We start from the raw sequence: 56,821 nt of genomic DNA, 5'->3' as shown, positions 1-56,821 counted from the left end.
GGTGGCCGCGCAGTGATCAACACCGACAGCGTCGCCGACTGGAGCGGCGCGCAGAACATCATCACCTGCGCCATGGACAGCTTCGGCCGCATCGATGGCGTGGTGAACAACGCCGGGATCATTCGTGACGTGATCTTCCACAAGATGAGCGTGGAGGACTGGCAGTCGGTGATCAACGTGCACCTGAACGGCAGCTTCTACGTCAGCCGTGCTGCCGCCGAACGCTTCCGTGCACAGAACAGCGGCGCCTTCGTGCACATGGTCAGCACCTCGGCGCTGATCGGCAACGTCGGCCAGGCCAACTACTCGGCGGCCAAGCTGGGGATGGTGGCGCTGAGCAAGTCCATCGCCCTGGACATGCAGCGTTTCAACGTGCGCTCCAATTGCCTGGCGCCATTCGCCTGGAGCCGGATGACCAGCGCGATCCCCGACAGCACCCCGGAAGAAAAGGCCCGGGTCGAGCGCCTGAAGCAGATGACCCCGGAAAAGAACGCCCCGCTGGCGGTGTACCTGCTGTCGGACCAGGCCAAGGACGTGAACGGCCAGGTGTTCACCGTACGTCGCAACGAAATCTTCCTGATGAGCCAGAACCGCCCGGTGCGCTCGGTGCAGCAGGGGGAAGGCTGGACCGCCCAGGCCATCGCCGAGCACGGTATGCCGGCATTGTCAGGCTCTTTCACTCCGCTGCAGGTCAGCGCTGACGTGTTCTGCTGGGATCCGGTTTAACGAATTTCATGAGGTCGAGTTTTATGAATGCCACACACGCCCAAGAGCGCTACCAGGACATTCGAGAGGGTGTTCGTGCCCTGTGCGCGGAATACCCAACTGAATACTGGCGCAAGATCGACGAGGAAAAAGGCTTCCCGGAGGCGTTCGTCAAGGCCATGACCGAGGCGGGCTGGTTGTCCGCGATGATCCCGGAGGAATACGGCGGCTCGGGCCTTGGCCTGGCCGAAGCCTCGGTGATTCTGGAGGAGGTCAACCACTGCGGTGGCAACTCCGGCACCATCCATGGACAGATGTACAACATGTTCACCCTGCTGCGTAACGGCAGCGAGGAGCAGAAGCGCTATTACCTGCCCAAGCTGGCCAGCGGCGAACTGCGTTTGCAATCGATGGGCGTGACCGAGCCAACCACCGGTACCGACACCACCAAGATCAAGACCACCGCTGTGCGGCAGGGCGACAAGTACGTCATCAATGGGCAGAAGGTGTGGATCTCCCGGGTGCAGCATTCGGACCTGATGATCTTGCTGGCCCGTACCACGCCGTTGGCGGAGGTCAAGAAGAAGGTCGATGGCATGTCGATCTTCTTGGTCGACCTGCGTGAGGCCATTGGCAATGGCTTGACCGTGCAGCCCATCGCCAACCTGGTCAATCATGAAACCAACGAGCTGTTCTTCGACAATCTGGAGATACCTGCCAGCAGCCTGATCGGCGAAGAGGACAAGGGCTTCCGCTACATCCTCGACGGCTTGAATGCCGAGCGCACGCTGATCGCCGCCGAATGCATCGGTGACGGTCGCTGGTTCGTCGAGAAGGCCAGCCAGTATGCTCGCGACCGTGTGGTGTTCGGTCGTCCCATCGGCCAGAACCAGGGCGTGCAGTTCCCGATTGCCGAGGCCCATATCGAAATCGAGGCGGCCGACCTGATGCGTTGGCGTGCCTGCGAAGAGTATGACAGCGGCCGCAATGCCGGCGCCGCCGCCAACATGGCCAAGTACCTGGCGGCCAAGGCCAGCTGGGAAGCCGCCAACGCCTGCCTGCAAACCCATGGTGGTTTTGGTTTCGCCAACGAATACGACGTGGAGCGCAAGTTCCGCGAAACCCGCCTCTATCAGGTGGCGCCGATCTCTACCAACCTGATTCTCAGCTACGTCGCCGAGCACTTGCTGGGCATGCCGCGTTCCTATTGAGGCCATGATCATGAGCGATAACGATCTGGGCCAACTCCAGGACTGGCTGGGGCGTCAGGAGCGCTGCGAGGCGATCATCACGCCGCAGATGCTCGACGCCTATCGGGCTACGTTGGCACCGCACTTGTGGGAGTCCGAGGGTGCTGCACCGCCAGGCTTGCACTGGTGCCTGGCGCCGAGCCCGGCAACAGCGAGCATGGCGGAGCTGGGTGAAGATGGTCATCCACGCCGTGGTGGCTTCCTGCCCCCTATATTGCTGCCACGGCGTATGTGGGCCGGTGGTGAGGTGGAAACCTTGGCGCCATTGCCCATCGGCAAGCCGATCCAGCGGCTGTCGACCATTCGCGACATCCGTTTCAAGGAGGGCCGCAGCGGCAAACTGTGCTTCGTCACCGTCGAGCATGAATTGTCCTGCGAAGGCGTGCTGGCCATCCGCGAGCGGCAGGACATCGTCTACCGTGCGCCGGCCGAGCCGGGCGCCGCGCCTGCGGGCGGACCAGAGCGCGTGGGCGAACTGGAGCACTGGGTCGAGACCCCGCCGACTTTGCTGATGCGCTACTCGGCACTGACTTTCAATGCCCACCGCATCCATTACGACTTGCCCTACGCCACCGAAGTGGAGGGCTATCAGGGCTTGGTGGTGCACGGGCCATTGCAGGCCAGCCTGTTGTTCAACCTGGCAGCCCGGCACGCAGGCCGAGTGCCTGCCCGCTTTGCCTATCGCGGGCAGGTACCGCTGATCGCCGGGAAGGTATTCCGCGCGGCGGTGTCCTGGAAAGAGCAGGGCGATAGCCTGCAGGCCTGGACCCAAGATGCTGATGGCAACCTGAATATGGAGGCAAGCGCATCATGTTGAGTGAATACAGAGCCCCGATAGCCCCATTGTTCGTCCCGGGCGACCGTCCTGAACGTTTTGCAAAGGCGGCTAACAGCGGCGCTGATGCAGTGATCCTGGACCTGGAAGATGCCGTCGCGCCACAGTCCCGAGAACTGGCTCGAGAGGCTGTAGCCAACCATGGCATTGACAATGTACCGGTCATCATCCGGATCAACGCAACAGCCAGCGCACATTTCAAGGCCGACGTGGCCGCGCTTCGCGACACACATTTCGATGCACTGATGTTGGCCAAGGCTGAAACCCCAGCAGATGTCCGTCTGGTGCATGCGTTGTTTGGTCGTCAGGTGCCGGTAATTGCGCTTGTAGAAACTGCCGCAGCCTATGAACACCTGACTTGGCTGATGCTTGAGCCTGGCGTTGTGCAAGCGGCCTTCGGTTCACTAGACCTGGCCCTCGATCTGGGTTGCCAGCCAAGCCGTGAAGCATTGGCGTATTTCCGTGGTGCATTGCTGCTGAAATCTTGCCTTGCTGGTTTGCCTTCGCCGATTGATGGAGTCACTACTGGTTTTGACGATCCAGCGTTGGTTCACCAAGAAGCTCAGATCGCTGCCGACTTGGGTTTTGGCGGCAAGTTGGCAATCCACCCCCGGCAAGTAGCACCGATTCTGGAAGCCTTTCAACCGAATGCCCAGGCAATCAACTGGGCATGTCGAGTGCTTGAGGCCGCCGAAAATGGCGGCGCCGTTCAAGTCGACGGTGCGATGGTTGATCGCCCTCTGCTCGAACGCGCCCGTCGAATCCTTTCCCGTTCCAGCCCTGTTGGAGAATCCCAAGCATGAAAGTCCTCGTTGCAGTCAAGCGCGTGGTCGATTTCAACGTCAAGGTCCGCGTCAAGGCAGACCAGTCCGGCGTTGAACTGGCCAGCGTGAAAATGGCCCTGAACCCCTTCTGCGAAATTGCTGTGGAAGAGGCGGTAAGGCTGAAGGAACAGGGCATCGCAACAGAAGTGGTGGTGGTGACAGTAGGGTCGAACGCGGCGCAGGAACAACTGCGCACCGCCCTGGCTCTTGGCGCCGATCGCGCCATTCTGGTCGAGGCGACTGATGATTTGAGCTCGCTGACGATCGCCAAGGCCCTCAAGGCTGTGGTCGACAAAGAACAGCCGCGGTTGGTGATCCTTGGCAAGCAGGCCATCGATAGCGACAACAACCAGACTGGCCAGATGCTGGCCGCGCTGAGCGGTTATGCCCAAGGCACTTTCGCCTCCAAGGTCGAAGTAGTGGGTGACAAGCTGAATGTCACGCGTGAGATCGACGGCGGTTTGCAATCCCTTGAGCTCAGCCTGCCAGCGATCGTCACCACCGACCTGCGCCTTAACGAGCCGCGTTATGCATCGCTGCCGAACATCATGAAAGCCAAGAAGAAACCCTTGGAGACGCTGACTCCGGCGGCACTCGGCGTCGCTACGACGTCGACGATCAAAACGCTGAAAGTCGAGGCCCCCGCAGTGCGCAGCGCCGGTATCAAGGTGAAAACCGTGGCCGAATTGATCGAAAAACTGAAGAACGAAGCGAAGGTGATCTGATGGCCGTCCTGGTAATCGCTGAACACAGCAATGGCGTCTTGGGCGCCGCTACATTGAACACCGTGGCCGCAGCCCGGAAAATCGACGACAGCATTGCCGTTCTGGTGGCGGGTCAACACGTCGACCAGGTCGCTCAGGCGGCGGCGCGTATCGATGGGGTCGCCAAAGTGTTGGTCGCCGATGACACGGCCTATGCAAATCTGCTGGCAGAGAATGTGGCGCCGTTGGTGGCGTCGCTGGGTAAAGGCTTCAGCCATGTGCTGGCGCCGGCCACCACCAATGGCAAGAACTACCTGCCACGGGTTGCTGCCTTGCTCGATGTGGATCAGATCTCCGAGATCATCGAGGTGGTCAGTCCGGATACTTTCAAGCGGCCGATTTATGCTGGCAACGCCATCGCGACCGTGCAGTCCTCTGCTGCAGTCAAGGTGATCAGCGTACGCGCCACCGGCTTCGACCCAGTGTCGGCCGAAGGCGGCAACGCAATCATCGAAGTGATTGACGCCACATTCCAGCAAGGCCAGTCCCGATTCGTGGGGGAGCAACTGGCCAAGTCGGATCGCCCAGAGTTGACAGGCGCCAAGATCGTGGTGTCCGGTGGCCGCGGTATGCAAAGCGGCGACAACTTCAGCCTGCTGTACAACCTGGCGGACAAACTTGGGGCAGCAGTGGGCGCCTCGCGCGCCGCAGTCGATGCCGGTTATGCCCCCAACGACATGCAGGTCGGTCAGACCGGCAAGATCGTCGCTCCGCAGTTGTACATCGCGGTCGGTATCTCCGGCGCCATTCAGCACCTGGCGGGCATGAAAGACTCCAAGGTGATCGTGGCGATCAACAAGGACGAAGAAGCACCAATCTTCCAGGTGGCCGACTATGGCCTGGTGGGTGACCTGTTCGAGTTGGTCCCGCAACTGCAAGCCGCACTCTGAGGAGGATCCATCATGAGAAGAGCAGCGATTGTGGCACCCCGGCGTACGCCGGTGGGTGCCTTCGGTGGTAGCTTGCGTGGTGTACCGGTAGAGCGCCTGGGGGCTGAGGTGGTCAAGGCTATCCTGGCGCAGACGCGGTTGAACCCAGAGCGTATCGACGATGTGGTATTCGCCCAGTCCTACGCCAGCTCCGAAACGCCTTGCGTGGGCCGCTGGATCGCTTTGGAGGCGGGCTTGCCGGTGAGCGTGCCGGGCATGCAACTGGACCGCCGTTGCGGCGGCGGCCTGCAGGCTCTGGTCAGTGCGGCGATGATGGTGCAGACCGGCGCCGCTGACGTGGTACTGGCCGGTGGCGTGGAAAGCATGAGCAACATTGAGTACTACAGCACCGACATGCGCTGGGGCTCCAAGGCCGGGTCCGTGACTCTGCACGACCGCCTGGACCGGGGCCGTGAGCGCTCGCAGCCGGAGCATCGCTTCGGCCGTATCTCGGGGATGATCGAGACCGCCGAGAACCTGGCCCGCGAATACGGCATCAGCCGTGAAGCCTCTGACGCCTTCGCCGCGCGCAGCCAACAGCGCGCCGCTGCAGCCTGGGAGGCCGGGCGTTTCGATGCCGAGATCGTACCGATCAGTGTGCCGCAGAAGCGTGGCGAGCCGCTGTTGGTGACCCGCGATGAGGGCGTACGTGGCGACACCACGCTGGAAAAACTGGCCAGCCTGCGCACCCTGAGCAAGGGCGGCACGGTCACCGCGGGCAACGCCTCACAGCAGAATGATGCCGCGGCAGCCTGCCTGGTGGTGGCCGAGGATAAGCTGGACGAGCTGGGCCTGGAGCCGATCGGCTACCTGCACAGCTGGGCGGCGGCCGGCTGCGAGCCGGCGACCATGGGCATCGGCCCGGTGCCTGCGGTAAACAAGTTGTTCGCCCGCACCGGCCTTGGCTTCGAGCAGATGGACCTGGTGGAGGTCAACGAGGCCTTTGCCTGCCAGGTACTGGCGGTGCTCAAGGGCTGGGGCTGGAACGACCCAGACCGACTTAACGTAAACGGTTCGGGCATCTCCCTGGGCCATCCAGTGGGTGCCACGGGCATGCGCATCATGACCTCGGTGCTGCATGAGTTGCAGCGTCGCCAGGGGCGTTATGCCCTGGAGACCATGTGTATCGGCGGTGGCCAGGGCTTGGCCGCTATCTTCGAGCGCGTGGAGCGATAGGCAGAGCACCTGTCGCGATTCACGAAGAACGGTTTGCCACGTGGATGGGCCGATCCTCTGGTCGATACCCATCGAACAACAAAAACAATTACCTGAAATGTCGGGCCCGGTCCTCCTTGTCCTGTGCGGTCAGGGTCGGCCGTGCCTGGCCGGAGGCAAGCGCAATGAGGCAAGAAAAGGCTTCACCCCGTAGTGGGCTGTTCGTAGTCATCTTGTGTTTTCTGACGATCGTGGCGGACGGCTACGACCTGATCATTTACGGGGCGACTGTCCCTAGCCTGATGGAAGAACCTGGCTGGAACATGACACCGGCGGTGGCAGGGATGATCGGAGGCTGGACGCTGGCCGGTCTGATGGTGGGCTTCCTCTTGACGGGGTGGCTGACCGACCGGCTCGGCCGTCGCAACCTGCTCATGATTGGTGTGCTCTGGTTCTCGGTGGGCTCGGCCTTGTGCGCCACCGCGCAGTCGCCGCAGATGCTGGGCGTCTTCCGTTTTTTGTGTGGCATTGGCCTTGGCGGTGTGGTGCCGTGCGCGGTGGCCTTGACGATCGAATACGCCCCACGGCAACGGCGCCAGTTGTACAACGGCATCATGCTGAGCGGTTACGCGGTGGGCGGCATCGTTTCGGCGCTGGCCGCACTCGCCCTGTTACCGGAGCACAGTTGGCGCACGTTGTATGCCTTGGGTGGTTTGTACATCGTGATTCTGCCGGTGATGTACTTCTTGCTGCCTGAGTCGGTGAACTTCCTGGTTGGTCGAGGTCGTCTCGATGAGGCGAAAGAGCTGGCACACCGTTACGGGATGGATTTCGACCAGGTGCTGCAGGAGCAGGCTTTCCAGCGCAAGGTACAACCCGCCTCTGAGGGAAAAATTGGCTACAGGTTGCTATTTTCCAGCGGCTTTCGTGGTGTTGCCGTGCTGTTCATCTGCGGGATGTTCTGCACCCAACTGATCATTTACGGGCTCAATACCTGGTTGCCGCACCTGATGCGTGCTGCGGGCTATGCACTTGGGTCGTCGTTGCAGTTTCTGCTGGTGCTGCAACTGGGTGCGGTCGTCGGCAACCTGGCTGGCGCCATGTTCGCCGACCGCGTCGGCTCGAAGAAAGTCGTGGTGCCGTACTACCTGATTGGCGCGCTATCGCTATTGGCGTTGAGCCAGAAGCTCGATGCGTTCTGGCTGATGTGCGCGGTGTTTGGCGCAGGCCTTGGCACCATCGGCTCGACCACCTTGCTGTATGGGTTCCTCGGGGCCTATTTCCCGACCTCATGTCGCGGTGCGGCGGTGGGGGCTGTATTGGGCATCGGGCGAGCGGGGGCGATCCTGGGACCGATGATCGGTGGCTGGATCGTGGGCGCCAACCTTGACCATCAATGGAATTTCTATGCCTTCGCGTTGCCAGCAGTGATTGCGGCGGTAGTCGTGTCCTTTATTCCTAACCCGGTTTCCAGGTTTGAAACGGCAGACGCAGCGGGCAAGGACTGCCAGGAAGCCTGACCGCTTTCTGCAACGCCCAATACGTTGTCCCGAGGATTTATAGTTCTTCGCGGAACCGGGGATGGCAATCGAGCGCCGCCCGCGCTGCGCTCGATTGCCAGTGCATTGGCCGAACCCTGCTCGTCCTGGACAAGGTTGTAGTGAGTGCACTCAGGACCCGGCTTGCGGGCCAAACCATTGCTCATCAATGGCCTGCAGCATCTGCTCGGACGTGAGTTGCTGCGTCATGCGCCCGCGCAGCACACGCTTATGCTCGAAAGACCGGGCGCCACGCTCCATCACCTTTGCCTTGAGCTTGACGATGTAGTCATCACCGATGTGGCTGTTGAAGGTGTTGAAAAGCACCACGCGTTGGCCGTCGAAGCGGTTGTGCTCGACAAACGCCCAGATCGGCGGTGCGGGGCTATAGAGCCAAACGGGCGAGCCAAGCCAGACCGTATCGAACGGTTTCAGGTCGATGGTGCGCGGGGTGATGTCCGGCAGTACCTCGGGCTTCGATCTGCGTGTGTTCGCGTCCATGACGGCATGCGCCAAGCCACCCATACCTAACCGGTAGTCGGGCGCATCCAGAGGAAACAGTGTCGCATTGAGTCGTTGGGTTACATGGCGCGCGACCAATGCAGTGTTCCCCGAGCGCGAGAAATACACCACCGCCGTTCGTGAGGTGGGCGCGATGTCCGCGGTGACCGATGCGTTGGAGTGCTTGCTTTCCAATTGCCGAGCCTGGCGGCTTTCGATCCAGGTCACAGCATAGAGGTAGGCGAACACCGACAGCAGCGCGAGCGCCAGCGCGCTAAGAATCCAGTGCAGTACAGACATGGGCTTTCTCATGCAGTGATAATTGATGAATAGATCCACCGATGGCCCGATTTGCTGGCTCGGGCTAATGCCCGAGCCGAAGCAGTCGCGTGGTCGATCGCGTCGAGAAGAACGGCTCGCTTACACGAAGGCGGGCTTGTCGCCGTCTGTGTTGGGCTTGTTCACGCCCACGTTGGCACGCACCAGTAGGCCGGGGCTCATCACCAACTTGGTCACTAGTGCGGCCACACTCTTGCGCGATACTTCGGTGCCCTTGAAGGGTTCATCGCGGCTGGTGATCTCGTAGTTCACTTCGTCCTCGTCCTGCAGCCAAGCGGCGCGCAGGATGGTGTAGTCAGTGTCCGAGGCCTCGATCAGATCCGCGGATGCACGGTACGGCGGCAGGTACTGTCCAATCTCATTGCGGTTCCATTCGCCAAACTTGCCAGGCACTTCGTCGTAGATGCCCAGCGAGTTAACGAAGATCAAACGTTTGACGCCCTTGGCCTTCATCACCGCCAGGATGTGCGCGGTCTGCTGGTCCACATCGCCCGCCAGGTTGGCATAAACCACGTCCTGCCCCTCCATGAGCTGGGGCAGCAGCTTGTTGTCCATCACATCGCCGATCGCGATCGTGGCATTTGCGGGTTCGGTACTAGTCAGCTTCTTGGGATCGCGCACGAGCAGCGTCTGCTTGACATTCTGGTGCTCGCCCAGCATCTGCACAGCATGGCGGGCAATCTGGCCGCTGGCGCCCAGGATCAATACTTTGGTCATTTCAGTCACTCCTTCATTCATGGGCGTGTCGTTCACTTGTCGATTGTCCTTGCCAGTTGATCGACATAAGCCTGCCTGCCCAGCTTCTGATATTCGGCAAAATGCCGGTTCACATCTTCACCGGCGATGTATCGGAGTTGATTTTTCCCATCCGTGGCTGCCTCATACACGACATCGGCAATCATTTCCGGAGTGGAGAAGTAACTCTGGAAATCAAAATGCGCCATTGATCGTTCAAAGGCTTGCTTGTACTCATCCGCGACAGACCAAATCGCGTTCTCTCCAAACTGCGATTGGATGATGCCGGGCGCAACGGTTTTGATCCCGATGCCAAACAGCCCAAGTTCCTGCACCATGCCTTCCGTCCAACCCTCAATGGCGAACTTTGAAGCGTTGTAGATCGTGTTGAAGGGAACCGCCATCAATCCCGCCATCGAGGTGGTGGAGATGAATAGCCCTTGCCCGCGCTGCTTGAAATGAGGGATGAATGCCTTGGTGACCCGAATCGTCCCCATCATGTTCGTATCGAACAGGCGCACGATTTGCGCGTCCGTCAGATTTTCCAGCGGACCGCCCAGGCCATAGCCGGCATTGTTGAACACGACATCTATCGGGCCGATCTCCAACGCACTGGCAACGGCTTTTTCGATCTGTGCCGGATCGGTGACATCCAGTGGCAGTACGGATACGTTGTCCAGTTTTGCCAGATCGGCGCCTTTTTCGACATCGCGCATCGTGGCGATGACACTCCAGCCTCGGCGTTGAAATAAAAGGGCGGTGGCCTTGCCCAAGCCGGTGGAGGCGCCGGTGATAAAGATGGTTTTCATCCTGCTGCTCTCGCTTAGAGGTTTTGCTGATAGAACGGGATCAGCTTGGCCAGTGCTTGGCCGACAGGGGCCGGCTGATCATACAAGTCGTAGTGCGAAGTATCCTCGACGACGACCAGTTCCTTGACCTTCGACGCAGCGCGCGCGTAAATCTCCAGCCCGTCGCGATAGGCGCCGAAACCGCCCGGCTTGTCGCCGACCACCACCATCATCGGTGTCGTCAGCAGCGTCTCGGCCAGATGGAAGGCATCCCAGCCGGCGGAGGCAGCGCGGCGCGAGAACAGCCCGCGCGTGCCGGCGTTGTCGTTGACGCAGCGGTTGCGGTAGTAGTCCGTGGCACCGAGAACATCGATGTCCGTGATACCCGCCTGGGCGACCGCATCCATGGAGGGCGGAACGAACAGGTCAACCTTGAGCGCCTCGCCCCGGGCTTCGGCGGTGCGTTGCTGGGCCACCGCTTCCATCTGGCCAATCGGGTCGAAGCCGCTGAAGCCTTCGCGGCACAGGCGGCCGTAGTTGACACCGGTGATGCTGACCAGGGCCTTGATGCGCCGCTCGATCATGGTTGCATTGATGGCATAGCCACCGCCGCCACAGATGCCCAGCACGCCAATGCGGTCGGCATCCACGTACGGCAAGGTGACCAGGTAGTCCATGACCCGGCTGAAGTCTTCCACGGCCATGGCCGGGTCTTCAGTGTAGCGGGGCTCGCCGCCGCTCTGGCCTTGCGTGCTGCGGTCGAAGGCGATGACGACAAACCCGGCTTCTGCCAGTGCCTTGCCATAAACGTTTCCAGCGGTCTGCTCCTTGCAACTGCCGATGGGGTGGGCGCTGATGATCGCTGGGTGTTTCTTCTTCTCGTCGAAGTTAGGCGGAAAATGCAGGTCTGCTGCGATGTCCCAGTAGGTGGTCTTGATCTTGACGCTTTGCATGATGGACTCCTTGTAGCCGTTGATAGGCCGTTGAGTGGAAATTGCCGGGTCGCGTTCTTCAAAATGGCGTGCGGCCAAGCAGCGGTGGAGCCACTTTAGGCTGGATGATTGATTCGTCATAGCCATCAATCTGTACTACAGTTGTATTTTCAAATTTACAATGAGTGCCGCATGGATCCGTCATTACTTCCTTCCCTGGCCTGGTTCGCGCACGTCGCCCACCACCGTAGCTTCACCAAGGCCGCGGCGGAAATGGGCGTCTCACGGGCCAATCTGTCGCAGAACGTGAAGGCGCTGGAACGGCGCCTGAACGTCAAGCTGCTGTACCGCACGACGCGGGACATGTCGCTGACCGAGGAAGGCCAACGGCTCTATGAAGTGTGGTATCCGGCGCTGATTGCGGTGGAGCGCACAGTGCGCACCATGCATGACGCACGTGATGAGCCTTCGGGCCTGGTGCGGGTGAATACCTCCCGCGTGGCGGCCAAAACCCTGCTGGAGCCGCATCTGGAGGAATTCTGCTCTCGCTACCCCAAACTCCAACTGGAGCTGGTTGCCGACGATGCGCTAGCCAACATCGTGGCCGACGGCTGCGATGCGGGCATCCGCGTGGGCGAGAGCCTGGCCGAGCACATGGTGGCCGTGCCGATCACGCCGGCGCTGGAGATGGCGGTGGTGGGCACGCCCGCCTATTTCATGCGCCATGGGCAACCGTCCACCCCCGCCGATCTGGCGCAGCACAACTGCCTGCGGTTTCGGATGCCGGGTGGTGCGATCCTGCCATGGGAGTTCACTGCGCCGGGAGAAGACGGGCATGCCTTTACAGTAGAGCCGCAGGGCAGCGTCATCACGAACGATGATGACGGCATGATCCGCGCCGCATTGCAGAACGTAGGCCTTATCCAGCACATCGACATTGCCGTGCAGCGACATTTGGAATCGGGCGCGCTGGTACGTGTACTGCAGCCCTGGTGCAAGCCCTTCGCGGGTTTCTATATCTATGCGCCGACCCGCGCGCAGATGCCCGCCAAGGTGCGTGCTTTGATTGACTTTCTGGTCGAGAAGCGCGAGGGCATGGCAGCCCTGCGACAGCCGCTTTCCAAGAAGAAACGGGTGCGCTGAGCGGCGTTCTCGCGCCACATTGTCAATCTAGACTGAATACTGTTGTGTAGATTGGCAATCTTGGCATGCGGCCGCTTTGGCCTCAAATTGGAGGTCTTGTGACTTTCTTTTGGGGCGCCTGCGTTGCGCCAAGGTTTTCAAATGACTTCTGAACACACCACCTTGTTCCAACCTTTCGTCCTCCATAGCGGCTTGACGCTGCGCAACCGTGTAGTGATGGCGCCCATGACCACTTGGTCAGCCAACCCAGATGGCACCCTCTCGGATGCGGAGGTGGACTATTACCACCGCCGCGCCCAGGGCGTGGGCATGGTCATCACGGGGTGCACGCATGTGACGGAGAACGGCATCGGTTTCACCGACGAGTTCGCCGCCTACGACGACCGCTTCATTCCCAGCTTGCAACGGCTGGCTGAGGCCGCCAAGAGTGGCGGCGCTGCGGCGGTCCTGCAAATCTTCCATGCGGGCAACAAGGCGGTGGTGGAGGCAGTACCAGGAGGTGAGCTGGTGAGTGCCAGTGCCGTCAATGCACTGGCTGGTCCCTTCAACCGGGGCGATGTGACACCCCGAGCTTTATCCCGTGACGAGATTTTTGAGATGGTGCATGCCTTCGGCGAAGCTACCCGCCGGGCCATCGAAGCCGGGTTCGATGGGATAGAGCTGCATGGTGCGCACGGTTTCTTGCTGCAGAACTTCTTCTCGCCACGCTATAACCTGCGCGATGACGAATGGGGTGGCTCACCGGAAAATCGCATGCGCTTCGCGCTGGCTGTGGTGCGAGAGGCGAAGCGGGTGATTGCCGCGTACGCCAAGGGGCCGTTTGTATTGGGCTACCGCATCTCACCCGAGGAACGCGAGGATGGTGGCTATCGAGTGCCGGACATCTGCGCGCTGGTGGATGGGCTGATTGCCGAAGGCATCGACTATTTGCATGTCTCGCTCAATGACGTTCTGGGCGCGCGCCCACTGGGCGCGGACTCCCGTCTCACCGTGGAGCAGGTCATCGCTCACGTCGACAAGCGCGTGCCGATACTTGCGGCAGGCATGCTGCGCACACCCAAGCAGGCCCAGGCCGCGCTTGATCTGGGGCTGTCGCTTGCAGGTGTAGGCAAGGGGCTGGTAATGAACGCTGACTGGGTGGGATTGGCACAGTCGGGCTGCGTTGCGCAAATTCGCCAGGAACTGGATCTGGAAAAGCGCGCGGTGTTGTCTATTCCCGCTGGCCTGTTGCGAGCTGTGGAGGCGGCGCCAGGATGGATTCCGGTGCGTAAGAAGGCTGAGACTGTTGCTTGATCGACGTTGTCGTTCGCGCCTTCGCCATGCAGATAGGCGTATGGCGTCATACCTCTGAAGCAGGAATGATGGCGTTACGTTCTCGAATCAGTTGAGTTGGCAGCCCCTCGCGGCTAAACCCGCTCCTGCAGTGGCGGCGTATGTCGTGGGTAACACCTGGCCTGCAGGAGCGGGTTTAGCCGCGAAGGGCCGCAGGGCGGCCCAGGTAGGTTTGACTAGAGCACGGCGCCTGCCGTGCGTAGGCACTGTTGCTCCTGCGGCGAGAAGCCCCAGTCGGCCAGCACTGCGTCTGCATCCTGGCCAGGGTGTGGTGGTGGGTTCTGGATAGCGCCGGGGGTACGGCTAAAGCGTGGTGCCGGTGCAGGCTGGAGCACACCATCAACTTCCACGAAGCTGCCGCGTTGCTGTACGTGGGTGTGCTGCGGGGCTTCGGCCAGTGACAGCACCGGCACGATGCAGGACTGGGTACCCGCGGCCAGCGCCGTCCATTCATCACGCGCACGGGTCTTGAATACCTCGGCGAAGCGCTGCTTCATCAGCGGCCAGCCGGCCTGGTCGTGCTGCGCTGGCAGATCCTGTTCCTTCAGGCCCAGCACGCCCAGGGCTTCGCGGTAGAAGCGCCCTTCGTTGGCGGCGATGCTGACGTGCTTGCCGTCCTGTGTTTCATAGACGTTGTACCAGGGGGCGCCGGAGTCGAGCCGGTTGGTGCCGCGCTCATCCTTCCAGTACCCCGCGGCATGGAAGCCATAGACCAGGGTCATCAACGAAGCGGCGCCATCAACCATGGCCGCATCCACCACCTGGCCCTGGCCTGAGGTCCGCGCCTCGAGCAGAGCACTGAGGATGCCCAATGCAAGGTAGAGCGAGCCACCGCCGAAGTCGCCCACCAGGTTCAGCGGAATCGCCGGCGCCTCGCCAGCGCGACCCATGGCGTGCAGGGCACCGGTCAGCGAGATGTAGTTGACGTCATGCCCCGGCGCCTGGGCCAGCGGGCCGTCCTGGCCCCAGCCGGTCATGCGGCCGTAGACCAGGCGAGGGTTGGCACTCAGGCAGACCTCGGGGCCCAGCCCCAGGCGCTCCATCACACCAGGGCGAAAGCCTTCGACCAGCACGTCGGCCTGTTCCACCATGCGCAGCACCGCGGCCACTGCCTCGGGCTGCTTGAGGTTCATCTGCACGCTGCGCCGGCTACGATTGAGTAGGTCGAAACGGGCATCGATAGGGGCGCCGCCATCATGACCCGCAGGCCGGTCGATGCGCACTACCTCCGCGCCCAGGTCGGCCAGCAGCATGCAGCAGAACGGGGCCGGGCCGATGCCACCTACTTCGACGATCTTGACACCCTTCAACGGGCCTTGAGCTTGCTTGTTCATGAATCCGTCCAATGAGGAATGAAGGTGCGCGGGTGCCCGCATTAATCAGGCACCTTGCAGCAACTGGTGTAGACGTGCGTTGTCCTGGCCGATTTCGGGGGCCGAGGCCAGGGCGGGTGGACGCTGGCGGTCGAACGAAAGGGGCATGCCCACCAACTCGATCTCGTCCTCGCTCGTTCTGCCCAGGATACCCAAGGCACGGGTTTGCTCATGGGCGTAGAGCTCTTCGGTGGTTTGCACCGAGGCACAGGGCAGGCCGAGGACATCGAAGTGTTTCTGCCAGTGATCGCGCGTGTGCTGTTTCATGCGCTCGCCGATCAGCCCGTCGATCGCCTTGCGGTTGGCGATGCGCCCGGCATTGGTGGCGAACCTGGGGTCGGTGGCCCATTCGGGATGACCCAGGGCATCGCACAGGCGGGCAAACAGCGTGTCGTTGGCCGCACTGATGATGGCATGGCCGTCTGCCGCCTCGTAGGCACGGTGCGGCACTATGAAGGCCACGCCCGAACCATGTCGGCCACCGGGGTTGCCATCGGCGGCGTAGTTGGCGATGCCAATGGACATCCAGGCGATCGCGCTTTCCAGCAGCGAACTGTTGACGGTCGCGCCGATCTGCTTGCGCTCACGACGCACAAGGGCTGCGGCGATACCGATCACGGCCCACATGCCGGTGCCGAAATCGCAGATGGAAACACCGGCGCGCACAGGAGCCTGGCCGTCCTCGCCGGTGAGCGTCATGATGCCGGAAAAAGCCTGCATCAACGGGTCGTACCCGGGCAGCTTGCTCAAGGGGCCCAGATGCCCATAGGCACCGACTTCGCACACTACCAGTTCAGGCTTGCGCTGGCGCAGGTTCTCGGGGTCTAGGTGGTACTGCTCGGCGCTGCCTGGGCGCAGGTTGTGCAGGAAGACATCGGCATGGCCCTCGATGAGGTCATGCAGCGTGGCCAGTTGCACCGGATCCTTGATGTCCAGGCAGATGGAGCGCTTGCCGCGGTTGATGGCGTGGAACGCGGCGCCGCTGCCTTTCCATTGACTAGGCCCCCAACCGCGGGAAGAGTCGCCGGCCGGGCGCTCCACCTTCCAGACCTGCGCACCCAAACCAGCGAGGATGTGGCCGGCGAATGGAGCAGAAGCGCTGTCACCCAGTTCGACCACGGTAATGCCAGCCAGGGGCAGGTCAGCTCGGGGATCATTTTGCATTGGGGGCTCCTTGCTCACGCGCTGGCGGTGTCGATGGAGGCTTGCACGGCACCACCGGACAGCACCACCTGCTGGGCCTGTTCTGTCGTCAGGCCATACTCGGTCAGCAATTGCACCGTGTGCTCGCCCAGGCGCGGAGCGGGGTAGCGCTGCTCGGGTTGGCTCTCGCTCCACTGTTGCGGGATACCCAGCATACGCAACATGCCTTCGCTCGGGTGTTGTTGCACCTGGAAGAAGTTGACGGCTTCCATGTGCGGGTCATGCAGCAGTGTTTCGGGGGTGTTCATCTCGATGACGGGAATGTCGGCTTCGGTGAGGATGCTCAGCCATTGTGCCGTCGTCTTGGTCTCGAAGGTGTCGGCCAGGAACTTGTAGAGATAGCCGATATTTTCCGTGCGGCCGAAGATCGTGCCGTAACGCGGGTCGTCGGCCATGTCGGGGCGGCCGACGGCGAGGAAGAAGCGCTGCCAGTGGCGGTCGGTGTAGATATTCACGCCCAGGTAACCATCCTGCGTCTGATACGGGCGGCGTTCGGCGCTCATCATGCGGGCGTAACCCCAGTCGCCGATGGGTGGTTCGAAGGTATGGCCGTAGAGGTGATCGCCCAGCACGAAATGGGCGAAGGTTTCGAACATGGGCACTTCCACCGATTGTCCGTGCCCAGTCTTTTCGCGGTAATAGAGCGCCATCGCCACCGCATTGCAAGTTGCCATGCCGACGATTCGGTCAGCGATGGCGGTGGCGACATAGGAGGGTGGGCCAGCTTTGCGTGCTTGAAGTACGGGCATGCCCACGGCTGCCTGGATAAGGTCGTCGTAGGCAGGGCGGTCAGCATATGGGCCATTCTGTCCAAAGCCAAAGGCGCCACAGTAAATGATGCGTGGGTTGATCTTCCTGACATCGTCGTAGGTCAGCCCGAGTTTGGCCATGGCCTTGGGACGCAGGCTGTGTAACACCACGTCGGCCGATGCCAGCATCTGCTGGAGTGCCTGCGCCGCCTGCGGGTGCTTGAGGTCCAGCACAGCACTGCGCTTGTTGCGGTTCAGGTGCAGGAAGATCGCGCTCATGCCCGAGTTGCGGCAGGGCCCGACGCCTCGCGTAGGATCACCACCGGGCGCCTCAATCTTGCAGATGTCCGCGCCCATGTCTGCCATTAGCAGCGAGGCATAGGGGCCCATGAAGTTCGAGGTCAGGTCAAGTACCCGTACCCCGGCAAGTGGTCCTGCCATGTCGCTTACTCCGATTGTTGTTATTGGATATCAAAGCGTTAGCCGTAGCCCTGAGACCGGGCGCGACCCGATGGCCGGGCCCGGTCGGGCATCGTCAGGTACGCCGGTACATCGTCACTACGCAGGCGCCACCCAGACCGATGTTGTGCTGCAGGGCGATGCGAGCGTTCTCCACTTGACGGCTACCTGCCTGGCCACGCAGGTGCCAGACCAGTTCGGTGCATTGGGCCAAGCCCGTCGCGCCGAGTGGGTGGCCCTTGGACATCAAGCCGCCGGACGGGTTGATGACGTACTTGCCGCCATAGGTGTTGTCCCCATCGACGATGAACCGCTCAGCGCCGCCCTCCGGGCACAAGCCCAGCCCTTCGTAGCTGATGACCTCATTGGGCGTAAAGCAGTCGTGCAACTCCACGACGTTGACGTCCTCTGGCCCGATACCGGCTGACTCGTAAACTTGTTGGGCAGCTCGGCGGGTCATGTCAGCCCCCACCAGGTTCAGCAGGTCAAGTTTGGTGGCCTCGGTATCGGTGGTCATCGATTGCGCCACGATCTCGACAGCGTTGGTTATGCCATGCCTGGCCGCGAACGCTTCGCTGCATACGATGGCTGCCGCGGCACCACAGGTCGGTGGGCAGGCCATCAGGCGGGTCAGATAAGGATACATCGGTGTCGCTTCCATCACCTCCTCGACGGTCAACGGCTTGTTGAACAGCGAGTAGGGGTTGTTGATCGCATGGTTACGCGACTTCACGGCCACCTTGGCAAAAATGTCCGGATTGGCTCCAAAGCGATTGATGTATTCCCACCCGGCCGCGCCGAAGGCCTTGATGGCGCGAGGTGGCTCTTCTGGCAGTTGCGGCGCCAATTGTTCCCGACGCTCATGGATCCAGCCTACGGGGGATGTGCGATCAGTGAAGGCGCTGCCCAGTGCACCGGGCTTCATCTCTTCGAAACCGAAGGCCAGCGCGCAGTCGACAATGCCGGCCTCAACCGCTTGCCGCGCCAGGAACAGCGCTGAGGAACCCGAGGCGCAGTAGTTGTTCAGGTTGAACACTGGGATGCCGGTCATGCCTACGCCGTAGGCCACACGCTGGCCGCAGGTGCTGTCGCCATAGACGTAGCCGGCGAAGGCCTGCTGCACCTGGTCGTAGCGGATGCCGGCGTCTTCCAGCGCACCCTGAATGGCCTTGGCGCCCATGATTTCGTAGGGCTCATGCGCCCCAGGCTTGGCGAACTTGACCATGTTCACGCCAATGATTCTGGCTTTATTGCCCATGTCGGCTCTCCTTTAGTGCATCAGGTGCAGGTCGCTTTCATCGACATCCAGGACGATGCGCAGGATAGCCTGGCACATGGTCTTGCCGGTGAAGTCGATGCGCAGACTGCGCGTGGCGCCGCCGCCGAGCGAATTGCGCAGCACGAAGTTCATCGCGTGCAGGGTGCGCACTTCATAGCGCTCCACGGGGCCCTTGGACATTTCACCGAAGAAGGCCTTGACCCGTTCTGCAGTCAGGTGCTTTTGCAGCAAGGGGTAGAAGCGCGGCTCCTTGGCGATGACGGCGATGTTGCTGATGTCGCCCTTGTCCCCGGAGCGGGCATATACCAGATCTTTCAGTTGCAACTTGGCCATGTCAAAGCTCCCGAATCTCGACGTTCTGCACGACTTGTTCGCGTGCGATCAGCGTGGGCCAAAGGGCGAACACCTCGCGCGGGGCGGGCGTGTTCAGCTGGCCGGTGGAACCGATAGGGCCAGTGCCCATCAGCATCACGCACTCACGGGCGACTTTGCTGGCTTCGGCGCGGTTGGCGCACTTGGCAGCCACGCGGATGCGCACTTCGTTGATGTCCTCATCAGGCTCAGGAGAGGCCGACCAGTGGCAGGAGTCGACGCCGATCATGTCGAAGCGCACTTCCTCGGCCTTGAGGTCGACCATCTCGAAGCGCTTCTTGATGATCTCGAACGAGCGCCGTGCCTTGGCCACGGCGTCGGGCCAGGTCACGGAAGACTCCACCTCGCCGATGTAGCCGTCGGTGTAGGCAATACCCGCCTTGAGCGTGGCCGGCGCAGGCTTGCCGCGGGCGCCCCAGACCTTCACGCGGTCCTTGGCGACTTCTTCCATCTGCACGTTGGTGAAGTCGGTGACGACTTCGGGCATCAGGTAGTTGCCTGGGTCGTGCACTTCGTAGAGCAGGTGCTCGGTGAGCGTGACCTTGTTGACCAGGCCGCCGGTACCGTCCACCTTGGTGATGAACAACTCGCCTTCTTCGTTGACCTCGGCGATGGGGTAGCCGATGTTCCAAGGCTCGGGCACTTCTTTCCAGAGGCTGGTGATACCACCAGAGCAGGCTGCGCCGCACTCGATCAGGTGGCCGGCAGTGATGCCGATGGCCAGCCTGTCCCAGTCGTCCCATTTCCAGCCGAACTCGTGGACCAACGGCGCCAGGATGGCGGCATCATCCGTCGCACGGTCGGAGATGATGATGTCGCAACCTGCTTGCAGCGCTTCCACGTAGCCATAGGCTCCGGAGTACACGTACGAGCCGACGATGCGTTCGCGAACCTGGCCCAAGTCATTGTCGCCCGTATCCAGGTTGGTGAAGCGCACGCCCTTGTCGAGCAGTTCCTCAACCTTGTGCTGGATGTCGTTGGTGGTAACGATACCCACTTTGAGTCGGGTGATGCCCACCTCTCTGGCTGCGGCCAGGATGGTGTCGGCGCAGGCCTGGGGGTTGGCCGCGCCGGCATTGGTGAGGATTTTGATGCCTTTGTCCAGGCAGATCGGCAGCACACCGCGCACCACGGCGCGGATGGCCGGCACGAAGCCGTGTTCCGGGTTCTTCTGGCGCATTTTCTGCAGCAGCGGAATGGTCGGCTCGCCGAGGAAGTCGTAGGCCAGGTACTGCACGTTACCGTGCTTGGCGATCTCGATCGCGGGGTCGAGGTTGTCACCCCAGAACCCGCTTCCGGAGCCGATACGAATGGTCTTCATGGCAATCAGCCCTTCGGTGCTGGCAGAGTGGAGGCGACCAAGGCGTCGAGGTCTTCGCGTTTGCGCAACATCAGCAGGCTCCATTCGCCCTGTTGGACAACATCGCCGTCTTGGTTCAGCACCTGCATCAGGAATTTGATCACACCGTACTTGTCATCCTTGACCTTCTTGCCGATCACGGTGGCGCGAGCGTAGACGGTGTCATCGATCAGCACAGGCTTGAGGAAGCGCATGTTGTCGATGCCGTAGTTGGCCTGGAAGCCCAGGCCGAACTGCACCAGGCCGGTGGCGATGGAATAGGTGAGGGCACCTTGCACCAGGCGCTTGCCGAAACGGGTCTTGGACGAATAGACGGTGTTGGAATGGATCGCGATCCAGTTGCCGGTCAGTGCACAGTAGTTCACCACATCGGTTTCGGTGATGGTGCGGCCACCGGAGGCGAACACCTGGCCTTCTTCCAGTTCGTCGAAGGTCTGGTTGATCTGGTTGTTGATCAGACTCATGGCTGTTTCCTTGGTTGGTGACTGACTACGGCGTTAGTTCAGGCGCATGGACTTGGCGATGATGGTTCGCTGGATCTGCGAGGTGCCGCCACCGATGGTGCATTGCACGCTTTCGCGCAGGTAGCGCTCCATGTCCGCTTCGGGCAGGTTGGCGAAACCGCCGAGAATCTGCATGCCGTCGAGTGCGCACTGCTTGAGGGTTTCGGAGGCGTACAGCTTGGCCATGGAGGTCTCTTTCGGCGCGGGCAGGCCCTCGGACTTGAGCGCAGCAGCGCGGTAGACCAGCAGGCGGGCCGCATCGACGCGGGTCTGGTTCTCGGCCAGCATGTGCTTGAGCACCTGGAAGTTGAAGATCGGCTGGCCGAACTGGGTGCGCTGGTGTGCGTAGCGGTTGGCGTTGTTCACCGCTTCCTGCGCGTTGCCGGTGTAGGCGCCGGCAACGGCACACCGCTCAAGCTCCAGGTGATTGAGGATGATCTCGTGTCCCTGGCCTTCGACACCCAGAATCGCATCCCCGGGGACGATGACGTCATCGAGGAAAATCTCGGTAGTGCCGGTCGCATGGCGAGACAGGGTAGGCAGCTTGTTGATAACCATGCCTGGGGTGTCGTTCGGGATGAGCAGCATGGTCAGGCCGCCGTGTTTATCCTTCATGTCAGTGCGCACGAGCATTGCGATGACGGTGTTGTCGGCCTGTGCACCGGAGCAGAACATCTTCGCGCCGTTGATGACCCAGTCGCCGTTGTCGTTACGGCGCGCGTGGGTCTTGGTGGCGAACACGTCCGAACCTGCGTCGGGCTCGGTCATCGACACCGAGAAGCGGATCTTACCTTCGATGAAGGGCTGGATGTATTTGTCTCGCTGCGCCTGGGTGCCATATTTGGCGATGTTCATCGCGGTGAAAGTCGGTACCAGGATGGCGGCGGCGAAGTCGAAGCCGTATTTACCCAGACCTTCGGACATCAGCACGTAGTCGAAGATGCTGCCGCCAGCGCCGCCTTCCTCTTCGGAGAACAGCAGACCCAGCCAGCCCTGCTGGGCAATCTTCTCGTAGGCCTCATAAGGGTAGTCGCGGTTCTGGTCGCATTTGCGGATGTATTCGACGGTGATTTCGTTGTCCATGAAACGGTTCACGCTGTCGAGCCACATCTGTTGCGATTGGTCGAGGAAGTTGGCCATGGCCGGGGTCCTTTTATGTTGTTGAGTAGACACCCCGTAAGCTAGGCCGCAGGGCCTGGCAAACCAAGTTGCGAATTTTGAAGTCGGATTTCGAGAAGATTGAAGTGGCGCTCGCCATGCAAAGCGAATAGCGGCCTGTCGCCCCGTGGGCGGGGCGACAGAGCTTGTACGGAGGGAGTCAAGACGCAGGTAGATCGAGCACCACGGCCTTGGATTCCAGGAAGGCTTCGAGCCCACCTTCGCCGCCCTCACGGCCAATGCCTGACTGCTTGAAACCGCCGAAACCGATCGCGAAGTCATAACGTGATGCATTGTGGCCGACCGTACCCGCGCGCAGCTGCCGTGCCACGCGCATGGCCCGCTCAGAATCTTGAGTGAACACCGTGGCATTTAGGCCGAAGATGGTGTCGTTGGCCATGTCGATTGCGTGCTGCTCGTTGTCGGCTGCAATGACCGACAGAACCGGCCCGAAGAATTCATGTCGGGCCGCGAAGGAGCGATTATCGACATGAGCGAACACTGTGGGCTCGAAAAAAAATCCACGTCGCAGATGCTTCGGTCTGATGCCGCCGGTCGCCAGTTTGGCTCCGTCGGCAATGCTCTGGGCCACCATGCGCTCCACGCTGTTGCGCTGGCGCGAAGAGGCCAAGGGCCCCATGGTGGTACCGGCATCGAATGGATCGCCCGGCACCGCTTCGCGCGCGGCGCTCACCAGGGCTTCGACCATCGCGTCGTGCTTGCTGCGCGGCACGATGATCCGCGTCAAGCTCGCGCACACCTGTCCTGTCAGGTAGCTGAAATACGGCGTACCCAGTGCCTTGGCGGCGGTCTCTATGTCGTAGTCGTCAAGCACCACGGCGGGCGATTTACCGCCCAGTTCCAAGGTGACCCGCGCCACGCGCTCGGATGCTACCGCGCCGATGCGCCGGCCAGCAGCGGTGGAGCCTGTGAAGGTGATCTTGTCCACGCCGGGATTGCTGACCAGTGTCTCCGACACGTCGCGGTCGGCCGTCACCATATTTACCACTCCAGGTGGCAGGCCGACTTCCTGACAAACCTGCGCGAACAAGTAGCCGGAGCAGGGGGCCTCAGGGGAATTCTTGATGATGACCGTGCAACCGGCCAGCAACGCGGGCGCAACCTTGTAGGCGATCAGCCCCGCCGGGCCGTTCCACGGCACGATGGCCAGCGCTACCCCCACGGGCTCCTGCACGGCATAACCCCGGTGACCGCTGGTGGAGGTGATTGGCTTGATGAACGGGTAGGTGTCGGCCATTGCCGCATACTGACGGAAAGCACCACTGAGGTATTGGCCTACGCGAGGTTGGGCGATGCGGTAGAGGATGCCGGACTCGACCGTCCAAATACGGGCGAACTCGTCATTTAGTGTCTCCAGGCGCTGGGCGATCTTTTCCAGGTAGCCGGCACGTTCGGCGGGGCTCATGCGCGGCCAGGGGCCGTGGTCGAATGCCTGGCGGGCAGCCTGCACGGCGGCGGCCACGTCGGCCTCCTGGGCCTTGGCCACGTGGGCGACGGTTTCTTCGGTGGCGCAGTTGAGCACCGCGAAGGTGTCCACTGTGGCGGGTTTGACCCATTGCCCTCCGATGAACAGGCAATCGGCATGGGGGATGTTAAGGGTCTGACCTGGGTTAGTCATGACGAGGGGTCCTTGAAGTGTCAGGCTGCCAAAGTACGGGCGGTGAGCGCGTCGGCGCGGATCATGTCCGCACCCTTTTCGCCGATCATGATGCAGGGGGCATTGGTGTTTCCCGTGGGAATGACCGGCATGATCGAGGCATCGATCACCCGTAGCCGGCGAAGGCCGTTCACCCGTAGCTGGGCGTCGACCACGGCATCGCTGTCGTTGCCCATCTTGCAGGTGCCTACCGGGTGCCAGCCTGTGCCGCCGAATCGCTTGATGTAGTCGAACAATTCATCGTCGCTCGTACACTGCGGGCCGGGCTTGACTTCCTCGACCACCCGTTGTGCAAGCGGCGGCGTCTGCAGGATCTGGCGCAGCTGGCGCAGCCCGGCTATGTGCCGACGTATGTCGCTTTCATCGCTGAAGTAGTTGGGGTGAAGGAGGGGAGCGTCCAGCGGGTCGGCGCTCGCCAGCTCCAGATAGCCGCGCGAGCGAGGCGATAGCAGCAGCACCGAGGCGGACAGGCCTGGATAGCTGTCGGCGGCGACCTCGCCCGATGCGGTGGCCGAAAAACTCATAGGGTTTAGGGAAAGCTGCAGGTCGACCCGTTCGCCCGGCTCGCTTCTGGCGTACGCCGTCACGGGGGCGGCGCCCAGGGCAAGGTAGCCACTGTGTGTGAGCACGTAGCGCGCGCCCTCCAGGTACTTGCGCAGACCGCTCAGACGGTGATTGACCGAACTGCCAGGCGTGCAGCGCCAGGCAAGCGAGGCATACCAGTGGTCCTGGAGATTACGTCCCACTCCCGGCAGGTGCCGTCGCACAGCGATGCCGTGGCGCTGTAACTGCGCCGCGTCACCGATCCCCGAGAGCATGAGCAATTGGGGGGAGGCGAGGGCGCCGGCGCACAGGATCACCTCGCGCGTAGCCCCGATGGCGCGACGTTGAGTGTTAAGCACGACTTCAACACCCGAGGCCTCGTCGCCGTCGAACAGCACCTGGGTGACCTGCGCGTTGGTCAGGGTTTCGAGGTTGGGGCGATGGAGCACGGGTTCGAGAAAAGCTTTATATGCCGAGTGGCGTTGACCTTTTCTGATCGTGTACTGGCGAACCCCGACGGCAGGGTATGGCGGGGCGTTCAGGTCGTTGGAGCGTTCGATGCCGCTATTGACGCAGGCGGTAATGAAGTCGTGCGCCGCTGGGTGAATCTCGACCGGGTCTGTCACGCACAATGGGCCTTGGTCGCCATGAAAGGCGTTGGCGCCGCGTACGTTGTTTTCCGAGCGCTTGAAGTAGGGCAGCACATCGTCCCAGCCCCAGCCCTGATTGCCCAGTTGCGCCCAATGATCGTAGTCCTCGGGCTGGCCGCGCATGTAGATCATGCCGTTGATGGCGCTGCTGCCACCTAGGCCTTTGCCCCGATCCCATTGCACCTGGCGCCCGTCGAGGGTGGGCACGGGTGCGGTCTTGAAGCGCCAGTTGAAACGCTCGCTGCCAAAGAGCTTGGCCATGCCCGCAGGTGTATTGACCCAGAAGTCGTCCATGCTGCCACCCGCTTCTATCAATAGAACGCGGGCGTGCGGGTCCTCGCTGAGACGGCTCGCCACCACGCAACCAGAGGAGCCGGCACCGACGACGATATAGTCATAGTTTTCCATCGCACGCCTCTGTCTGCGGGGCGGTCAGATGGACATGCAATTTCGCGAACGGAATCATGTCCCCTCCGTGGTTTTTGTTGTGCTTATTGAATCTGCACCCTATCAAACCTGGTTCAGGCGTCGTAAGCGGCTGGGCTTGACGAATCCTGAAGTGGCGCTTCGAAAATCATGACTTGGAGGTGCCTGGTGGAGTCCTGAAGATGACGTTCATCGCGATACTGAAGACCGCGACGGGCGTGGGCGCCGCGCAAGGTCGCTTGTTGTCGGCAGTACCGTCCACCTGGCGCCTTGTCTTGGTACTTCCTACATGAATCCACGAACCTCGCTTCCCGGTACGCCCCTCCCAATGCACACCTGGACCGGCGCTCATGGCAATCGTCTGTGCGGCGATAGCTGGGGCGACCCTTTGGCACGGCCTGTGGTGCTATTGCACGGGGGCGGGCAGACCAGGCATTCGTGGCGGCACACTGCCCGCAGCTTGGCACGAGCGGGTTTTCATGCGGTGGCCTACGACGCTCGCGGCCATGGCGACTCGAGTTGGGTGGCAGATGGTGATTATGGCGAGGTGGCCATGGCTCAGGATCTTGCCTGCGTGATCCGCACTCTTGCCGGGCGTCCCGTGTTGATCGGCGCCTCGATGGGCGGCATGACCAGCCTGCAGGCTGTAGGCGGTGGTGTGGTGGATGCGGCAGCATTGATATTGGCCGATGTCGCGCATCTTTCGTCCGGAGGTGGTGTTGGGCGGGTGCGTGATTTCATGACGCGCCATGCCGAGGGTTTCGTCTCGCTCGATGAGGCAGCCGACGCTATCGCGCAATATCGGGGGGACGTGCGGCGTCAGGGCAGCACAGCCGGGCTGGGCAAGAACTTGCGCCGCGCCGCCGATGGCCGCCTCTATTGGCACTGGGATCCGCGTTTTCTCGATGTCCGGGGCGACTTGGCCGAGCGGGCTGCACGGCTTGGCCAATGCGCGCGTCGCCTCGATGTGCCGACGCTGGTGGTGCGTGGCGAGCATTCCGATGTGCTGACGCGTGAGGCGGTCAGCGAATTTCTGGCGCTGTGCCCTCAAGCCCGGAATATCGAAGTGGCTGGCGCGGGGCATATGCTGACGGGTGACGACAACGATGCCTTTGGCCAAGTAGCGATCGATTTCATCCGCCAGATCGAGCGCTGAGCTGATTGGCTTGACGCCCTCGCTGTAACGGCTTTTGTCGCGAAAGGGCTGCGCAGCAGCCCTGGTAGTGGTTATGCCGACTTCAAGACCTGAGGGCCGCTGTGCAGCCCTTCCGCGATATAAGGCCGCTGCCCGGGGGGATTTAGAACAACGACAAGGTGTAGGTTACCAGCAATCGATTCTGGTCCTGGTTCGGCACCGCCTCGCTGTGCAGCAGAGCATTGAGCCAGACGAATCCCAGGCCTTTGAGCGGGCCGCTCTGGATGATGTAGCCCAGTGACAAGTCACGTTCCCACTCCCGCTGGTTACTGCCGCTGGCCGTCTTGATGGAGTCGGAATCCAGGTACATGATCGACGCGTTCAGGCCAGGCACACCGGCAGCGGCAAAATCATAGGCGTACTGCACGTATCGTGTGGCCTGACCTGCGCGGGTGAAGTTGGAGGCGAGCCGGTCGGTGTAGAGGTAGGTGCTGGAGCCAGCTGCCTCGACGCCATCGCTCAAGCTGGCCTGGTTCGGTTGGACGAAGGCACTGTTGTCTGAGACCTTCTGGTAGCCGGCCAGCAAGCTGTGCCCGTTGACGGTATAGGTGAAGGTGGCGCTCCAGGTATCGTTGTCGATTTCGCCATCGCCGCCTTGGGTGAAGCCCGCCACCTGATAGCCCGCATCACCCGAGGCGTTAGCTCCTTGCGCCCGACTGCGGAAATACCGGAGATCGGTCTTGAGCTTCTGCGTTTCGCCAATGGGTAGCGTATGCACCGCCCCCAGGAAATCCTGGCGGTAATAGTCCTTCAGCGAGGCATGGTAATACTGCAGCAGAAGGTTGCTCCCCAGCGTGTAGTCGGCCCCCGCGAAAGTGAAACTGTCGCTCTGCTCACGTCCGCCGCCAACGGCCAGCCCGGTACGATCGCTCGAGCCGCGCCCCGTTACCTTGTTCAACTTGCCAGCGACCAGGGTTAGCCCATCGAATTCGTTCGAGGTGACCATCGCGCCCTGAAAGAGCTGTTGCAGCAAGCGACCGTCGTTGGCGACCAGGATGGGCAGCTTGGGGTACAACGAACCGGCCAGCAACTCCGTCTTGGATGCCCTGGCCTTGAAGGTCAGGCCAAGCCTGCTCCATTCGTCCGCCGGGTGATCGCCGTCCGAAGGGATCATGGAACTGCCCTGGTGGCGCCCTCTACCGCTGTCGAGCGTCACACCCAGCAGACCGAGGGCATTGACGCCCACACCAATCGGGCCATCTGTATAGCCGGACTGGTAGTCGAGCTTGAAGCCTTGTGCCAATTCAGCGGTCTTGGAGGGGCCACTGGTGTTATCGCGAAAATCATTATTGTAATAGAGCGTTCGAAAGCCCAGGTTCAGCCTGCTGTCAGCCACGAAGTCGGCACGGGCGGTCATCGGGACGATTGGGCTCAACGCCATGATCAGGACGAGCGGATACAACTTTGATTCGGCCACACTACAACCCTCTTCTTATTTTTTTAGGTGAACGCGTACCCGCGTCGGCAATGACTTTGCCGACGACGATCAGCGGGCTTCTCGAATAACGGACATGGCGCTCTTGGCCAGGCGCATGCACGCCGGGGCCGGTCCGTGGAGTAACTATTGAAGGGCTGGGATGGTCGCTCAAGTGACCATTCCTGAAGCGCTGATTCAGCGTGGCTGAAGCGGTCTAAAAGCCGCGTGGTCAGGGGCTTGGCGAAGGAAGGGGCGGGTTTGCATGGAGCAGTAATAGGCAAGCGATATAACGAGCGAAGGGGTATAGTCAGTCGTAGCGTGAAGCAGTGCAGGAGGACGGCTGGACGACAGGTTCCAGCCGTCGCCGATCAATAAAGACAAGACGACACAGACACCTTCAGAGCGCCTATGACTTTCAACAAGATGCACCTCATCCGCCAGGTAGATCTGTTTACCTTGAAGCTGTTCCTGTCTGCTGTCGAAGAGCAGCAGATCGGGCTTGCGGCTATTCGCGAGAACATCGCGGCCTCGACCGCGACCAAGCGCATCCAAGACCTTGAGGAGATCGCTGGCGTAAAGCTTCTGGAGCGCAACCCCAAGGGCGTGCAGCCAAGCCCGGCCGGGGCGGTGCTGGTGCGCTACCTGCGCTCGATCTTCGGCCAGTTGGACGACATGCGAGCGGAGATTTCCTCCTTCACCGAAGGGGTTCGTGGCGAGGTCCATGTCGCTTCGGCTCGTTCGATCATTGCGCCATTCCTAGCGCGTGAGCTAGGCAACTATGCACACGACTATCCCCTGATCGAGCTGCAGCTGAGTGAGGTGGAAAATGCGGAGATCGTGCGTACGGTGGCGCACGGTGAGGCTGATGTGGGCGTCTTTGCAATGGCCCACGAAATCGACCTGAGTGGTGTCGACGTCACCCCTTATCGCAAGGACCGGATGGTAGCCATCGTACCTCGGGAGCACCCGCTCGCGGGCCGGCAGAGTGTGACCTTCGAAGACCTGGCGCCGGAAAACATCGTCGCGGTGAAAGCCATGATGCCGGCGTTCCGGGTAGCGGCAAAACGGTTGGGCCAGGAGTTCCAGCCCCGTTTCAATGTGCGCAGCACCGGGGTTGCGATCAGCCTGGTGCAGGCGGGGTTCGGCGTGACGGTACAGCCAGAGTGTCATGTCAGCCGGGACATGCTCGACACCATCGCGGTGCTCGACCTCGCTGAGCCTTGGGCCAAGCGCATCATCTCGATTGCGACGCCTCACGGGCGTTTGCCGAGCCCAGCCGCTCGTACGCTGTTGGAGTACCTGGCAGGTACTTCAGGGGCTGTAGAAGGTTGACCTGTCTGGCCGTGGACACTGCTGTCCACGGCCAGTCCTCGTGATTGCTAGCTTTGTAGATTTCCAGCATGTACTTGGCGTTCGAGTGCTTCGCGGTGTTCCGGCGCCGCCACTGCGATGAGCCTGGCTGCCCGCTGGGCGAGTGAGAGTCCACGCAGGTCGGCGACGCCATGCTCGGTGATGATGACGCAGCCATCGCTACGAGGCACCGTGACAGGCCCCGACAGCGCAGTGACGATTCGGCTCTGGCTACCTGCCGTGGAGGGTAGGGCGATGATCGGCACGCCGCCGCGGCTTGACTGGGCTGCGCGAATAAAATCGACGATGCCGCCAACCCCGCCCAGGTACCGACCTCCAGCCACTTCCGAGTTCACCTGGCCGCTGAGGTCGACCTCGATGGCCGAATTGATCGCCACAAACCGGTCGATCTTCCCCAGCACCTGTGGGTTGTGCGTGTAGTCCGTGCCGCGCAGCTCCAACGCACGGTTCAAATGGGCGTAGCGGCGCACCAACTCGCCGCCGATCAGTACACCACCAATGGACACATCGACATCGATGCTCTTGCAACCATTGGTGATAATGCCCGCCATCGCCAACCCAGCGATGCCGTCGCCAATCGCGCCGGAATGCACGCCAAGCTCTCGCCGGTCGTGCAATTGCGCCAGCACAGCATCGGGAATATTGCCTATACCGGTCTGCAAGGTCGCACCGTCTTCGACGAAGCTCGCGACGTGGCGACCGATCGCGACCTCGATGGGGCCAGGGGAGGAGGCGGAGGGGGTGAGTGACTGGACTGCGCAGGGGACCAACAAGTCAAAGTCGTCTTCCTGCAGGTAGGGACCGCCATATGTCCAGGGGATGGACGGGTTGACCTCTGCCAGAACCACTCGCGCCGATTTGAGTGCCGGAACCAGATACTCCCGTGCCATGCCCAGGCTGTAACGGCCCAGCGCATCGGGGGGCGGTACCTGAAGCATCAGGACATCGATGCGCAGTGCCTTCTGTTCGATCAGGCGTGGGAATTGAGAATAGTGGGCGGGGAGAATATCCAACAGACCCGCTTGGGCCAGCTTGCGGTTGGAGCCTGTAGCGCAGTAGGCCAGAAAGTCGATGGCGTCGGCATGCCCAGGTTCGAGCAGGCTGTTCTGCCCGATACCGAGGAATACGCGTACGCGGCCTATCGCGTGGCGCTGATTCACCAACGCCTGGATCAAGGTCAGGGGCTCCGCGTTGGCTTGTCCCCACATGATGGTATCGCCGGACCGGATCAATGAAGTCAGGTCGGGTGCCTGGGCGTCGAGCGGTGCAAGGTGTGGTGTATTCATAGGGGCGTCGGAATGTCTGGACCTGTCGTCAGCCTGATGTTTGGTCTTGCTGGAGCGTGGAACAAATGAATATTTCGCAAGCGCAGCTTCACCGCCGACGAATTGAACATCGTATCGGCGCAAGAAGGATGGCCTTGGCAGTAGTTCGATCTGATCGAACTGGCGCTTTGAAATTCACGTATTGAATAAAGTGATGGCTACCTCCAGCATCGAACTCGCCTCCCTCTCCATAAATTGCCTTGCGCACTGGGCTCTCCAGAACAAGGTGGTTTTCACATCGATGTTCAACGGTATGCCCATGCAGTTCCCCAACCCCCCTATTAATGCAGCAGTGCGCAGGTCTTTGCATGACCACGCGGGAGGGGGGTGTTGATGCGCACGATAGACAACGAGCAGTCACCTCTGTTTGAACAGGCCAAGTCGTCCAGGCTTGCAGGGACGTTCCTGGTTTCTGGTTTCATCATGGCGGCGTTGGGGTCGTCCCGCCTGCTCATTCCGCTGATCGCCTTATCATTGGGGGCCAGTAGCCTCTTGATCGGGGTGGCTGCAGCATTGTTCACCGCGGCGCCGATGTTGCTGAGTGTGCCGTTCGGGCGGTGGATGGATCGTACTGGAACCCTGCCGGCTGTCATGCTTTCGGCCACGATGATTGTCCTAGCCGCCTTGCTGTATGGCGTCATGCCAAGCCAATACAGCTTGTTGGCCGTTGCCGGGTTGATCGGGACCGCCGGTGTATTCACGCACATGGCTGCGACACGCGCAGTCGGGCTTGGGGTCGAACATACCGAGCGTGCGAAGTCTCTGGGTTATTTAGTACTCAGCTATTCGCTGTTCAATTTCTTCGGACCCGTGCTCACGACGCACGCCTTCGAGCATTACGGCGCTACCCTGGCCATTGGCGTGCTGGGGCTGTTCGCAGTCCTTTCGATCGTTGGTATCCGTAAGCTGCCTCATTTCTACACGCGCGAAAGGCAAGGTGCCGCCAATGCCAGCGCCCCTCGCAAATCCTACGACCTGCTGGGGATCGGTGACCTGCGCCTGTGGATCGTCATCAGCAGTGTCTTCACCGCGAACCAGACGCTGTTTCCCTTCATCCTTTCTATGCATGCCGCGCAAATCGGTCTCCCCGCTTCGCAGGCTGGCTGGATGCTGGGCGCATTTGCCTTTGGCACCTTGACTTCGAGGTTCTTCACACCGCTGCTGATCAAACGCGTCAGCCCAAATATGATATTGATCCTGGCGTTGATCGCAGCAGCAGGGGTCTATGCCGTCATACCGTTAGCGCATCACACGACTTCCCTGATCACGCTAAGTGGAGTCTTGGGGTTACCCTTGGGCGTTGGCGCACCTGTGTCACTGGCTCTGATCTACGACGTGGCGCCGGCGGGTAGGGTGAACGAAGCGCTTGGGATCTCGATGTCCGTCAACAACCTCCTGCAGACCGTTTTCCCCATGATCATCGGTGTGGCGGCAACTGGCCTGGGCGTGGCTTCCATGGTGTGGGTATGGGCCTTGATCATCATGGCGAGTGCTGTCTGGATCATGGTCGGCTCCATCAGGGATGGCGAATCATGATGCTTCGCTTGCCGAGCCGAGAGGATCTGTGGTTTTCCCTGCGTACGTTCATTGCCTCGATGCTGGCTTTGTACATTGCGCTTGACCTCTCATTGGCCAATCCGATCTGGGCTATGGGCACGGTTTACATCGTCTCACAACCGCTGCTCGGCGCGATGCGCTCGAAGACTCTCTATCGTATCGGCGGGACCTTGACCGGGGCGGCCGGAGCCCTGCTGCTGGTTCCGCCGCTGAGCGCCCAACCGGTGTTTTTGATCCTCGCTGTAGCGCTATGGTCGGGGATGTTCCTGTTTTTTTCGATGCTCGATCGCAGCCCTCGCACGTACCTGTTTCGCCTACCTGCCTATACCTTGCCGCTGATCGTCTTTCCCTCCGTGCATGCCCCCCAGTTGGTGTTCGACATCGCGCTGGCCAGAACCGAGGAAATCCTGGTTGGTATCTTTTGCGCCAACCTGGTTGCTGGCGTTGCCCTGGTGCAGCGAGCCAGTCCGGTGATCCGCAAGCGTCTTGCGCAGTGGTTCGACCACCTGGCCATGTGGGCACAAGAACTGATGACAGGGCAGGCGGGTTCGGGCAGCCGACATCAGTTGGTCGTGGAGCTGTCGACGCTGGAGCAATTGACTACCCATCTGGGTTTCGATAGCCCTCACCGGCACGCCGTACCGCTGATGTTGCAGTTGCGCGCACGGATGCGTCGCCTACTGCCACTGCTGTCATCCCTGGCGGCGATGCGCCAGGCACTGCAGCGAGAGGGTGGCCTCGATCCGCTATTGCAGATGCAGTTCAGCCAAGTGGCTGCGCAATTGACTGGCGCCACAACCTCAGAGGCAGTCGTTGATCTTTCCGGTGATTCTCCAGGGCAGAGTTGGCCAGGGATCCTGGCGTGGGTAACACGTCGGCGCTTGGCCCATCTCCATGCACTCAACGATGACTGTCAGCAGTTGCGTGACCGCCTGGCCGATGTGAGCCTGGAAGGCAGACCCTTGCTGTATCCCCATGACCGCTTGGCTGGGAGCGCTCATCACCTGGACCATGGTTTGGTGCTGTTCTATGCCAGTTCGGTCGCCCTGGGCATTGTCCTCTGTGGCCTGCTCTGGCTGATCTCTGGCTGGACGGCAGGGGCCAATGCCATGGTGCTGGGTATCGTGGCTTGTGCACTGTTCTGCGCACTGGACGAACCTGCACCGAGAATGTTGCGTTTTCTCGCGGTGAACCTGGCCAGCAGTGTGCTGGGTGGTCTGCTGTTGTTCGTGGTGTTGCCTCAGGTGGAGACGTTCGAGGCTTTGGTGGCATGTTTCCTGCTGCCGTGCCTGGCATTCGGGATACTGATCCTGCGTCCGCAGTTCAGCACTGAAGCGATGCTGATGATTGTCTTTACCGGCAGCACGCTCGGGCTGCACGGCGCATATCAGGCTGATTTCGCTGGGTTCCTGGAGGGGTGCCTGGCCAGTATCGGTGGTGCCCTGGTGGCCTTGTTGTGGACGATGCTGATTCGGCCCTTCGGTCGTGAAATAACCTTGGCACGGCTGCGCCAATCCAGCTTCAGGGCGCTGGCCCAATTGGCACTGTGTGGTGGCGACGACTACCCGCGCCTCACCGCGCGGTTGCATGATCGCCAGGAACTGACTTGGCCCCGCCAACCGGGCATCGATGGCATGGCCGAAGTGCGCCTGGGGCTGGCCTTGTTGCACCTGCGCAAACAACTGCCCTCGATCGATGGCACTGCTCGCAGAATCGTCGAGGAACTGCTGGACGGACTTGGACGATTCTTCCTGATCTGCGCCGAGAATGGGGGGCTGAGCTCCTTCGACAGTCGCCTGCTGATGCTTATCGATCAGGCCTTGGGCCAAGTGCTGGCGGGCACTGCCATTGCGATGCAGGACGCCAGCAGCGCACTGGTGGAACTTCGCCTCATCTGCTACCCCGAAGCACCCGCCCCGGATTTCTCTGGAGCGCTCGTCCATGTTAGGTGAGGTCGACCTGTACGGTGTCTATCTGCCCAGCCTTCTGCCAATGCTGGCGATTGCCTATCTCGTGAGTACGTTATTGCGAGTGGCCTTGGGCCGGTTGGGGCTGTATCGACGGCTGTGGCATCCCTTTCTCTTCAACCTGGCCTTGTACGTGATCGTTCTTGGCTTTGCCACTTTCCTGGTATCGGATTGGCCCGTATGACCCGCAAGCTTCATGACCTGCTCCCCTTCATCCCGTCGCTGCTGCTGGCGGTCATCGCCATCCCGGTGGCGGTCCATTTATGGGACTACTACAGCAACTCCCCCTGGACACGCGACGGTCGCGTGCGAGCCGAGGTGGTGCAGGTGGCGCCGGACGTTTCGGGTTTGATCACCCAGGTGGCGGTCGAAGACAACCAATTGGTCAAGCGCGGGCAGTTGCTGTTTACGATCGATCGCAGCCGTTACGAGGCCTTGGTGAAACAGGCGCAGGCAAACCTGATGCAGGCACGAGCGAACTTGGGCCAGGCGCAACGGCAGGCGCGACGCAACCATGTGGTGTCCGACCTGGTGGCGCGTCAGCAACTGGAGGAGGGCGATACCCGGGTCGAGCGGGCCCAGGCCGCGCTGGCCGCAGCCGAAGCGGCATTGACCCTGGCACAGGTGGACCTGCTCCGCACCGAAGTGCGTAGCCCGGTGGATGGTTATGTCAATGATCAAGTACCGCGTAGCGGTGACTACATCACCACCGGGCGCCCAGTGCTTTCGATTGTCGATGAACACTCGCTGCATGTGGTTGGCTACTTCGAAGAAACCAAGCTGGAGCGTTTGCATATCGGCCAGCCAGTGGAAATACGCCTGATGGGCAGCAATGGTTTGCTGCACGGCCACGTACAGAGCGTGGCTGCTGGTATCGATGACCGTGACCGTAGTTCGGGCGAGGCGCTCTTGCCTAATGTGAACCCGGCTTTCAACTGGGTGCGTTTGGCCCAGCGTGTGCCGGTACGGGTAGCGCTGGATGACGTACCTGGCGATCTGCGCATGGTGGCCGGGCGCACCGCTACTGTGTCTGTGCGACAGGAGCTGGCCCGATGAAGCCTGAGATTCTTGCCATTGTCGTCGCTGTGGCTCTGGGCGGCTGTAGTCTTGTAGGGCCAGATTACAGGGTGCCCGATACTGCTTTGGTACGCACAGAGGCAGCCAATGGGCCATTCCAGGCGCCAGGGGCGCGGGATCAAGCGGTGCCGGAGCATTGGCGGCTTTACGATGATCCCGAAGTCGAGCAGCTGGTGCGCGAGGTGTTGGCAGCCAATACCGACCTTCGGGTCGCCACTGCCCATTTGCGCAAAGCCCTGGCGGTGGAAGCCTCGGTGGCCGCTGACAGCCATCCACGCGCCAGCGTCGAAGCCGATGCACGTCGTCACCAGGATGCACTCGAATCCTCACCGCTTGGCGTGCGCCCAGGTGTGGTGAACGACGCGGGTGTGGGTTTGGCGATCAGTTACGACCTGGACCTGTTTGGCAAGCTGGCGCGTGCCGAGCAGGCGGCCCGTGCCGACAGCGACAGTGCCTTGGCGGCGCTGGAGCTGGCGCGCACTGCAGTTGTGGCGCAGACCCTGAGTGCCTATGTTCAGGGCTGCTCGGCGACGCATCAGCTGGCCGTGGCACGGCAGCAGTTGGCGCTGCAGGCGCGTAGTGTGGATGTGGTTGAACGCTTGGCGGCGGTGGGCAGTGGTAGCAAGAGCGATGTTGACCGGGCGCGTACCCAGCTGGCCAGCCTGCGTGCAAACCTGCCGCCGTTCGAGGCAGCCCGTGATGGGGCCGCGTACCGCCTTGCTGCGCTGCAGGGCAAGACCTCAGCACAATTCTCCAATCAGCGGCCAACCTGCTCGCGAGAGCCACGTCTGGCCCAGCCTATTCCCGCGGGGGATGGTGCGGCGCTGCTTCGCCGGCGCCCGGATGTTCGCCAGGCCGAGCGCCAGCTGGCTGCCGCTACCGCGCGTATCGGCGTGGCCATGGCAGATTTGTATCCGGACATCCGACTTGGAGCATCGGCGGGGCTGGCCGGGCGATTCGGCGACCTTGCCGAACAGTCGGCATCGCATTTCGCTTTCGGCCCGCTGCTGAGCTGGACGATACCCGACAGTGGCGCTCGTGCCCGCGTCAAGGCCGCTGAAGCTGACAGCGAAGCGGCGCTGGCGAATTTTGACGGTGTGGTGCTGGGTGCATTGCGTGAAACCGAAACAGCGTTGACCAATTACTCGAGGGCGCTGGTTCGCAACGCTGACCTGCAGGATGCGCGCGACCATGCCAAAGGCGCGGCCGTGGACGAAGACCGTCTGTACCGGGCGGGGCAGTCGCCGTACCTGTCCAGTCTCGATGCCAATCGCACGCTGGCGACAGCCGAGGCAGAGCTGGCGGCATCCGATGCACAGGTGGCGCTTGATCAAGTGGATTTGTTCCGAGCCCTGGGTGGGGGATGGCGCGCTGCAGTGTCGGCATATCCCTCGTCCGTTACTGCGTCTTCGCCGACAGCCGCTCGCGCTTCTCTACGAAAAAATTCAACAACACCCTGATTTTGACAGGCATTTGTGAGCGTAAAGAGAGACGGCACTCTGTGGTGCCGTCTCTCTTTACGCTGGTCTGGCTGCCGCGGGCTTGCTGAGTTCGGCACGTGCCTTGCCGATCGCCTCAGGACAAGTGCTCTTTAAAGAAAGGCACCAGCTTGGCCAAGGCTTGGCGCACAGGCTCGGGCTTGTCATAGAGATCGTAGTGCGACCAGCCTGCGACCACCACCAGTTCCTTGGTCTTCGAAGCCGCACGACCGATGATCTCGCAGCCGTCGCGGTAGGCACCGAATGCACCGACCTTGTCACCTACCACCACCATCAACGGCTGGGTCAGCAACACTTCGGCAAGGTGGAAAGCATCCCAGCCCACTGCATTGCCCTGATGCGAGAGCAGTGAACGGTTCAAACCATTGGGCTTCTGCCCGCGTGGGGTGCGGTAGTACTCGGTGGCTTCGTATACGTCGATTTCAGTCGCGCCCACGCGTTTGGCTTCTTCTGGAGAAGGCGGCAGCAGGTCATCCACCCGGCGTTCGGCGCCACGGGCTTCTGCAGTGCGCTGCTGGGCGATGGATTCGAGTAGGGCGATGGGGTTGAAGCCACTGAATCCTTCACGCATCAGACGGCCATAGTTCACACCGGTGACAGTGGCCACGGCCTTGATGCGCCGTTCGGTCATCGCAGCATTGATCGAGTAGCCGCCTCCGCCACAGAGGCCGAGTACGCCAATGCGTTGCTCGTCCACATAGGTCAGGGTTGTCAGGTAGTCGGCTACCACCCGGAAATCTTCGACACGGTGGCTTGGGTCTTCGATGAAGCGCGGCTCACCGCCGCTGGCGCCCTGGAAGCTGGCGTCGAAGGCAATGACCACGAACCCTTCCTTGGCGAGCGCTGTGCCATAGACGTTGCCGGACGTTTGCTCCTTGCAACTGCCGATGGGGTGGGCACTGATGATGGCGGGATACTTCTTCTTGGCATCGAAGTCAGGCGGGAAGTGGAGGTCGGCGACGATGTTCCAGTTTAGGTTGGGGATTTGCACAGTTTCCATGGTCATTCACCTCGTAGCGTGTGATCAGTGAATACGGCATGAGCTTTCAGTCGGCAGCTGCCAGTGCCCCGCCTGACTCCAATACGGCTGCCACTTCGTCCTGGGCGAAGCCATATTCGTGCAGCAGCTCGGTGGTGTGTTCGCCCAGGCGCGGTGCGGGAAAACGCAACGCGCCGGGAGTGGCACTCCATTCGTGAGCTAGGCCAATGGTGCGAATGCGTCCTTCGCTTGGATGGTCCTGCTCTTCGAAGAAGCTCACGGCCTTCATGTGCTCATCGTCGAGCAGTGACTCAGGCGTGTTCATCTGCATCACACAGATATCCGCTTCGATCAGCAGTTTTACCCACTCGGCACTGGTTCGGGTCTCGAAGGTGTGCGAAAGGAACTCGTACAGCTCACTCATGTGCAGCGCCCGGCTGTGGACGTCACGATAACGCGCATCTAGGGCCATTTCCGGACGGCCCACGGCTTCGAACAGCCGTTGCCAGTGGCGATCAGTATAGATCTCCACACTCAGGTAGCCATCCAAGGTGGGGAAGGGACGCCGTTCAGGGCTGGTCATGCGTGCATAGCCCCAGTCGCCCAGCGCAGGCACGAATGTATGGCCATACATGTGGTCGCCCATCACGAAGTGGGCGAAGGTTTCGAACATGGGCACCGACACCGACTGGCCCTGGCCAGTTTGCCCTCGGTAGTGCAGGGCCGCCAGGATGGCATTGCTGGTGGCCATGCCAACGATGCGATCCGCGATTGCCGTACCCACATAGCTGGGTGGGCCATCGGTCTTGCGGCTTTGTACCATCGGCACGCCAACGGCGGCCTGGATCAGGTTGTCATACGCCGGACGCTCGGCGTAGGGGCCGCGCTGTCCAAAACCGAAAGCACCGCAGTAGATGATCCGCGGGTTGATCGCCTGGACCTGCTCGTAGGAGAGACCGAGCCGAGCCATCGCATTAGGGCGCAGGCTAAAAAGCAGGACATCTGCCGTGGCGATCATGCGTTTGAGCGCTGCGAGGCCGCTAGGCGTTTTGAGGTTCAGCACCAGGCTGCGCTTGTTGCGGTTCAGGTGCAGGAAGATCGCCGCCATGCCCTTGTTGCGACTGGGGCCGACGTTGCGGGTGGTATCGCCTTCAGGCGCCTCGATCTTGCAGATATCCGCGCCCATGTCTCCCAGTAGGAGGGATGCATACGGCCCCATGAAGTTCGAGGTGAGGTCCAGTACTCGCACACCGGTCAAAGGGCCGACCAGTTTGGTGTGGTCGATCTGGGGATGATCAGTGGCACATTGATTCGACATACCGCATTGCTCCTGTTCTTGTAATTGCGTCAGTCCGCTGCCGGGTAAGCCAGGCGGCTCAATGAATGGTCAGGCCTCCGGTGGGGCTGACCGTGGCACCTGTGAGGTAGGCGGCATCGTCGGAGGCCAGGAAGGCCACGACGCCCCCGATGTCACCGGGCGCTGCGACGCCGAATGGGCTGCTGGCCACGATCTTTTCGTACTGCTTGCGGTGGTGTTCGGAAACACCGCCTTCCTGGCCCCAGGCGGCGTCCCACGACGGTGTGTCACGTACCACGGTGACACACACGCAGTTGACCCGGATCTTGTCCCTGGCAAGCTCTTTGGACAGCACTTTGCTGGCCATGATCAGGCCGCCGGAGAACGTGGAGATGGCGGTCTGCCCAGGGGTAGGCGACCTGCCGCCTTCGGAGGTGACGAATACAATGCTGCCGCCGCCGCGCTGGCGCAGGTAAGGCACCGCGGCCTGCACCACGAGCAGCTTCGCCGCCACGGCTTGCGCCACGAACTGGGTCACCCGTTCGAGGTCGATGTCGGCAAAGGGGCCACGTACTTGTGGTTGCCGGGCCTCATCGTCGTTGCCCCCGGCGTTAGGCACCACGATGTCTATTCCCCCGAAGCGGCGCGCCGCCTCAGCAGCCACGGCCTGCATGTCGCTTTTCGAGCGCACGTCGCCTGCAACGAAGCAGCCTTCGCCGCCCAGGGCGCGGATTTGCTCGAGCACGGCCTGGGCCTTCTTTTCGTCCCGGCCATTGATAACCACTCGGGCACCACGGGCGGCGAGTTGCAACGCCACACCTTTACCAATACCACCCGTGCCACCGGTAACGATGGCGACCTTACCTTCGAGATTGTTCATTGCTCCAAAGCTCCTGACTGCATGGTAGAAACTGGCGGTGCCACGCACCACGCAGGTTTGATGAATATCAAACCCAAGGGTAGGCGCCGACACGGCCCGATCCAACTTGTGCTTTACGAAGCCCTGATTCGGTCGTATTGAAGTTGCGCCTTGGGGTGAAACAGGTGCGGCGAAAGCCTTTCGCCGCACCTGTGCGCTTACATGTTTTGCGGTAGCCAGAGCGTCAGCTGAGGGAAGGCCAGGAGAATCGCGATGGCGACCAATTGGGTGATCACATAAGGGAACGACCCTCTGAATATCTGCGATACCGGTGTCTTCGAGTACTTGGACACGATGAAGCAGTTCAGGCCCACCGGCGGGGTGACCATGCCGATTTCGGCGACGACGATCATGATGATGCCGAACCAGACCAGGTCGAAGCCTAGCGAGGACACCAACGGCGCGACGATGGGCACGGTGAGCACCAGGATGGCCATCTGGTCCATGAAAAAGCCCAGCACCAGGTACAGGAGCACCAGCCCGAGCATGATGGTCCAGGGGGACACGTCCAGTGCGCCCACCCAGGCAATCAGGTCCTGGGTGACGTGGGTTAGTGCGAACACCATGGCGAACAGCTTCGCGCCCAGGATGATGATGGCGAACATGCAGGACGTTCGCGCCGCCCGTCCGACCAGCCCTTGCAGATCGGGCAGGGACGCGCGACCACGGGCGACATACAGCACGCCAGCGAGCAATGCGCCAAGCGCGGAGGCTTCGGTGGGTGTTGCGATGCCGGTGTAGATGACCCCAGTGATCGCGGCGAACAGAAGCAACACTGGCAGGACGCTCTTGAGCAGGCGCAGTTTCTCGGTCAGGGCGACCGGTTCCGACAACGGTGCGCGCGAGGGGTCGAGCTTGACCAGGCTATAGACCGTGATGACGATCGTCAGGGTCACCAGGATGCCGGGCACTACCCCTGCCATCAGCAGCCTACCGATGTTCACGTCGGCAATCAGGCCATAGACCACCATCGCGATGCTGGGAGGGATCAGCATCGCCAGGGTCCCGGAAATCGCCACGCAGCCACCAGCCAGGCGCGGCTCATAGCCGTGCTTGAGCATTGCTGGCAGGGACGTGGCCGACAGGGTCGCCGCAGCCGCGGAAGAAGAGCCGCAGATCGCTCCGAAACCTGCCCCGGAAAAGGCCGTTGCAATACCGAGCCCGCCGGGAATGCGACCGAACCAGGCTGCGCCGACCTTGAACAGGTCGTCGGTCACGCCGGAGCGGAGCACGAACTCAGCCATCAGCAGGAACATGGGTATGGTCACGAACTCGTAGACTACTGCCGATTCGCGTGGCATCGAGCCGAGCATGATGAGCAACGCATCCGTACCCCCGGCCCACAGAAGCCCAAGGCCACCCACGATCGCCATGGCAAAGCCGATGGGGGAACCCAGGGAGATCAGCAGCAACAGGGCAATGAAAAAAGCAGCGGCAATCATCTCAGGCTTCCTCCGGTTGTTCGAGAGACGCATCCTGGCCACTGCTCAATAGCAGCGAGCAGTGATGGATCAGGCGCAAAGACAGCAGGGCGCTGCCTGCACTGATGGGCAAGTAGCTCAGCCAGACCGGCCAGTTGACATACCCGGTGAGAAACTCGTCTGCCTGAAAAGACTCGATCATGCTGAGGGTGCTGCCAATGGCGATAACCACGAACACGCAGGCCGCCAAGAGCGAGCACGCGGTATCTGAAATCAGCTTTGTGCGCGGGCTCATGCGGTTAAGGAACAGGTCCAGTTGGATATGGTCGCCATGCCGGAATGTATCGGAGATCGCCAGGTAGGAAATAACCACCATGAGGTAATAGCTGATGACGTCCATCGTCCAGGGAATGGGCGAATGGAACAAGTAGCGGGCAACCGCGTCGGCGCTGATGAGGAACATGGTGATTAGCAGGCAGATACCCGCGAGCAGCGTGCTGGACTTCTCGAGTACTTGAATTATCGATTTCATGGAAAGGCTCTCAGGTAAGCGGCAGGTTATTGTTCTGATGCCACGAACAGCTGGTGGTACTCCTCAAGCAGTGCACTGCCGTCGTGATGGGCCGCATCCATGACCTGCGCCCAGCTTTTCTTGACCTGCTGCATGGCAAGCGTCAGCTTGGCCAGATCCTCGGCGGGCAACTGCGTCACGATATGGCCGTTGTCCCTGACGATCTGGTTCTTGATCCTGACGTTTTCCTCGTCCAGCCATTGGCACATTGAGGCCTGGGTGGACTGCGCCGCTTGGTTCATGATGGTTTTCACATCCGCGGGCAGCGCATTCCACTTTTTGCTGTTGATGGCATACACCACGGCCGTTCCACCCAGGCTTACACCGTCGACGGAGTACTTGAGTTGGTTTTCGAGGGCGTAGGGCGTCAGCGCGTTGTAGGGGTAGACGGCGCCGTCGATGGTGCCGCGCGACAGCGCCTCGTACACCTCGGAAGCGGAGATTTGCACAGGCACCGCGTCCAGAGCCTGTACCGTCTTGGTCATGGCCGCCCCGGCCCCGCGGATCTTCAACCCCTCCATCGCCTCCAGGCTGGCGGTCGGTTGCTTCGAGGTCATGAAGGTATAGGGCGGCATCAGGGTCACGAACAGCACGTGAAGCCCGTGGCGGTTGTACTCGGATTTGCCGATGGTGCCTGTGTCACTGACCATGGTCGCCAGCGTTCGGGCGCCCTGGCAAATATTGCTGTACATGTTCGGCAGTTCAGCGACCGTGGACATCGGAAGTTTGTCCGACTCATACGCAGGAATGAAAACAGCTATATCGGCCAACCCCGAGCGGAGCAGGCTGAAATAGTCTTTTCCCAATTGTGCGGCGGGGTAGGTTTCAAACGTCACCCTGCCGTTTGAAGCCTTCTCCACCGCCTGGGTGAATACGCCACCGCCATGGGTCCAGGCATAGTGTTTCGATGAGAAGCGGTGAGTGAACTTCAGGTTGATCTGGTCTTCTGCAACGGCGGGGAACGCACTGCACAAACCGGCAAGGGTCAGTACCGTCGCGCACTGAAGTACCGAAGGGCGCTGGAGCGCGGGGCGCGACTGAATGGCGGGTGGCCGTGCAGGCGCACGGGTTTTTGACTGTGTCTTCGAACGGAACAACATGGCTGTACCTCTGAAACTGGAATGATCTTGTTGTTGTTTCTATTCCTGTTTGGGTGTCGTCGAGTTGATCGGGCCTGTCAGGTCACTGGGTCACTCCTCTGCGTTGAATCACCGTGTACGCAACGTCCCGGGGCAGTGGTTGTGCGCGGGTGCGATAGCGGGATAACGATGAAGCAGAGCAGCCAATTGCGCCTGCTGTTTCGGCTGAAGAATTCGCAAGCCCCGATTCGCTCCTGGCGAACCCTGAAACTGCTTCGCCCAGAACGAATTGACGCTTCGATTTATCGCGTTTGCCCCACGCCCGAGATGCTCTTAGCCTCAAGCCAGAGGGATATTGCCTGTCCCGGTGCTGGCCATATGCGCGGCGTGTTTCGTTCCCTGGCAACTGCACAGGGATATTCGAGCGCAACGACAGCACCTGACCACCAACAACAATCAAGCAGATGCTGAGGGCGTTGAATGCGAGGCATGATTTTCAAGGGGCAGTGCGAAGTCCAGGTCAAGGACTTCCCGGACCCCACCCCAGGACCGGGCGAGGCCATCATCGAGATGAAGGCCTCCGGCATGTGCGGTACCGACCTGCATTACTACCGGCACGGCATGCACGAGGCACTTGGTATGCTCGGCCTGAAGGAGCGCATGCGCGGCGACGACATCATCGGTGGGCATGAACCCTGTGGGGTAATCGCCGCGGTGGGAGCCGGTGTCGATGCGCGGGCATTCAAGCCCGGCGATCGGGTCATCGTCTTTCATTACAAGGGGTGCAGCCACTGCGAGCATTGCCGCAGCGGCTGGACCCAGTTGTGCGATCACGGCGCCGACATCTATGGCGTACTCAACCACGGCGGGCATGCCACCTACATGAAGGTCCCGGTGTCTTCGCTGATCCATCTACCTCAAGACATTTCGTTCAAGGGCGGTGCCGCCATTGCTTGTGGCACGGGTACGGCCTATGGCGCTTTGCTTCGCCTTGGCGTCGCCGCCCGCGACACGCTGGCGATCTATGGCCTGGGGCCCGTCGGGCTTTCCGCCGCGCAGTTGGCGGCGGCCATGGGCGTAGAGGTGATCGGCGTCGATATCAACGCCGAACGCGTGCAGAACGCGAAGGCGTTTGGTGTAGCGCATGCCATCGATGCCAGCCGAGTTGACCCGGTCGAGCAGATTCACAGGCTCACGGCCGGCAAAGGCGCCTCCTGCGCCATGGAGTGTGCCGGTGGTGAGATACCCCGTAGCCAAGCCGTGCGCAGCACCAGTATCTGGGGGCGGATTGCCCTAGTGTCGGTGGGCGGTAACCTGAGCCTTGATGTCATGAAGGACCTCATCGGCAAGCAGCGGACCTTGGTGGGCTCATTCACGGTTTCGGAGGTCGGCATGAGCGACTGTGCGCGCTTCATCGCGGCCCATGGTGTCGAGGTGGACAAGCTGTTTTCCAGCGAGTGGTCCCTTGAGCAGGCCGGTGAGGCCTATGCCGATTTCAACCAGCAGGCAGGCGGCAAGGGCGTGATCGTCTTCTGACCGCCCGATGTTCTGGCCAACCCGTTCAGTGGCGCAGTGGTGCCCAATGGAGATCATCATGACCGAAAGAACCATTTCCCTGAAACACCCCGATCGGCTATTCATCGGTGGGCAGTGGGTGGTGCCCGCCACCTCTGAAACCTTCGATGTACTCGACTGCTCGACCGAAGAGGTCGTCGCCACTGTAGCGAAAGCCTCTTCCGAGGATATGCAGCGGGCGATCAACGCGGCGCGTGAGGCCTTTGACGACGGGCCCTGGCCGCGCTTGAGCCCACAGGAGCGTGCCGTCTACCTGGAAAAAATTGCCGAGCGCCTCGAGGCTCTGAATGATGAGTTCGCGCGCATCTGGTCTATCGAAACAGGCATTGTCTACAAGGTCGCTCAACCGCGTATTGGCCTGTTCATCAGTGGCGCGTTTCGGCAATACGCGGCGATGGCCTCGAGCTTTGCCTTCAGCGAGGCACATCAGTCGGTGACCGGAAATCCGGCCTATCGCGTTTATGAACCGGTCGGTGTAGTGGGGCAGATCATTCCTTGGAATGGCCCTGCGGGGCTGATGGCCTACAAGACCGCGCCGGCGCTGCTGGCCGGGTGCACGATGGTCATCAAATCACCGCCGGAAGCGCCATGTTCGGCGTACCTGCTCGCGCAGATCTGCGAGGAGATCGGACTGCCTCCAGGCGTCATCAACGTCGTGACGGCGGACAGGGATGTGTCCGAAGAGTTGGTTCGCCATCCGGGCGTGGACAAGATTACCTTCACCGGGTCGACCGGAGCGGGCCGTAGGATAGCCTCCATCGCTGGAGATCGTGTCGCCCGCGTAACGCTTGAGCTGGGAGGCAAGTCGCCGGCCGTGGTGCTTGACGACTATGACATCGAAACGGCCGCCACCACCTTGGGCAACTCCTATTTTGGTTATAACACCGGCCAGATCTGCCATAGCCTGACCAGGGTGATCGTTCCACGGGCGAAGCACGACCAGATGGTCGACGCGCTGGCGAACATCGCGCGCAAGATCGTCGTCGGCGACCCGTTTGCCGACGATACGACCTCCGGCCCGCTCGCCAGCGCGCGTCAGCGGGAAACCGTGGAGCGTTATGTGGCAAAAGGCATTGCTGAAGGGGCTAGGCTGGTGACGGGAGGGAAGCGTCCTGAAAGCCCGAAAAAAGGGTTCTTCTACGAACCTACGGTCTTTGCCAACGTCGACAATCGCTCCGCCATCGCCCAGGAAGAGATTTTCGGGCCGGTGCTTTGTGTCATTCCCGCCGACAGTGAGGCGGATGCCATTCGTATGGCGAACGACACGCCGTTCGGACTTAATGCCGCAGTCTTCACCAACGACCGTGAAAAGGCGTTGCAAGTGGCACGGCAGCTTCGCTCCGGTACTGTGGGGCACAATGGGCCACGCACTGATTTTTCGATCGGCTTTGGCGGCTTCAAGCAGTCTGGGATTGGTCGTGAGGGCGGGGTAGAGGGCTTGTTGGCCTTCATGGAGTCGAAAACCATCGTATTGGCATGACCCCCTGATCGCCGCACGCCTGGCGTTCGAGCGTCAGGCGTGCGCGTGAAGTGCCATTGCATGGGGCTAACATTGAACATTGGAAATGGCCCATTTAAGGGGATGTGTCATGGCATTAGAGGTAGTACGTACGCAGATAGGTGCCGCTGAAATCTTCCAGGTCATCGAGTTGGAAATAGGCCCGCAACTGGCTTGGCTCCTGCCTGATACGACGCCTGACAATATTCGTGCAATCGAATGGTTGAAGCCTCCCTATCGTAATGCTGACTTTTCATTGAATGCGCTATCTCAATGTTTCATCGTCAGGTTGAATGGGCGCACGCTGGTCGTGGATACCTGCATCGGCAATGACAAGACCGTCACGGAGGTCGCCGAGTGGGAGCATATGGAGACCGGTTTTCTCGAAGCGCTGGAGCGCGCCGGTATCGATCGTGGCCAAGTGACCGATGTCCTGTGTACTCATCTGCATATCGACCATGTAGGTTGGAACACCTATCTACACGAGGGCAGGTGGCTGCCTACCTTTCCCAATGCCAAGTACCATTTTGCCCGTGGTGAATATGAGTATTGGCTAGAGGCTGCTCAGCGGAGCCCGCAAGACATGCATTCTGTCTCGTTTGGCGAGTCCATCCACCCGGTGGTCGAGGCTGGGTTGGTGAATCTTGTCGAGGCACCGTGTGAGCTCGGTGACGGCGTCTCCATCCTGGCGACCCCTGGACATACCCACTCGCATATCGCCGTCATGATTGAAAGCGGCTGTGGCGACATCATCATTGCGGGCGATGCGTTTCACCACCCGTGCCAAGTCGCAAGGCCGCATTGGGCAACCGTGAGTGATCATGACCAGCGTCAGTCCACGATGACAAGGGAGGCGCTGCTCTCGGCTTGCGCTGATACGTCGACATTACTTGCGGGGATTCATTTCAGCACACCTTCGTTCGGTCAGATTTGCTCAACTGAAGAAGGCGGCTATTTTTTCAAACCTCTCGTTTCGAAATGAACGGGTCCTTACGTTCTACGCTGCGCGCTTCGCGGAGAACGGCGCGGTCTTACGAGAGGTTAAGGTCGATTCATTGCTTGAGAAGCGGCACTTCATACATGGCCAATTGGATAGCTCGCTGCAATCGCTAACCATCCAACAACAATTTCTAAGCATCACATGATGTTTGGTCATACCTGACGGGGTTGGGTCGAGGCGAGATGCCGCCCCCGTACCAGCGCGTATGTTGCTGCCTGGTTCGACGGGATTGGAGTGGAGCAAGGTCTTATGGGGCAGATCCAGCAGTATCGACCAGACCGGATGAGCATCCGTGACAGGGTAAATTTCATGGGTACCTTGGCGATCGCAGGGCTGAATATTTCTGCCCTGGGCTCGGCGCGCCTGGTAGTACCCTTGATCGCGCTCTCGCTGGGGGCAAGCGCTACGCTGGTGGGCGTCATTGCCGCAGCATTCACAGCTGCCCCCATGGTGTTCAGCGTGTCATTCGGGCGCTGGCTGGACCGCGCGGGGACCTTGATGCCGATCATGAGCGCCGCGCTGCTCATCGTTGGCGCAACGACGACGTTCTGGGTATTTCCGAGTCGGTACGCGCTCGTGATCGTCGCAGGTCTCGTGGGGGCGGGTGCAGTATTTACCCATATGGCCGCCACTCGTGCTGTCGGCTCAATCGCGACAGAAGCACAACGCCCTCGCTATCTGGGGTACCTGATCCTTAGTTATTCGCTATTCCAACTGGTGGCTCCAGTGTTGGCGGGGGCGATGTACCAGCATCATGGTTCAAACGCTGCAATCACGTTGCTGGGAGGGTTCTCCGTACTGTCCATTCTCGCAATCGGTCTTCGTCTGCATCATTTCAGGCACGAGCGTCGTGGGCCTTTGGCGAGGTTGGCCCGCCAAGGCATCTATCCGCTGTTACGTGTGCCTGGATTGATGGTCTGGATACTGGTGAGCAGCCTCTTCTTCGCTGCGCAGACCATTTTCCCGTTCGTGATATCACTGCATGCCGTTGCCAATGGCATCTCGCCCATCGAGGCGGGTTGGTTGCTCGGCGCTTTTGCCGGCGGGGCATTCATCTCCCGGTTTTTCACACCCGTCTTGACGCGGTATGCCAGGCCACGACCGACGCTGGTGGTGGCAATGATCATCGGTGCTGTCATTTATGCCGTGATACCGTTCGCCCATCAAGTCGTCACCCTGAGCGTTCTGAGCCTACTCCTAGGGATGCCATTGGGTGTGGGCGTGCCTGTTTCCTTGGCAATGATATATGACGCAGCGCCGGCAGAGCGGGTCAATGAATCGGTGGGATTGTCCATGACCGTTAATAACTGTCTGCAAACCGTTTTTCCGCTGGCACTGGGAGCACTTGTTCATACCTTCGGTATTGCTCCGATGGTACTGGCATTTTCGCTGATCATGATGGGGTGCGCAGCGGTGAGCGTTCGCGGTCCTGAATGATGTTTCGAACCAGAAATTTCGAGAATTACTTCCGGGTACTCGGAGGTGTGAGGGATTGGACAAATATGGTCGGGCGCTTCCAAATACGTCATTTAACATAATACTCATTATGCGCTAGTCTATATTTGGTCACCAGACCACGAGTGAGGCACTTTGGGACCAGGGAAAGCTCTCTGGTCTAGATAATCTGTCCTGATCCATCGCTCGCTTACCATCACAAGCGCCGACCTGGTGCCAGATGCGTTAGCCTTGCCTTTTGGACTGTTGGCTACCGCGACTTGGACATCAGGCCAGCCATTTGCACCTGTACCCTGAGTGCTTGAAAGAAACCTGGTACGGTCACCCTCGACTTTGTTTATCAGGACAAATCCAGCGCATGCATGACCACACTGACGACTAGCGCCTGTCAGCCAGCGCCATTGAGGTTGTCACGCTTCCCATCACCGGCAACCCAACTCCCGGTCGATCGGTTAACGCGGTCAATTGTAGGAGCGGCCTTGTGTCGCGATGGGCTGCAAGGCAGCCCCAACAATTCATGCGTCTGCTTTGAAACCTTGGGGGCTGCTGCGCAGCCCATCGCGACACAAGGCCGCTCCTACAAGGGCCCGCAGGATTGAGAGGACAGTTGTTTACATCTCGCGCAGACCTCAAGCCACGAACCATCCCTGTGGGTGCTGGCCTGCAAGCGATGTGATCAGTACAAGCGACAAAAGATACATGAGGACCGCGCGATACCTGAGGGCCAGGCATACCCCCCCATTTGCCATGCTGTATATGCAAATAAGGTATAACTACACTAAATACTCATTTAGCGTAGTTATATAGAACCCGCCTCTGCACCCAATCCTCAAACAAGCCCGCCAAAACGCCTGTAAAAGCCTTCATTCACATCCGGCAACGGCCCATCAGCCGTCTCCAGCGCTGCATTCAGCCATTCTTCCGCCTTGGCAAACACCAGCCGATAGAGGTTACGGCACAGCTGTCGCGCGGCCCTTCCCTCCCAATCCCCAGGCAGCAGCTCGTCCGGCAGTTGCGGGTCGCGCAGCAGCAGCCGGCGGTATTCGTGAATCAGCAGCGTACGTGCCAGGAAGCAATCCTGCGCATCGAGCTGTTGCTGCTCTTTCAAACCTTGCCATAGCGGCCTGAACAGCTGGATGAACTCGCTGTACTGCTGCCCCAGTTCGTCGATGCGCCAGCTTTCCCGCACCTGGGCGCGCATGGCCTTGGATGCCAGCACCTCCTGGGTGTGGGTTTCGAAGACGATGCTGCCGTCGCTCGCCTCCAGGTCACGCAAGGTGGCGGCCAGGTCGGCGCGGTCTGCCCGTGGGCAGCCCAGCAGGTTCGGCGCCATGGCGCCGAAGCCCTGCCACTCCAACTCTTCACGCAAAGCCTTGCGCTTGCCGGCCTCCAGTTGCGAGAGCAACACCAGCGTCCAGGCGCCGTCCCAGGCTGGTTGGCTGGGGCTGTAGACCCGTTTGAAGGCTTTCTCGAACCGCCGGCGGCCAGTCCCTGTCAGGCTGTAGTAACTGCGGCGGCCAACCTTTTCGGCGGTGAGCCAGCCTTCCTTGGTAAGGCGGAAGATCGATGTGCGGATCAGGCGCTCGTTGATGCCGATCGGCTCCAGCAGGTTGATCAGGCTACCCAGCCAGACGGTTCCGCCGTGGGGCTCGATGGCGTCGCCGTACAAAGTGATGATCAGGGAACTGGCGCGGATCGGCGTCTGTTCCTGGAAGCGGGTGATCAGGTTGTTCAGTGGGGCGAGATTGCTCATGGGCGAACTGTGCGCGGTTAAAGCACCGACTATACCTGCGCGGCGGGCCGCCTGACCATTGCGTGACGCTGCCAGGCTCATGCCGATGCCTGGCCTTTGGGCCTGACGCCGGTGTCTTCCATGCGTGGGCGCTCGGGCTCGACCTCGGTCAGTGGCGGGCATTCGACCATGCTGTTCATGCAGCGTTGCGCCAGGCGCTGGTACTCCGCCGTGCCACGTTGCTTCCAGGCCAGTTCCTGTTCGGTCAGTGGGCGCTTGACCTGGGCTGGCGAGCCCATCACCAGGCTTTGTGCCGCACATTCGAAGCCCGCCTTGACGAATGCCGTGGCCGCGACGATGCAGCGCGGTGCCACATGGGCACCATCCATCACCACCGCGTTCATGCCGATCAAGGCGTCTTCGCCCACGCGACAGCCGTGCAGCACGGCGCCATGCCCGACATGCCCGTTGCGTTCGACCACCGTATCGCCACCCGGGAAACCATGCATCACGCAGGTGTCCTGCAGGTTGGCGCCCTCCTCAAGCACGATACGGCCGAAATCCCCCCTTAGTGAGGCCAGTGGGCCGACGTAGCAACGAGGGCCGACGATGACATCACCAATCAGCACGGCGCTGGGGTGCACGTAGGCTGTCGGATGAACCATGGGCGTCAGGCCGTCCAGTCGATAGCAAGGCATGGCAAAGCTCCTGAAATGATTTCAAATGCGCCTTGATCTTGTATCACAATCTTGTGGTGCGTCAATCGGCATGGTCGTGTATCGCTTTTTCTGGGGTCATCGCGCCCCCATAAATTCAGCGTTATGCTTTGAATATAAGGTGATGAAGCGATTCAACATCATGAAACCCTTTGCTGAGGCAGTTGTCACTCACGGAAAAGAGATACATGAAACAATTTTGAATGTTGCATTATTGTATCGCGTAATGCATATACTGGTTCCACCTGGACGTGATCCCCGCATCACGCCCCTGCAAACAATTCCAAGAAATGCCGGCCCCACGATGTGCCGTGCGTGCAGCCAGAGGAACCCGACATGCCGCGATATCTTGATGTGCAGGCGCCCGAACACGGCGTCCAGCTCATTACCCTGCAACGGCCCGAGGCGCTCAACGCCCTGTGCACCGAGCTACTGGCAGAGCTGGCCGCTGCGCTGGAAGCGGCCGGGCGAGACGAACAGATCCGCGCGGTGGTGCTCACCGGCAGCCGCAAGGCATTCGCCGCAGGCGCCGATATCCGCGAGATGGCCGAGCGCGACCTGGTCGGCATCCTCAACGACCCGCGGGTGGCCCACTGGCAAAGCATCGCCGCCTTCGCCAAGCCACTGATCGCCGCCGTCAACGGCTACGCCCTGGGTGGCGGCTGCGAACTGGTGATGTGTGCCGACATCGTCATCGCCGGCAGCGACGCCCGTTTCGGCCAGCCGGAAATCAACCTCGGCATCATCCCCGGCGCCGGCGGCACCCAGCGCCTGCTGCGGGCAGTAGGCAAGCCGCTGGCCATGCAAATGGTGCTGACCGGCGAAGCCATCACCGCCCGTCATGCCTTGCAGGTTGGGCTGGTCAGCGAAATCACCCAGCCGGAACTCACCGTGGAACGCGCACTGCACATCGCCCGCAGCATCGCCGCAAAGGCCCCACTGGCGGTGCGCCTGGCCAAGGAAGCGCTGCTCAAGGCCGGCGATACCGACCTGGCCAGCGGCCTGCGCTTCGAACGCCATGCCTTCACCTTGCTGGCCGGCACCGCCGACCGCGTCGAAGGCATCCGTGCCTTCCAGGAAAAACGCCAGGCCCGCTTCCAGGGCCGCTGATCATCTTTCCCTCGACTGACGGAGCGAGTCTGTCATGACTTTCCAGCACATCCTGTTTTCCATCGAGGACGGCGTCGCCCTCCTCTCGTTGAATCGCCCCGAGCAACTGAACAGCTTCAATACCGCCATGCACCTGGAAGTGCGCGAGGCACTCAAGCAAGTACGCCAGAGCAGCGAAGCACGGGTGTTGTTGCTGACTGCCGAAGGCCGTGGTTTCTGCGCCGGCCAGGACCTGTCCGATCGCAACGTCGCCCCGGGCGCCGAGATGCCGGACCTCGGCGAATCGATCGACAAGTTCTACAACCCGCTGGTGCGCACCCTGCGCGACCTGCCGCTGCCGGTGATCTGTGCGGTGAACGGCGTGGCTGCCGGCGCCGGTGCCAACATCCCGCTGGCCTGCGACCTGGTGTTGGCTGCCCGCTCGGCCAGCTTCATCCAGGCCTTCTGCAAGATCGGCCTGGTACCCGACTCCGGCGGCACCTGGCTGCTGCCGCGCCTGGTTGGCATGGCACGGGCCAAGGCCCTGGCCATGCTGGGCGAGCGCCTGGGCGCCGAACAGGCCCAGCAATGGGGGCTGATCCACCGCGTGGTGGACGATGCCGCGCTGCGCGACGAAGCCCTCACCCTCGCCCGCCAGCTCGCCACCCAGCCCACTTACGGCCTGGCCCTGATCAAGCGCAGCCTGAACGCCAGTTTCGACAACGGTTTCGATGAACAGCTGGAGCTGGAGCGCGACCTGCAGCGCCTGGCCGGGCGCAGCGAGGACTATCGCGAAGGCGTGAGTGCCTTCATGAACAAGCGCACGCCGGCATTCAAGGGGCGTTGATCATGAGCGCACTCGCAAGCAATGCCCAGGTGGCGGTGATCGGTGCGGGCGCCATGGGCGCAGGCATTGCCCAGGTTGCGGCCCAGGCCGGCCACCCGGTAAAGCTCTACGACAACCGCCCGGGCGCTGCAGCCCAGGCGGTGGCCGGCATAGATCGGCAACTTGCCCGCCTGGTGGAAAAAGGCAAGTTGCAGGCTGCCGAGCGGGAAGCCATCAGCGCCCGGCTGTGCCCGGTAGACGCCCTTGAAGCTCTGGCCGATGCCCGCCTGGTGATCGAGGCCATCGTCGAGAACCTGCAGGTCAAGCAGGCGCTGTTCAGCCAGCTGGAAGCCTTGTGCGCCACCGACTGCATCCTCGCCAGCAACACTTCGTCGCTGTCCATCACCAGCCTCGCCGCCGGGCTGCAACGCCCGCACCAGGTGGTTGGCATGCACTTCTTCAACCCGGCGCCGCTGATGGCACTGGTGGAAGTGGTGTCGGGCTTGGCCACCGCCCCGGCCGTTGCCGCATGCATTCATGCCACCGCCCAGGCCTGGGGCAAGCAGCCGGTGCACACGCGCTCCACGCCGGGCTTCATCGTCAACCGTGTGGCGCGGCCGTTCTACGCCGAAAGCCTGCGCCTGCTGCAGGAAGGCGCAGCCGATTGCGCCAGCCTCGATGCGCTGCTGCGTGATGCCGGCGGTTTCCGCATGGGCGCGTTCGAACTCACCGACCTGATCGGCCACGATGTCAATTACGCCGTTACCTGTTCGGTCTTCGATGCGTTCTATGGCGACTTCCGCTTCCAGCCTTCGCTGGTGCAAAAAGAACTGGTGGACGCAGGCCGCCTCGGGCGCAAGACCGGCCAAGGCTTCTATAGCTATGCCGAAGGCGCCGAACGCCCGCAGCCAGCCGAACTGCACAGCCCCGCCATCGTCGATGCCTGCGTCGTCGAAGGCGACCTTGGGGCGATGCAGCCGCTGGTCGAGCGCCTGCGCCAAAGCGGCGTCGCCGTGACCCAGCGCGCCGGCAGCGGCCTGATCCAGGTGGGCGATGCCACCCTGGCGCTGTCCGATGGCCGCCTGGCCAGCCAGCGCGCCCGGGAAGACGGCCTGCGCAACCTGGTGCTGCTCGACCTGGCCCTGGACTACACCACCGCCACCCGCCTCGCCATCAGCTGGTCGGCCGACACCAGCGACAACGCTCGTGACCAGGCGGTGGCCTTGCTGCGGCGTGCCGGCCTGAAGGTAACGGCGGTCGCCGACCTGCCCGGCCTGGTGGTGCTGCGCACCGTGGCGATGCTCGCCAACGAGGCCGCCGATGCCGTGTTGCAAGGTGTCGGCAGCGCCGCCGACATCGACCTGGCCATGCGTGCCGGCGTCAACTACCCCTGCGGCCCGCTGGCCTGGGCCGCGAACATCGGCATCCCCCACACCCTGCGCGTGCTCGACAACCTGCAGCGCAGCTACGGCGAGAGCCGTTACCGCCCTTCCCTGCTGTTACGCCGCTGCGAAGCCAAAGGAGGCACCCTGCATGACTGAAGTCGAACTGGCACAAGCCTGTGCCGAGGCCATGTACGCCCGCGACCAGGCCACCCAGGGCCTGGGCATCCGCCTGCTGGAGGCCGGTCCGGGCCAGGCATGCCTGCGCATGCCGGTACGCGCCGACATGATCCAGGGGCATGGCACCTGCCATGGCGGCTTCCTGTTCGCCCTGGCCGACTCGGCGTTTGCCTTCGCCTGCAACAGTCACGACCAGGCCACCGTCGCCCTGGGCTGCAGTATCGACTACCTGGCCCCGGCGCTGCGTGATGACGTGCTCACCGCCCGCGCCAGCGAGGTCAGCCGCAAGGGCCGCACCGGCCTGTACCACGTCCGCATCGAGAACCAGCGCGGTGAGCTGGTGGCGATGTTCCATGGCAAATCCTACAAAGTGCGCGGCACCGTGCTGGCGCAGGAGACGCAAGATGACTGAACACACCCTGGCCGATGCCTTGATCATCGACGCCGTGCGCACCCCCATCGGCCGTTATGCCGGCGCCTTGAGCGGCGTGCGCGCCGATGACCTGGCCGCCATCCCGCTCAAGGCCCTGATCCAGCGCCACCCCGAACTGGACTGGAAAGCCATCGACGACGTCATCCTCGGCTGTGCCAACCAGGCTGGCGAGGACAACCGCAACGTCGCGCACATGGCCAGCTTGCTGGCCGGGCTGCCGATCGAAGTGCCGGGCACCACCATCAACCGCCTGTGTGGCTCCGGCCTGGACGCCATCGGCAATGCGGCCCGCGCCCTGCGCTGCGGCGAAGCCGGGCTGATGCTGGCCGGCGGCGTGGAGTCGATGTCACGCGCGCCGTTCGTCATGGGCAAGTCGGAGCAGGCGTTCGGCCGTGCGGCCGAACTGTTCGACACCACCATCGGCTGGCGTTTCGTCAACCCGCTGATGAAGGCGGCCTTCGGCACCGATTCGATGCCGGAAACGGCCGAGAACGTCGCGCAGCAATTTGCTATTTCCCGCGCCGACCAGGACGCCTTTGCCCTGCGCAGCCAGCACAAGGCCGCCGCCGCCCAGGCACGCGGGCGCCTGGCACGGGAAATCGTGCCGGTCGAGATCCCGCAGCGCAAAGGCCCGGCCAAAGTGGTCGAGCACGACGAACATCCCCGCGGCGACACCACCCTGGAGCAACTGGCCAGGCTGGGTACCCCGTTCCGCGACGGCGGCAGCGTCACCGCCGGCAATGCCTCCGGGGTCAACGATGGTGCCTGCGCCCTGCTGCTCGCCAGCAGCGCCGCCGCCCGCCGTCATGGCCTGAAGGCTCGCGGCCGCATCGTCGGCATGGCGGTGGCCGGGGTCGAACCACGGCTGATGGGCATCGGCCCGGTGCCGGCTACCCGCAAGGTGCTGGAGCTTGTCGGGCTGTCGCTGGCCGACATGGACGTCATAGAGCTCAACGAGGCCTTTGCCGCCCAGGGCCTCGCGGTACTGCGCGAGCTCGGCCTGGCTGACGACGACGAGCGGGTCAACCGCAACGGCGGTGCCATCGCCCTCGGCCACCCGTTGGGCATGAGCGGTGCACGCCTGGTCACCACCGCGTTGCACGAGCTGGAAGAAACCGCCGGACGCTACGCCCTGTGCACCATGTGCATCGGCGTTGGCCAAGGCATCGCGATGGTCATCGAACGCCTCTGAGCGGCTCAGACCATCGGCTTGTTACCGAACCGAACGCAGCCGTATATGCTGCTTCCATGACACTCACCACGCGGCCTGCAACCGGTACCGCGCGGCGTACAAGAACAATTCGAGTGAAGCCATGAACATGTACCATGATGCCGATCGTGCCCTGTTGGACCCGATGGAAACCGCCAGTGTCGACGCCCTGCGCCAGCACCAGCTGGAGCGCCTGCGCTGGAGCCTGAAGCACGCCTACGACAACGTGCCGCTGTACCGCCAGCGCTTTGCCGAGTGCGGCGCCCACCCCGACGACCTCAAGTGCCTGGAAGACCTGGCGAAGTTCCCCTTCACCGGCAAGAACGACCTGCGCGACAACTACCCCTACGGCATGTTCGCCGTGCCCCAGCAAGAGGTGGTGCGCCTGCACGCCTCCAGTGGCACCACCGGCAAGCCGACGGTGGTGGGCTACACCCAGAACGACATCGACACCTGGGCCAATGTGGTCGCCCGCTCGATCCGCGCCGCGGGTGGGCGCAAGGGGGACAAGGTGCATGTCTCCTACGG

General features: G+C 61.6%; 51 protein-coding genes (2 of these 51 only partly in view). 27 read left to right on the top strand and 24 right to left on the bottom strand.

What is annotated here, in order from left to right:
- The 8 genes from CAG44_RS17605 to CAG44_RS17570 form a co-directional block, all read left to right on the top strand.
- Nucleotides 1–726, top strand: partial view of an SDR family oxidoreductase gene (locus CAG44_RS17605; protein ID WP_085589749.1) — the 3' portion only. The gene continues 180 nt to the left of window position 1, outside the view; only the last 726 of its 906 coding nucleotides appear in the window; its start codon lies beyond the left edge, outside the window; the stop codon is at nt 724–726.
- A gap of 23 nt (nt 727–749) precedes the next feature.
- Entirely contained in the window at nt 750–1,916 is a 1,167-nt protein-coding gene (locus CAG44_RS17600; protein WP_085589747.1) for an acyl-CoA dehydrogenase family protein, read from the top strand.
- Nucleotides 1,917–1,926: 10 nt separating this feature from the next.
- Nucleotides 1,927–2,772, top strand: a complete 846-nt coding sequence (locus CAG44_RS17595) for a MaoC family dehydratase N-terminal domain-containing protein (protein WP_085692665.1) — start codon at nt 1,927–1,929, stop codon at nt 2,770–2,772.
- Nucleotides 2,766–3,593, top strand: coding sequence for a CoA ester lyase (locus CAG44_RS17590; RefSeq protein WP_256573543.1), 828 nt, complete (start codon nt 2,766–2,768; stop codon nt 3,591–3,593). Before CAG44_RS17595 ends, CAG44_RS17590 begins: the two co-directional genes overlap by 7 nt.
- On the top strand, nt 3,590–4,339 hold the full coding sequence (locus tag CAG44_RS17585) for an electron transfer flavoprotein subunit beta/FixA family protein (RefSeq protein ID WP_085692627.1): 750 nt from the start codon (nt 3,590–3,592) through the stop codon (nt 4,337–4,339). Before CAG44_RS17590 ends, CAG44_RS17585 begins: the two co-directional genes overlap by 4 nt.
- Nucleotides 4,339–5,268, top strand: a complete 930-nt coding sequence (locus CAG44_RS17580) for an electron transfer flavoprotein subunit alpha/FixB family protein (RefSeq protein WP_085692626.1) — start codon at nt 4,339–4,341, stop codon at nt 5,266–5,268. The genes CAG44_RS17585 and CAG44_RS17580 overlap by 1 nt, the downstream gene beginning before the upstream one ends.
- Nucleotides 5,269–5,280: 12 nt before the next feature.
- Nucleotides 5,281–6,483 (top strand): acetyl-CoA C-acetyltransferase, encoded by a 1,203-nt coding sequence (locus CAG44_RS17575; protein WP_085692625.1) that lies wholly within the window; start codon nt 5,281–5,283, stop codon nt 6,481–6,483.
- A gap of 164 nt (nt 6,484–6,647) precedes the next feature.
- Nucleotides 6,648–7,982 (top strand): aromatic acid/H+ symport family MFS transporter, encoded by a 1,335-nt coding sequence (locus CAG44_RS17570; RefSeq protein WP_085589739.1) that lies wholly within the window; start codon nt 6,648–6,650, stop codon nt 7,980–7,982.
- A gap of 150 nt (nt 7,983–8,132) precedes the next feature.
- Here the strand turns inward: CAG44_RS17570 and CAG44_RS17565 are convergent, their stop codons facing one another.
- The 4 genes from CAG44_RS17565 to CAG44_RS17550 all read right to left on the bottom strand — a co-directional run bounded on the left by CAG44_RS17565 (nt 8,133) and on the right by CAG44_RS17550 (nt 11,316).
- Nucleotides 8,133–8,801, bottom strand: a complete 669-nt coding sequence (locus CAG44_RS17565; protein ID WP_139833406.1) for a flavodoxin — start codon at nt 8,799–8,801, stop codon at nt 8,133–8,135.
- A 120-nt stretch (nt 8,802–8,921) separates the two neighbouring features.
- Entirely contained in the window at nt 8,922–9,557 is a 636-nt protein-coding gene (locus CAG44_RS17560) for an SDR family oxidoreductase (protein WP_085589737.1), read from the bottom strand.
- A 32-nt stretch (nt 9,558–9,589) separates the two neighbouring features.
- Nucleotides 9,590–10,384, bottom strand: a complete 795-nt coding sequence (locus CAG44_RS17555; protein ID WP_085692624.1) for an SDR family oxidoreductase — start codon at nt 10,382–10,384, stop codon at nt 9,590–9,592.
- A gap of 14 nt (nt 10,385–10,398) precedes the next feature.
- Nucleotides 10,399–11,316 carry an alpha/beta hydrolase gene (locus CAG44_RS17550; protein WP_085589733.1) on the bottom strand — a complete coding sequence of 306 codons (918 nt, stop codon included), beginning with the start codon at nt 11,314–11,316 and terminating at the stop codon, nt 10,399–10,401.
- Nucleotides 11,317–11,487: 171 nt separating this feature from the next.
- On the opposite strand from CAG44_RS17550, the gene CAG44_RS17545 reads away from it, so the two are divergent.
- Together CAG44_RS17545 and CAG44_RS17540 are read left to right on the top strand one after the other, a co-directional pair.
- On the top strand, nt 11,488–12,438 hold the full coding sequence (locus tag CAG44_RS17545; RefSeq protein WP_085692623.1) for a LysR family transcriptional regulator: 951 nt from the start codon (nt 11,488–11,490) through the stop codon (nt 12,436–12,438).
- 141 nt (nt 12,439–12,579) lie between these two features.
- On the top strand, nt 12,580–13,731 hold the full coding sequence (locus CAG44_RS17540) for an NADH-dependent flavin oxidoreductase (protein ID WP_085692622.1): 1,152 nt from the start codon (nt 12,580–12,582) through the stop codon (nt 13,729–13,731).
- A gap of 215 nt (nt 13,732–13,946) precedes the next feature.
- On the opposite strand, the gene CAG44_RS17535 is transcribed toward CAG44_RS17540, so the two are convergent.
- From CAG44_RS17535 to CAG44_RS17490, 10 genes are all read right to left on the bottom strand, one after another.
- On the bottom strand, nt 13,947–15,104 hold the full coding sequence (locus tag CAG44_RS17535) for a CaiB/BaiF CoA-transferase family protein (RefSeq protein ID WP_085692621.1): 1,158 nt from the start codon (nt 15,102–15,104) through the stop codon (nt 13,947–13,949).
- Between the two features lie 45 nt (nt 15,105–15,149).
- A complete protein-coding gene (locus CAG44_RS17530; RefSeq protein ID WP_085692620.1) occupies nt 15,150–16,307 on the bottom strand; it encodes a CaiB/BaiF CoA-transferase family protein in 1,158 nt (385 codons plus the stop codon).
- Between the two features lie 14 nt (nt 16,308–16,321).
- Nucleotides 16,322–17,536, bottom strand: a complete 1,215-nt coding sequence (locus tag CAG44_RS17525) for a CaiB/BaiF CoA-transferase family protein (RefSeq protein ID WP_085692619.1) — start codon at nt 17,534–17,536, stop codon at nt 16,322–16,324.
- A gap of 94 nt (nt 17,537–17,630) precedes the next feature.
- Complete coding sequence (locus tag CAG44_RS17520; protein ID WP_085692618.1) at nt 17,631–18,812, bottom strand: lipid-transfer protein; 1,182 nt, start codon at nt 18,810–18,812, stop codon at nt 17,631–17,633.
- 12 nt (nt 18,813–18,824) lie between these two features.
- Entirely contained in the window at nt 18,825–19,166 is a 342-nt protein-coding gene (locus CAG44_RS17515) for a hypothetical protein (RefSeq protein WP_025339142.1), read from the bottom strand.
- Nucleotide 19,167: 1 nt separating this feature from the next.
- Nucleotides 19,168–20,526, bottom strand: a complete 1,359-nt coding sequence (locus CAG44_RS17510; RefSeq protein WP_085589720.1) for an acyclic terpene utilization AtuA family protein — start codon at nt 20,524–20,526, stop codon at nt 19,168–19,170.
- 5 nt (nt 20,527–20,531) lie between these two features.
- The gene (locus CAG44_RS17505; RefSeq protein ID WP_025339140.1) at nt 20,532–21,029 is read right to left on the bottom strand and encodes a MaoC/PaaZ C-terminal domain-containing protein; all 498 of its coding nucleotides are present in this window, start codon (nt 21,027–21,029) and stop codon (nt 20,532–20,534) included.
- A 33-nt stretch (nt 21,030–21,062) separates the two neighbouring features.
- Nucleotides 21,063–22,208: an acyl-CoA dehydrogenase family protein gene (locus tag CAG44_RS17500; protein WP_025339139.1), complete on the bottom strand. Its 1,146-nt coding sequence runs from the start codon at nt 22,206–22,208 to the stop codon at nt 21,063–21,065.
- 178 nt (nt 22,209–22,386) lie between these two features.
- Complete coding sequence (locus tag CAG44_RS17495) at nt 22,387–23,865, bottom strand: aldehyde dehydrogenase (protein WP_085692617.1); 1,479 nt, start codon at nt 23,863–23,865, stop codon at nt 22,387–22,389.
- Between the two features lie 20 nt (nt 23,866–23,885).
- Nucleotides 23,886–25,505, bottom strand: a complete 1,620-nt coding sequence (locus CAG44_RS17490) for a GMC family oxidoreductase (RefSeq protein ID WP_085692616.1) — start codon at nt 25,503–25,505, stop codon at nt 23,886–23,888.
- A gap of 307 nt (nt 25,506–25,812) precedes the next feature.
- Between CAG44_RS17490 and CAG44_RS17485 the strand changes: the two genes are divergently transcribed.
- The gene (locus CAG44_RS17485) at nt 25,813–26,679 is read left to right on the top strand and encodes an alpha/beta hydrolase (protein WP_085692615.1); all 867 of its coding nucleotides are present in this window, start codon (nt 25,813–25,815) and stop codon (nt 26,677–26,679) included.
- A 142-nt stretch (nt 26,680–26,821) separates the two neighbouring features.
- Here the strand turns inward: CAG44_RS17485 and CAG44_RS17480 are convergent, their stop codons facing one another.
- Entirely contained in the window at nt 26,822–28,099 is a 1,278-nt protein-coding gene (locus CAG44_RS17480; RefSeq protein ID WP_085692663.1) for an OprD family outer membrane porin, read from the bottom strand.
- Nucleotides 28,100–28,543: 444 nt separating this feature from the next.
- Here CAG44_RS17480 and CAG44_RS17475 point away from each other — a divergent pair, with 444 nt between their 5' ends.
- Nucleotides 28,544–29,467, top strand: coding sequence for a LysR family transcriptional regulator (locus tag CAG44_RS17475; protein WP_025339134.1), 924 nt, complete (start codon nt 28,544–28,546; stop codon nt 29,465–29,467).
- 47 nt (nt 29,468–29,514) lie between these two features.
- Here the strand turns inward: CAG44_RS17475 and CAG44_RS17470 are convergent, their stop codons facing one another.
- Nucleotides 29,515–30,792 (bottom strand): acetyl-CoA hydrolase/transferase family protein, encoded by a 1,278-nt coding sequence (locus CAG44_RS17470; RefSeq protein ID WP_085692614.1) that lies wholly within the window; start codon nt 30,790–30,792, stop codon nt 29,515–29,517.
- Between the two features lie 372 nt (nt 30,793–31,164).
- Between CAG44_RS17470 and CAG44_RS17460 the strand changes: the two genes are divergently transcribed.
- Genes CAG44_RS17460 through CAG44_RS17440 form a run of 5 tightly spaced genes read left to right on the top strand, consistent with a single transcriptional unit; the run spans nt 31,165 to nt 36,892 of the window.
- Nucleotides 31,165–32,367, top strand: a complete 1,203-nt coding sequence (locus CAG44_RS17460; protein WP_085692612.1) for an MFS transporter — start codon at nt 31,165–31,167, stop codon at nt 32,365–32,367.
- Nucleotides 32,364–34,340 carry an FUSC family protein gene (locus tag CAG44_RS17455; RefSeq protein WP_158091153.1) on the top strand — a complete coding sequence of 659 codons (1,977 nt, stop codon included), beginning with the start codon at nt 32,364–32,366 and terminating at the stop codon, nt 34,338–34,340. Before CAG44_RS17460 ends, CAG44_RS17455 begins: the two co-directional genes overlap by 4 nt.
- Nucleotides 34,330–34,539 (top strand): DUF1656 domain-containing protein, encoded by a 210-nt coding sequence (locus tag CAG44_RS17450; RefSeq protein ID WP_085692610.1) that lies wholly within the window; start codon nt 34,330–34,332, stop codon nt 34,537–34,539. The genes CAG44_RS17455 and CAG44_RS17450 overlap by 11 nt, the downstream gene beginning before the upstream one ends.
- On the top strand, nt 34,536–35,411 hold the full coding sequence (locus tag CAG44_RS17445; RefSeq protein WP_085692609.1) for an HlyD family secretion protein: 876 nt from the start codon (nt 34,536–34,538) through the stop codon (nt 35,409–35,411). Before CAG44_RS17450 ends, CAG44_RS17445 begins: the two co-directional genes overlap by 4 nt.
- A complete protein-coding gene (locus CAG44_RS17440; RefSeq protein WP_085692608.1) occupies nt 35,408–36,892 on the top strand; it encodes an efflux transporter outer membrane subunit in 1,485 nt (494 codons plus the stop codon). The genes CAG44_RS17445 and CAG44_RS17440 overlap by 4 nt, the downstream gene beginning before the upstream one ends.
- 115 nt (nt 36,893–37,007) lie before the next feature.
- Here the strand turns inward: CAG44_RS17440 and CAG44_RS17435 are convergent, their stop codons facing one another.
- From CAG44_RS17435 to dctP, 6 genes are all read right to left on the bottom strand, one after another.
- Nucleotides 37,008–37,931 (bottom strand): alpha/beta hydrolase, encoded by a 924-nt coding sequence (locus tag CAG44_RS17435; RefSeq protein ID WP_085589702.1) that lies wholly within the window; start codon nt 37,929–37,931, stop codon nt 37,008–37,010.
- 46 nt (nt 37,932–37,977) lie between these two features.
- Nucleotides 37,978–39,228: a CaiB/BaiF CoA-transferase family protein gene (locus tag CAG44_RS17430; RefSeq protein ID WP_218191920.1), complete on the bottom strand. Its 1,251-nt coding sequence runs from the start codon at nt 39,226–39,228 to the stop codon at nt 37,978–37,980.
- 58 nt (nt 39,229–39,286) lie between these two features.
- The gene (locus CAG44_RS17425) at nt 39,287–40,087 is read right to left on the bottom strand and encodes an SDR family NAD(P)-dependent oxidoreductase (RefSeq protein ID WP_025339124.1); all 801 of its coding nucleotides are present in this window, start codon (nt 40,085–40,087) and stop codon (nt 39,287–39,289) included.
- A 197-nt stretch (nt 40,088–40,284) separates the two neighbouring features.
- Entirely contained in the window at nt 40,285–41,568 is a 1,284-nt protein-coding gene (locus tag CAG44_RS17420) for a TRAP transporter large permease (RefSeq protein WP_085692607.1), read from the bottom strand.
- 1 nt (nt 41,569) lies between these two features.
- Nucleotides 41,570–42,079 (bottom strand): TRAP transporter small permease, encoded by a 510-nt coding sequence (locus CAG44_RS17415; protein ID WP_085692606.1) that lies wholly within the window; start codon nt 42,077–42,079, stop codon nt 41,570–41,572.
- Between the two features lie 26 nt (nt 42,080–42,105).
- Nucleotides 42,106–43,218, bottom strand: coding sequence for a TRAP transporter substrate-binding protein DctP (gene dctP, locus CAG44_RS17410; RefSeq protein WP_085692605.1), 1,113 nt, complete (start codon nt 43,216–43,218; stop codon nt 42,106–42,108).
- A gap of 459 nt (nt 43,219–43,677) precedes the next feature.
- Here dctP and CAG44_RS17405 point away from each other — a divergent pair, with 459 nt between their 5' ends.
- The 4 genes from CAG44_RS17405 to CAG44_RS17390 all read left to right on the top strand — a co-directional run bounded on the left by CAG44_RS17405 (nt 43,678) and on the right by CAG44_RS17390 (nt 48,707).
- A complete protein-coding gene (locus CAG44_RS17405; RefSeq protein WP_085692604.1) occupies nt 43,678–44,733 on the top strand; it encodes a zinc-binding dehydrogenase in 1,056 nt (351 codons plus the stop codon).
- 58 nt (nt 44,734–44,791) lie between these two features.
- Nucleotides 44,792–46,252, top strand: coding sequence for an aldehyde dehydrogenase (locus CAG44_RS17400; protein ID WP_085692603.1), 1,461 nt, complete (start codon nt 44,792–44,794; stop codon nt 46,250–46,252).
- 109 nt (nt 46,253–46,361) lie between these two features.
- On the top strand, nt 46,362–47,252 hold the full coding sequence (locus tag CAG44_RS17395; RefSeq protein ID WP_158091152.1) for an MBL fold metallo-hydrolase: 891 nt from the start codon (nt 46,362–46,364) through the stop codon (nt 47,250–47,252).
- Between the two features lie 267 nt (nt 47,253–47,519).
- Nucleotides 47,520–48,707 carry an MFS transporter gene (locus tag CAG44_RS17390; protein ID WP_025339117.1) on the top strand — a complete coding sequence of 396 codons (1,188 nt, stop codon included), beginning with the start codon at nt 47,520–47,522 and terminating at the stop codon, nt 48,705–48,707.
- Between the two features lie 847 nt (nt 48,708–49,554).
- Here the strand turns inward: CAG44_RS17390 and paaX are convergent.
- Nucleotides 49,555–50,478: a phenylacetic acid degradation operon negative regulatory protein PaaX gene (gene paaX, locus CAG44_RS17385; RefSeq protein ID WP_178076934.1), complete on the bottom strand. Its 924-nt coding sequence runs from the start codon at nt 50,476–50,478 to the stop codon at nt 49,555–49,557.
- 77 nt (nt 50,479–50,555) lie between these two features.
- Nucleotides 50,556–51,155, bottom strand: a complete 600-nt coding sequence (paaY, locus tag CAG44_RS17380; RefSeq protein ID WP_085692600.1) for a phenylacetic acid degradation protein PaaY — start codon at nt 51,153–51,155, stop codon at nt 50,556–50,558.
- Nucleotides 51,156–51,509: 354 nt separating this feature from the next.
- On the opposite strand from paaY, the gene paaF reads away from it, so the two are divergent.
- The 6 genes from paaF to paaK all read left to right on the top strand — a co-directional run.
- Complete coding sequence (gene paaF, locus CAG44_RS17375; protein WP_085692599.1) at nt 51,510–52,283, top strand: 2,3-dehydroadipyl-CoA hydratase PaaF; 774 nt, start codon at nt 51,510–51,512, stop codon at nt 52,281–52,283.
- A 34-nt stretch (nt 52,284–52,317) separates the two neighbouring features.
- Nucleotides 52,318–53,109, top strand: a complete 792-nt coding sequence (paaG, locus tag CAG44_RS17370; RefSeq protein ID WP_015270321.1) for a 2-(1,2-epoxy-1,2-dihydrophenyl)acetyl-CoA isomerase PaaG — start codon at nt 52,318–52,320, stop codon at nt 53,107–53,109.
- A 2-nt stretch (nt 53,110–53,111) separates the two neighbouring features.
- Nucleotides 53,112–54,629: a 3-hydroxyacyl-CoA dehydrogenase PaaH gene (paaH, locus tag CAG44_RS17365; RefSeq protein ID WP_085692598.1), complete on the top strand. Its 1,518-nt coding sequence runs from the start codon at nt 53,112–53,114 to the stop codon at nt 54,627–54,629.
- Nucleotides 54,622–55,062, top strand: coding sequence for a hydroxyphenylacetyl-CoA thioesterase PaaI (gene paaI / locus CAG44_RS17360; protein ID WP_013972610.1), 441 nt, complete (start codon nt 54,622–54,624; stop codon nt 55,060–55,062). Before paaH ends, paaI begins: the two co-directional genes overlap by 8 nt.
- Nucleotides 55,055–56,275, top strand: coding sequence for a 3-oxoadipyl-CoA thiolase (gene pcaF / locus CAG44_RS17355; RefSeq protein WP_085692597.1), 1,221 nt, complete (start codon nt 55,055–55,057; stop codon nt 56,273–56,275). Before paaI ends, pcaF begins: the two co-directional genes overlap by 8 nt.
- A 121-nt stretch (nt 56,276–56,396) precedes the next feature.
- Nucleotides 56,397–56,821 carry the start of a phenylacetate--CoA ligase PaaK gene (gene paaK, locus CAG44_RS17350; RefSeq protein ID WP_085692596.1) on the top strand. The gene runs 895 nt beyond the window's last position, so only the first 425 of its 1,320 coding nucleotides appear in the window; it begins with the start codon at nt 56,397–56,399; its stop codon lies off the right edge, out of view.

It is taken from the genome of Pseudomonas sp. B13(2017) (genome assembly GCF_002113245.1).
Taxonomy (GTDB): domain Bacteria; phylum Pseudomonadota; class Gammaproteobacteria; order Pseudomonadales; family Pseudomonadaceae; genus Aquipseudomonas; species Aquipseudomonas putida_Z.
The sequence above is the reverse complement of the archived record's forward strand: the minus strand, read 5'-3'. Positions and strand labels throughout refer to the sequence as shown.

Bases quoted from the DNA above. Each gene is read 5' to 3' on its own strand.
- CAG44_RS17445 (WP_085692609.1), top strand. From the start codon at position 34,536: ATGACCCGCAAGCTTCATGACCTGCTCCCCTTCATCCCGTCGCTGCTG.
- CAG44_RS17565 (WP_139833406.1), bottom strand. From the start codon at position 8,801: ATGTCTGTACTGCACTGGATTCTTAGCGCGCTGGCGCTCGCGCTGCTG.
- CAG44_RS17455 (WP_158091153.1), top strand. From the start codon at position 32,364: ATGATGCTTCGCTTGCCGAGCCGAGAGGATCTGTGGTTTTCCCTGCGT.
- CAG44_RS17480 (WP_085692663.1), bottom strand. From the start codon at position 28,099: ATGGCGTTGAGCCCAATCGTCCCGATGACCGCCCGTGCCGACTTCGTG.
- CAG44_RS17395 (WP_158091152.1), top strand. From the start codon at position 46,362: ATGGCATTAGAGGTAGTACGTACGCAGATAGGTGCCGCTGAAATCTTC.
- CAG44_RS17585 (WP_085692627.1), top strand. From the start codon at position 3,590: ATGAAAGTCCTCGTTGCAGTCAAGCGCGTGGTCGATTTCAACGTCAAG.
- CAG44_RS17500 (WP_025339139.1), bottom strand. From the start codon at position 22,208: ATGGCCAACTTCCTCGACCAATCGCAACAGATGTGGCTCGACAGCGTG.
- CAG44_RS17550 (WP_085589733.1), bottom strand. From the start codon at position 11,316: ATGCAAAGCGTCAAGATCAAGACCACCTACTGGGACATCGCAGCAGAC.
- CAG44_RS17600 (WP_085589747.1), top strand. From the start codon at position 750: ATGAATGCCACACACGCCCAAGAGCGCTACCAGGACATTCGAGAGGGT.
- CAG44_RS17495 (WP_085692617.1), bottom strand. From the start codon at position 23,865: ATGACTAACCCAGGTCAGACCCTTAACATCCCCCATGCCGATTGCCTG.
- paaF (WP_085692599.1), top strand. From the start codon at position 51,510: ATGCCGCGATATCTTGATGTGCAGGCGCCCGAACACGGCGTCCAGCTC.
- CAG44_RS17475 (WP_025339134.1), top strand. From the start codon at position 28,544: ATGACTTTCAACAAGATGCACCTCATCCGCCAGGTAGATCTGTTTACC.
- CAG44_RS17490 (WP_085692616.1), bottom strand. From the start codon at position 25,505: ATGGAAAACTATGACTATATCGTCGTCGGTGCCGGCTCCTCTGGTTGC.
- paaH (WP_085692598.1), top strand. From the start codon at position 53,112: ATGAGCGCACTCGCAAGCAATGCCCAGGTGGCGGTGATCGGTGCGGGC.
- CAG44_RS17540 (WP_085692622.1), top strand. From the start codon at position 12,580: ATGACTTCTGAACACACCACCTTGTTCCAACCTTTCGTCCTCCATAGC.
- CAG44_RS17415 (WP_085692606.1), bottom strand. From the start codon at position 42,079: ATGAAATCGATAATTCAAGTACTCGAGAAGTCCAGCACGCTGCTCGCG.
- CAG44_RS17485 (WP_085692615.1), top strand. From the start codon at position 25,813: ATGAATCCACGAACCTCGCTTCCCGGTACGCCCCTCCCAATGCACACC.
- CAG44_RS17390 (WP_025339117.1), top strand. From the start codon at position 47,520: ATGGGGCAGATCCAGCAGTATCGACCAGACCGGATGAGCATCCGTGAC.
- paaG (WP_015270321.1), top strand. From the start codon at position 52,318: ATGACTTTCCAGCACATCCTGTTTTCCATCGAGGACGGCGTCGCCCTC.
- CAG44_RS17460 (WP_085692612.1), top strand. From the start codon at position 31,165: ATGCGCACGATAGACAACGAGCAGTCACCTCTGTTTGAACAGGCCAAG.
- CAG44_RS17520 (WP_085692618.1), bottom strand. From the start codon at position 18,812: ATGGGCAATAAAGCCAGAATCATTGGCGTGAACATGGTCAAGTTCGCC.
- CAG44_RS17425 (WP_025339124.1), bottom strand. From the start codon at position 40,087: ATGAACAATCTCGAAGGTAAGGTCGCCATCGTTACCGGTGGCACGGGT.
- CAG44_RS17580 (WP_085692626.1), top strand. From the start codon at position 4,339: ATGGCCGTCCTGGTAATCGCTGAACACAGCAATGGCGTCTTGGGCGCC.
- CAG44_RS17420 (WP_085692607.1), bottom strand. From the start codon at position 41,568: ATGATTGCCGCTGCTTTTTTCATTGCCCTGTTGCTGCTGATCTCCCTG.
- pcaF (WP_085692597.1), top strand. From the start codon at position 55,055: ATGACTGAACACACCCTGGCCGATGCCTTGATCATCGACGCCGTGCGC.
- CAG44_RS17400 (WP_085692603.1), top strand. From the start codon at position 44,792: ATGACCGAAAGAACCATTTCCCTGAAACACCCCGATCGGCTATTCATC.
- CAG44_RS17530 (WP_085692620.1), bottom strand. From the start codon at position 16,307: ATGCAAAATGATCCCCGAGCTGACCTGCCCCTGGCTGGCATTACCGTG.
- CAG44_RS17430 (WP_218191920.1), bottom strand. From the start codon at position 39,228: ATGTCGAATCAATGTGCCACTGATCATCCCCAGATCGACCACACCAAA.
- paaI (WP_013972610.1), top strand. From the start codon at position 54,622: ATGACTGAAGTCGAACTGGCACAAGCCTGTGCCGAGGCCATGTACGCC.
- CAG44_RS17435 (WP_085589702.1), bottom strand. From the start codon at position 37,931: ATGGAAACTGTGCAAATCCCCAACCTAAACTGGAACATCGTCGCCGAC.
- CAG44_RS17405 (WP_085692604.1), top strand. From the start codon at position 43,678: ATGCGAGGCATGATTTTCAAGGGGCAGTGCGAAGTCCAGGTCAAGGAC.
- CAG44_RS17535 (WP_085692621.1), bottom strand. From the start codon at position 15,104: ATGAACAAGCAAGCTCAAGGCCCGTTGAAGGGTGTCAAGATCGTCGAA.
- CAG44_RS17555 (WP_085692624.1), bottom strand. From the start codon at position 10,384: ATGAAAACCATCTTTATCACCGGCGCCTCCACCGGCTTGGGCAAGGCC.
- CAG44_RS17560 (WP_085589737.1), bottom strand. From the start codon at position 9,557: ATGACCAAAGTATTGATCCTGGGCGCCAGCGGCCAGATTGCCCGCCAT.
- CAG44_RS17440 (WP_085692608.1), top strand. From the start codon at position 35,408: ATGAAGCCTGAGATTCTTGCCATTGTCGTCGCTGTGGCTCTGGGCGGC.
- CAG44_RS17570 (WP_085589739.1), top strand. From the start codon at position 6,648: ATGAGGCAAGAAAAGGCTTCACCCCGTAGTGGGCTGTTCGTAGTCATC.
- CAG44_RS17450 (WP_085692610.1), top strand. From the start codon at position 34,330: ATGTTAGGTGAGGTCGACCTGTACGGTGTCTATCTGCCCAGCCTTCTG.
- CAG44_RS17525 (WP_085692619.1), bottom strand. From the start codon at position 17,536: ATGGCAGGACCACTTGCCGGGGTACGGGTACTTGACCTGACCTCGAAC.
- paaX (WP_178076934.1), bottom strand. From the start codon at position 50,478: ATGAGCAATCTCGCCCCACTGAACAACCTGATCACCCGCTTCCAGGAA.
- CAG44_RS17595 (WP_085692665.1), top strand. From the start codon at position 1,927: ATGAGCGATAACGATCTGGGCCAACTCCAGGACTGGCTGGGGCGTCAG.
- paaY (WP_085692600.1), bottom strand. From the start codon at position 51,155: ATGCCTTGCTATCGACTGGACGGCCTGACGCCCATGGTTCATCCGACA.
- CAG44_RS17505 (WP_025339140.1), bottom strand. From the start codon at position 21,029: ATGAGTCTGATCAACAACCAGATCAACCAGACCTTCGACGAACTGGAA.
- dctP (WP_085692605.1), bottom strand. From the start codon at position 43,218: ATGTTGTTCCGTTCGAAGACACAGTCAAAAACCCGTGCGCCTGCACGG.
- CAG44_RS17470 (WP_085692614.1), bottom strand. From the start codon at position 30,792: ATGAATACACCACACCTTGCACCGCTCGACGCCCAGGCACCCGACCTG.
- CAG44_RS17545 (WP_085692623.1), top strand. From the start codon at position 11,488: ATGGATCCGTCATTACTTCCTTCCCTGGCCTGGTTCGCGCACGTCGCC.
- CAG44_RS17590 (WP_256573543.1), top strand. From the start codon at position 2,766: ATGTTGAGTGAATACAGAGCCCCGATAGCCCCATTGTTCGTCCCGGGC.
- CAG44_RS17575 (WP_085692625.1), top strand. From the start codon at position 5,281: ATGAGAAGAGCAGCGATTGTGGCACCCCGGCGTACGCCGGTGGGTGCC.
- CAG44_RS17510 (WP_085589720.1), bottom strand. From the start codon at position 20,526: ATGAAGACCATTCGTATCGGCTCCGGAAGCGGGTTCTGGGGTGACAAC.
- CAG44_RS17515 (WP_025339142.1), bottom strand. From the start codon at position 19,166: ATGGCCAAGTTGCAACTGAAAGATCTGGTATATGCCCGCTCCGGGGAC.